Genomic DNA, 55,686 nt, shown 5'->3' on the forward strand with positions numbered 1-55,686 from the left:
GCGAGGCCCATCGTGCCGGCGAAGATCGGCGTGTAGCCGGCAAACAGCAGGTATACCAGGACGCCGAGCGGCAGCACGAGCGGCCAGTGCTGCTTGACCGCCAGCCAGGGATTGGGAAGCTCGGACTTGTTCATGCCCCGCAGCCCGGCCTTGCCGGCTTCGAGGAACACGGTCCAGAAGCAGACGCCGAAATAGAGGATCGCCGGGATCAGCGCCGCCTTGACGATCTCCGCGTAGGGCACGTTCAGCGTTTCCGCCATGATGAAGGCGACCGCGCCCATGACCGGCGGCATGATCTGCCCGCCCATCGAGGAGGTCGCCTCCACCCCGCCGGCAAAGGCCGAGCGGAAGCCGAAGCGCTTCATCAGCGGAATGGTGAACTGGCCGCTCGCCACGACATTGGCGACGCCGGAACCGGAAATGGTTCCCATCAGCGCGGACGACATGACGCAGACCTGCGCCGGTCCGCCCCGCCACGTTCCGACGAGGCCGAGAGCGAAATCGTTGAACAGGGCCAGCATGCCGGCCCGCTCGAGGAAGGCGGCGAAGACGACGAAGATGAAGATATAGGCCGCCGAGACGTAGATCGGCGTGCCGTAGATGCCTTCCGTGCCGAAGCCGAAATGCTCAACGATCAGCTCGAAATCATAGCCGCGATGGATGAAGGGCGGCGGGAAATACTGGCCGAAGAAGCAGTAGGCGAGAAAGATCGCCGCGATGATCGTCAGCGGCAGGCCCATCAGCCGCCGCGCGCCCTCGAAGACCAGCGCGATCGCGACGGTCGCGACGGCGAGGTCCAGCGGCGTATGGAAGCCGCTGCGCAGGATCAGTTGCTCGTAGAAGACCCAGTTGTAGATCCCGGTCAGGAAGCCGAGGATGCCGAGAGACCAGAACCAGATCTTGCCAGCCCTGGTCTTGGCCACGAGATTGCCGAACAGGACGAAGCCGAGGAGGAGCAGGAAGCCGACATGCATGGCGCGCACGACCTGGCTCGGCAACGTGCCATAGGCGGCGGTCCACAGCTGGAACAGCGAGAAGGTGAAGGCGATCCAGAAGGCGATGCGGCCGGTGATGCCGCTGCCGAACCCCGAGGGCAGACCCTCGATTGCCTCTTCCGCGCTATGCGGGGCAGGCTTGCCCTCCACTGCTGCCAGATCGCTCATTCGTCCCTCGATATTCGATAGCTGAAATAGAAAACCCCGCGGCTGCTTTCGCTGCCACGGGGATCAATGCGTCGCCGGCCTTACTGCATCAGCCCTGCTTCCTTGTAGTAGCGCTCCGCGCCGGGATGCAGCGGAACGGGCATGCCCTCCAGCGCCTTCTTGGGATCGATCGCCTTTGCCGCGGCATGGGAAGCGGCCAGGCGGTCCAGGTTCTCGAACAGAAGCTTCGTCATCTGGTAGACGGTTTCCTCCGAAACGCCGTCATGGGTGATGAGGAAGTTGCCGACAGCCGCTGTCGGAACGTCTTCGGTCTGCCCGTCATAGGTCCCGGCGGGGATGATGACCGGAAGATACGGAGCGCCGATCTTCTCCACGTCCGCTGCCGGAACGGCGACGACGTTGATCGGCAGCGAGGTGGCGAGGTCACGGATCGAGGCGACGCCGAGACCGGCGGACTGCAGCGTCGCGTCGAGCTGGCGGTTCTTGATCAGTTCGACCGATTCAGCGAACGGCAGGTATTCGGTCTTGCCGAGGTCCTCGTAGGACATTCCGGCGGCCTCGAAGATAGCCCGCGCGTTCAGTTCGGTTCCGGATTTCGGCGCGCCGACCGACAGGCTCTTGCCCTTCAGGTCGGCGAGCGACTTCACGCCGGAATCCTTGCTGGCGACGATCTGGATGTAGTTCGGATAGATGCCGGCAATGCCGCGCAGCTTGTCGAGCTTGCCGGGGAAGCCGGCCTCGGTATTGCCTTCCCATGCCATCTGGACGGAATCGCCGAGCGAGAAGCCGATCTCGCCGCGGCCGGCCTGAAGCAGGTTGAGGTTCTCGACGGATGCCTTCGTCGCCTGCACCTGGGTGCGGGCCCCCTCGATCTTCTCCCCGTAGATTTCCGAAAGCGCGACGCCAAGCGGATAATAGACGCCCGACGTGCCGCCGGTCAGGACGTTGATGAACTCCTGTGCCTTCGCTCCCGTGGATGCGAAGGTGGCGGAAACCGCCAGGGTTGCGGCGAGCACGAGTTTGATTTTGCTTGATTTCACGACTGTTCCTCCCAAAGCCATCGTCAGCAGGCGCTCAACATGCGGAACTGAGAGGGGGTCGTCAATCGCTTTGTGCCCGAAGCGGGCAAACTTACTGCAAGCTTCAACTAATGCAGGATTTCACTCGTTGTCGAGCGGCTCCACGCCCTGCGGCTTGCCCGCGCGGTCGAGGCGGATCTTCTCGATGCGGTTCTCCGCGGCGGCGAGCAGTTTCTCGCAATGCTTCTTCAGGGCTTCGCCCCGTTCGTAGATGGCGATCGACTCGTCGAGAGCCACGTCGCCGCGCTCGAGCCGCTGGACGATGCTTTCCAGCTCCGCCACGGCCTTCTCGAAAGTGTAGCCGCTGACGTCGTTGGTTTCCGCGTTGTCGCTCATGTTCAGCCCCTCATCAGTCTGCAGATGTGCAGCCCGGCCGATTCCGCCAGGCCTTCGAGATCATAACCACCCTCCAGCAGGCTGATAAGCCGGTTGTCGGCATATTTCCCGGCAATTTCCATGAGCCGTCCGGTCGCCCAGTCGAAATCGTCGCCCACGAGGTTGATCTGCGCCAGCGGGTCGCGATGGTGGGCGTCGAAGCCGGCCGAGATGATCAGGAAATCCGGGCGGAAGTTTTCCAGCGCCGGAAGGACGCGGGTCCGGAATGCGTCGCGGAAATGCTCGCTGGCGGAATTAACCTCCAGCGGAGCATTGACGACATTGCCCTTCGTGCCGGTCTCGTCCTTGGCACCCGTCCAGGGATAGAGCGGCATCTGGTGGGTGGAGCAGAAAAGCACGGAGGGATCGTCCCAGAAGATGTCCTGCGTGCCGTTGCCGTGATGGACGTCCCAGTCGACGATCGCCACCCGCTCGACGCCATAGGCCTTCTGCGCGTGGCGTGCGGCAATCGCGGCGTTGTTGAACAGGCAGAAGCCCATCGCCCTGGTCTTTTCCGCGTGGTGCCCCGGAGGACGCGCGGCGACGAAGACATTGTCCGCGGCCCCGGTGAACACGTCGTCCACGGCGGCGATCGCCCCGCCGATCCCGGTGAGCGCCGCCCGCAGGCTGTCCTTGCCGACATAGGTATCGGCTTCGATCTGGTTGATCCCGTCCTCCTCCGGGATCTCGCGGACCACGGAGTGCAGGTGTTCCTCGGGATGGGCGAGCAGGACGGCGTCCTCGTTTGCCTGCGGCGCCTTCTGGCGGTCCAGCTTCTCGAAATTGGGATGCTGCAGGGCGATCGCCAGCGAGCGCAGCCGGTCGGCGCGTTCGGGATGACCCTCCGGTGTCCGATGCTCCAGGAAGATGTCGTGTTCGTACAGGCGGGTGGACATTCTGGGCCTCGTTTCCGGTTTGCCACGACATGGCGCAGATCGGCGCCCATTTCAAGCAAGCGTGGGGCGCGCTTGTTTGATGGCGGAGAATGGGCTTACATGAACCGGCCAAGCTGGAAGGTGCCGTGGACAAAGAGCCCGCCGACTTCATCGAGTTCAAGGTCCCTTTCCGGGATGCGGACATGCATGGCGAGATGTTCCGCTCCGCCTATGTCGCGCGTGCCGAAGAGGCGGTGGCGGAATTCTGGAAGCGCCACCCTGCCTCCGAAGCAGACCCGCATTTCACCGTCGGCAGGATCACCTGCAGTTTCCATGCGCCGCTGCGGCTGGATGATGTCGTCCGCATGGACGTCCATGTCAGCAAGATCGGCGGCAGGTCGGCCGGCTTCCTGGTGCGCATGGTCCCGAACGGCGGCAGCGAGGCGGTGGCCGAGGCGGAGATCCTCTGGATGGCCTGCGACCGGCAATCCCGGGAGCCTGTCACCCTGCCGGAAGACCTGCGCGACTGGCTTTACGAATTCCTGGATTGACCTAGCCAGGCCCTCCGTCCCCTCCGGCCCCCGCGATTGACTCGACAGTCGTTCGACCCCATGATCGCTGATACGGGCCGTGTTGGGAGGCATGAGCACCGTGACATTCTGACAAGCGAACAACGATTGCACTGCGTAGGCCTCGCCACGCGTTGCTTGCGCATGATGCCTTCATCATTCTGGGAGGAAGTCATGAAGCGCCTGATGTCGTCCGTTGCCGTGCTCGCCGTTTCCACGGCAGTCGCGCATGCACAAACGCCTGCCGTCCCCGATAACCTGGAAAAACTGTCGAACTTCCAGACCACCGGAACGACGGAATTCACCCTCATCGACCAGGAGGGGGAATATGCCGACGGGATCAAGAAGAACCTCGAGCGGATAAAGCTACCCGACGGGTTCAGGATCGACCTCTACGCCGTCGTGCCCGACGCGCGTCACATGGCGGTCGGTCCGCAGGGGATCGTCACCTTCGTCGGAACCCGCAAGGACAAGGTCTGGGCCGTCACCGACCGGAACAAGGATCGCGTCGCCGACGAGGTTAAGGACTTTGCGCCGTCGCTGCAGTTTTCCATCCCGAACGGCCCCTGCTTCTCGAAGGACGGCTTTCTTCATATCGCCGAGCAGAACCGCGTTCTCCTGTTCCCGGCGGCGGAGTTCTTCTACGAGAGCCCCGATGTCGCGGCCTTCAATCTCGTCAAGAAGGGCGAACTGGTGCCCGCCGAGCACGAGAGCTTCAACCACACGGCGCGCGTCTGCAAGATCGGGCCGGACGGCAAGATCTACATCTCGCTGGGCCAGCCCTTCAACGTCGCGCCGGCGGAAAGCCTCGACACCTACATGCAGCACGGCATCGGCGGCATCATCCGCATGAACACCGACGGCACCGGGCGGGAGGTCTATACCTACGGCGTCCGCAATTCTGTGGGGCACGACTTCCATCCGGTGACGGGTGAACTCTGGTTCACCGACAACCAGGTCGACGGGATGGGCGACGACATACCGCCCGGCGAGATTAACCGTCAGACGGCGGCCGGCCAGCATTTCGGGCATCCATGGTACGGCGGCGGCTCCATCCGTACGACGGAATACGAAGGCCAGGAGGTGCCGGTCGAAGTGGTCATGCCGGCGGCGGAGATGGATGCGCATGCCGCCGACCTCGGCATGACCTTCTATACCGGCGGCATGTTCCCCCAGCGCTACAGGAACGCGATCTTCTCGGCGCAGCACGGCTCCTGGAACCGCACCACGCCCGTCGGGGCGCGCGTGATGGTGACCTTCGTGGATGGCGACGGCAAGGCGACGACCGAAACCTTCGCCGATGGGTGGATCGACGAGAACGGCGAATATCTGGGACGCCCGGTCGACGTCGCGCAGTTGCGGGACGGCTCGCTTCTCGTCTCCGACGATCTCGCCGGTGCCCTCTATCGCATCTCCTACGAGGGCAATTGATGCGGGGAGCGCTCCTCGCGATCCTGGGCGGCGGCATGCTAGTCGTCCAGGGTTCGGCTGCCGGTGCCCAGCAACCGGGCGATCCGCAGGCCGGTCTCCGGAAGGCCGGCATGTGCCGCACCTGCCACGGGATCGACGGGGTCGCCCGCATCCCGGTCGCTCCGCATATCGGCGGGGAGAGCGCCGCCTACCTGTCGCGGCAGCTGACCGCGTTCCGTGACGGCACCCGGACCCACGAAATGATGTCGGTCGTGGCAAAGGGGCTGGACGACCAGTCGATCGCCGATCTCGCCGCATGGTATTCGTCTCACCGCGCCACGGCATCCCTGCCGCCGGGCCGAAACGAAACCATGGCGCCGGAGGCCTGCGTCGCCTGCCATGGGGCGGACGGGCTGGCGACCGTCGAGGATGCGCCGAACCTTGCGGGAGAGAACGCGATCTATATCGATACCCAGCTGAAGGCGTTCCGGATGGGCAAGCGCAGGCACGAGATCATGTCGGAGATTGCCGCCGGTCTCGGCGACGCCGATATCAGGGCACTCGCCGACTGGTATGCCGGAACCCGGCTCGACGTGGTTCCGGCGAAGTGACGTCGCGGCGGGGGACCCGGAGGTCCCGCCTGACGATCAGGCCCGGGCGGGCAGCAGCGGATAGCCGGCCATGACCGCGCGGCCGGCAAGGGCCGCGACGCCTGCCTTGACGAGGTCGCCGGGAATGAAGGCCATCGAGCCGATGAAGGCCTTCTCGAAACCGAGGCCGGAAACGACGGCGAGATAGGTGATCCCGAAGAGGTAGAGCACGACCACCCCGCCGGCGACGGCGGCGACGAAGAAGCCGGCGGTCTGCGCGATCGCGCCCTGAGAGCTGCGGACGAAGCGTTCCGAAAGATAGCCGGTGACGAAGGCGGCAAATACCCAGCCGATCAGGAAGCCGGTTGTCGGCGCCGCGAAGACGGCAAGCCCGCCGCGTCCGCCCGACAGCACCGGCAGGCCGATGGCGGCAAGCAGGAGCACGAGCAGCACTGCAATGGTTCCACGCCGCGCGCCGAGAACCACGCCGGCCAGCATGACGCCCAGGGACTGCGCGGTGATCGGAACGGGTATGAAGCCGAGCATGATCGGCGGCAACAGGCCCAACGCAACGATGATCGCGGCGAAAAGGGCGGCAAGGACGAGATCGCGACTGCTCATGTGGGACGCTCCTGGTTTTCGGTCGGCTGTTTGTGCGCGCGGATGCCGCGGGCGTCAATGGCGGCGGCGATCTCATCCGCTGCCTTCAGCGTCTGGATCATCAGCGGGACGAGGACCGTCGTCGGCCGCAGCCTCAGCCCGCGGGCACGATGCGATTGCTTCAGGACATCGTAGCGCGACAGGACCTCCGGCACGAAGCGGATGACGAGGCCGACGGCAAGGCCGATATCGTCCGCCCGCACGAGGCCGAGCCGTTCCAGCGGCCGTGCCGCCCGGCTGACCACGTCTATGAACGCCCCGACCGTCGTCGTCGCGGTGACGGCTGCGGCGACCAGCATCAGGGTCGTCAGACGAAGAAGCGCGACGATCCCCTCTTCGACCGAGCCGAGAAGCACCGTTGCGAGCGCCACGACGGCAATGGTCAGGAGGACCGGTCGCAGCCGGAGCCATCCCGCCCTCGCGCCGATGCCCGTGGAGGCGTAGAGGCCGAGTGCCGCGATCGCGCCGGCGCCAAGCACGGGCGGGGAGCGCGTCAGGAAGACGGCTAGGCTCACGAGGAGAACGAGCAGGAGCTTCGGCCCCGCGGGAAGCCGGTGAAGCCGGCTGTCGCCCTCCACGTAGAGCGAGTTCAGCACGCGGCGATCTCCCGGTAGCGACCGATCGCGTCGTCGGGCGGTCCGTCCACCAGGATCCTTCCCTCGTGGAAGAGCAGCACGCGGTCGAAGGTCTCGATGAGTTCCAGGTCGTGACTGATGACGAGGACGTGCTCCTCGAGACGGTCGATCGTTTCCTGGACGAGGCGGCGGTTGCGCAGGTCGAGCTGGTTCGTCGGCTCGTCGAGGATCACAAGCGCCGGTTCGGTAACGAGGACGGAGGCAAGCGCCGCAAGCTGCAGTTCGCCGCCGGACAGTTCGTGCACCCGACGGTCCGCCAGATGCGCGATGCCGAAGCGTCCAAGCACGCCGTCGACCCGGGCTTGCACCTCGCTCCGGGCCAGCCGGCGGCTGCGAAGGCCGAGTTCGATGTCCTCGCGCAGGATCGGCAGGATGATCTGGTTCTGCGGGTTCTGGAAGATGAAGCCGACCTTGCCGCGAACCGCGTCGCCGTCCGAGGCCGTGTCGAGCCCATCGACCGTGACGAGGCCTTCGCTCGGCTGCACGAGGCCGTTGATCATCCGCGCGAAGGTGGTCTTGCCCGAGCCGTTGAGGCCGATGATGCCGATGCGGCGCTCCGAGAGCGAGAGGGTCGAGGGATGGACCGCCACGCGCCCTTCGAAGCTCGCTCCTGCCTGAACAAATCTGACGTCCAACCGCGCGTCCTCTTGCCTGTCAGGCTCCTATAGAACGGATGCGGGGGGAGGGGAATGCAAAACAGAACGTGAACATTGAACTATGTCCGTTCTCGCCCTACTCTCCCGGCATGGCGATTCTCATCCCCAACCAGCAGGCGCGGTGGATATTCCTCGAACGGCAGGGCCTCTCCCTGCCGCCCTCCCGCAGCCTCGACAAGGCGGGGCTCCTGAGCCTCATCGACAAGCTCGGCTTCGTGCAGGTGGACAGTATCGCGACCGTCGAGCGCGCCCACCACATGATCCTGTTCTCCCGCAACCAGACCTATCGGCGCGAGCACCTGCGGCAACTCCTGGAGAAGGAAGGCGAGCTTTTCGAGCACTGGACGCACGATGCATCGGTCATCCCGTCGGCCTTCTTCCGCTACTGGAAGCACCGTTTCGTGCGCCGCGAGGCCGTGATCGGCGAACGCTGGCGCAAATGGCAGGGCGAGGATTTCGACAGCGCCTTCGAGGAAACCTACCGGCGCATCGTCGAGTGCGGCCCGATCATGGCCCGTGAGGTGAAGGCTGAGGAGCACAAGTCCGGCGGCTGGTGGAACTGGCATCCGAGCAAGACGGCGCTGGAATACTACTGGCACACGGGAAAGCTGGCGATTGCCGGGCGGGTGAATTTCCAGAAGATCTACGACCTGACGGAGAGGGTGCTTCCCACCCGTCATTACGAGCCGGAGGTCAGTCCCGAGGAGTTCGTTGACTGGGCCTGCCGCAGCGCGCTGCAGCGGCTGGGATTTGCGACATCCGGCGAGATCGCCGCGTTCTGGGCCCTGGTCGGCCCACAGGAGGCAAAGGACTGGGTCACTGCCCACCGCGACGAACTGACCGAGGTGGTGATCGAGAGCGCCGATGGCGGCAGGCCGCGGGCAGCCCATGCCTTCCACGATTTCTCCGCCCTGGCGCAGGCCGCTCCCGCGCCTCCGGGCCGCATCCGGGTGCTGAGCCCCTTCGATCCGCTGCTGCGCGACCGCAACCGGGCCGAACGGTTGTTCAATTTCAGCTACCGGATAGAAATCTTCGTGCCCGAACCGATGCGCCAGTACGGCTACTACGTCTTCCCGCTGCTGGAAGGAGACCGGATGATCGGCCGCATCGACATGAAGGCGGACCGCAAGGCCGGCTCGCTCGACGTCAGGCGGCTGTGGCTGGAGCCCGGGGTGAGGGCATCGAGCGGCAGGCTGGAACGGCTGGAGGCCGAGCTTTCGCGTGTCGCGCGTTTCGCCGGGGTCGGGCGGGTCAGCTTCCTCGACGGCTGGCGGGGCTGAGGCCGGCAGGCCTCAGCAGATCACCGTCTCGGTAATCCGGATGCCGAAACCTTCCAGGCCGACATAGTGCCGCTCGCTGCGGGTCAGAAGCTTGATGGAGGTGATCCCGAGATCCTTGAGGATCTGTGCGCCGAGGCCGATTTCCAGCCATTCGCTTTCGCGCGCCTGGGCCTGCTCGTGGGCTTCCTGGTCCTGGCGGTACTTGCGGCCGTGGTCCTTCTGGCCGACGCCGACCGAACCTTCGCGCAGATAAATGATCACGCCGCGTCCCTCGGTCGCGATCTTCTCCATGTAGGTGTCGAGGGGGCGCTGGGCGCCGAAGACATCGGCCGCCACGTTCTCCAGATGCAGCCGCACCGGAATGTCGACGCCGTCGCGGATGTCGCCGAAGATGATCGCGACGTGCTGCATCGGGTCCCAGGGCAGGGAATAGGCATGGCCCTTGGCCTTGCCGTAGCGCGTCGCCACGTCGAAGCTCGACTGCAGCTCGATCAGGGTTTCCTTGCGCTGCCTGTAGGCGATGAGGTCGGCCACGGAAACCTGCTTCAGGCCGTGCTTCTCGGCGAACTCGGTGACCTGGGCGCCGCGGGTGACGGTTCCGTCGTCGTTGACGAGTTCGCAGATGACCCCGACCGGCGGCAGGCCCGCAAGCTTGCAGAGATCGACGGCTGCTTCCGTATGGCCGGAGCGCATCAGCACGCCGCCCTCGCGCGCGACGAGCGGGAAAATGTGGCCGGGACGCACGAAGTCCGCCGGGCCGACATTCGGGTTTGCGAGATTGCGGACGGTGAGCGTCCGGTCCTCGGCCGAAATCCCCGTGGTCGTGCCGTGCTTGAAGTCGACGGTCACCGTGAATGCGGTCGTGTGCGCGCTGTCGTTTTCGGCAACCATGGCGTTGAGGTTGAGCCGCTTGGCTTCCTCGCGCGGCATCGGTGCGCAGACGATGCCCGACGTGTGGCGGACGATGAAGGCCATCTTCTCGGCCGTGCAGTGAACCGCGGCGACGATCAGGTCGCCTTCGTTCTCGCGGTCGTCATCGTCGGTGACGACGACGATCTCGCCGGCTTCGAATGCGCGGATCGCGTCGACGACGCGCTTCTGGTCATAGGCCATGGAGGGAATTCCTTATCGCTGCCGGCCGGTCTGCGCCCGGTCGCGGAGGTAGTGGTCGGCGATCGCGCAGGCGACCATGGCCTCGCCGATCGGGACGGCGCGGATGCCGACGCAGGGATCGTGCCGGCCCTTGGTGCGCACGTCGACATTGTTGCCGTCCGCATCGATCGACTGACGTTCCGTCAGGATGGAGGAAGTCGGCTTGATGGCGAAGCGGGCGACGACGTGCTGGCCGGTGGAAATCCCGCCCAGGATGCCGCCGGAATGGTTGGAGAGAAACAGCGGCTTGCCGTCATTGCCCATCCGCATCTCGTCGGCGTTTTCCTCGCCGGAAAGTTCGGCCGTCGCAAAGCCGTCGCCGATCTCGACGCCCTTCACGGCGTTGATCGACATCAGCAGCGAGGCGATGTCCTGGTCGAGCTTGCCGTAGACCGGCGCGCCTAGGCCGGCAGGGACATTCTCAGCCACCACCTCGACGACGGCGCCGATCGACGAGCCCGCCTTGCGGATGTCGTCGAGATATTCCTCCCAGACCGGCACGATCTGCGGATCGGGTGCGAAGAACGGGTTGCGATCGACTTCCGACCAGTCCCAGTTGTTGTGGTCGATCTTGTGCTTGCCGATCTGCACCAGTGCCGCGCGCACGACGAGGTCCGGCACCACCTTCCGTGCGACGGCGCCGGCGGCGACGCGTGCCGCCGTCTCGCGTGCCGAGGAGCGCCCGCCGCCGCGGTAGTCGCGGATGCCGTATTTCACGTCATAGGTATAGTCGGCGTGCCCGGGCCGGTAGCGCCTTGCGATCTCGCCGTAGTCCTTGGAGCGCTGGTCGGTGTTCTCGATCAGCATGGAAATCGGCGTGCCGGTCGTCACCATGGTCTCGCCGTCCTCGGCCAGCATCACGCCCGACAGCACCTTGACGATGTCGTCCTCGCGTCGCTGGGTCACGAAGCGGGACTGTCCCGGCTTGCGCTTGTCCATCCAGCCCTGGATTTCGGCGAGCGTCAGGGCAATGCCGGGAGGGCAGCCGTCGACGACACAGCCGAGCGCGGGGCCGTGGCTTTCGCCCCAGGTGGTAACTCGGAAAAGATGGCCAAACGTGTTGTGAGACATTCTGGATCGCCTGTGAAGAACCGGCATTTGCCGATCCTGACGGGGCTGTCTTAGGCAAAACGGCGCCGGGCGACAAGCCCTTCCTGCTAAGCCGCGGCGCGCGCCCAGCGGACGATGGCGGCCTCGGTGAATTCCGCGAATGTCAGCGGCCTGGCGAAGGCATAGCCCTGCAGCAGGTCGCAGCCCAGTTCGCGCAGCATGGTGGCGTGCTGCATGCTTTCGACGCCCTCCGCCACCGTTTCGACGCCGAGCGAGCGGGCGATGTCGATGATCGAGCGCACCAGTGCCCGTTCCTGCGGCGACTTGAGGATGGGCATGACCAGCTGCCGGTCGATCTTCAGGCGCTGCGGCTTCAGCTTCAGCACGCCGACGATAGAGGTGTGGCCGGTGCCGAAATCGTCGATCTCGATGTCGATGCCGAGGCCGCTGATCTGCTCGAGATTGCGGGCGACGACGTCCTCGTGCTCGTCGAGGAAGATCGACTCGACCAGCTCGAACGCGATCTGTCCCGGCTTGACGTCGAGGAGCTTCAGGCCCTCGATCAGGTTTTCGTCATGCAGGCGGCGGGACGAGACGTTGACCGATACGCGTGGCACGACGACGCCGAGTTCCGCCCAGCGCTTCTGGTCCTTGAGCACCGTCTCCAGCACGATCTGGTCGATCGTCGCGGCGACGTTCAGGTCCTCGGCGATCCGCAGGAAGCGGTCCGGCGACAGGATGCCGAGATGGGGGTGGTTCCAGCGCACCAGCGCCTCGACGCCGGCAAGCTGGTTGGTGCGCGCGTCGAACTGCGGCTGGTAGCGGGTCGTGAACTCGTTGTTTTCCAGGCCCGCCAGCAATTCGTCGGCGGTGCGCTTGTGGCCGACGATTTCCGCCTGAAGGTTCTGCGTGAAGAACTCGTAGCGGTTCCTGCCCATGGCCTTGGCGCGGTAGAGGGCGATGTCGGCGTTCACGAGGATGCGGCGGGCGTCGATGTTGACGCCGCTTGCCTGCGCGATGCCGATCGAGACGCCGCCGCGGCAGGCGAAGCCGTCGAAGTCGATCGGCTGGCGAAGCTCGCCGATGATGCGGGTCGCCAGTTGCGTGATCCGCTCCAGGCCGTTGTCGTCGCGAATGAGGATGACGAACTCGTCGCCGCCGATGCGGGCGACGATATCCTTATCCGCAACATTGCGCGACAGCACCTGCGAGGCATGCACCAGCATGGCGTCGCCGGCCGCGTGGCCGAGCGTGTCGTTGATCTGCTTGAAGCGGTCGAGGTCCAGGTGAAGGATCGTGAGCTTCTGGCGCTCGCTGCGGCTCTGCCGAGACAGGAGATCCAGTTCCGTGTCCAGCTTGCGCCGGTTTGCAAGTCCCGTCAGTGGATCGTGCAGCGCATTGTGCTCGATGCGGCTCTTGGCGAATTCCAGTTCGATGTTCTTCGCGTCCGACTCGGCCTTGGCGGCCTTCAGTTCGGCCGTCAGGATCGCGTCCTCGGTCACGTCGAAGGCGATGCCGACTACCTTCCGACGGCCGTTGCGATCGACCTGAAGCTGGCCGACGGAACGGATGTAGCGAAGCCCGCCGTCGCTCTGCGGGACGCGCACCACCAGTGCGTCCTTGATGCCCGAAGTCACAAACTTGGAGGATACCTCTTTCGCCTTCGCCCGGTCCTGCGGGTGGAGGAGGCTGGACCACTGCCGGTGGGACACCACGCCGTCCGTATAGGGGATACCGTAGAGCTGGCACATCCGCTCGTCCCATAGCTCGTTGAGCGTCTCGAGATCGACTTCCCAGATGCCGCAATTATACGAGGCGAGCGCGAGATCGAGCCGGCTCGACAACTCCTCGAGCTCCTGCTCGCGCTTGGAAAGCTCGTCGAGTGCGAGTTCCAGTTCCGCGTTCTTGATGTCGCTGACCGCCTTGGCGTCGCGCAGCATCTGCGCCATCATCATGTCGGCGGTCACGTCCCAGACGATGCCGGTGCAGCGAAGGGTGCCATCCGGATTGCTGTAGCTCGTGCCGGCGGATCGGAGGTAGCGGACGGCCCCGGCCGGCGTCTCGACCCGATAGGTCTCCGTGCAGGTCGTCTTGGAGCAGGTGCAGGTGAAGAAGTGGGCTTCCGCGGCCTCCAGGTCCTCCGGATAGATCGCGCCGTGCCAGTCGTCCAGCCGGTTGACCAGCCCATCCTCGGGGCAGCCGTGCAGGGCAGCCGCGCGATCGTCCCAGAACAGGTGGCCCCCGTCATGGGTCACTTCCCAGATCCCGATATTGGATGCTTCCATGGCGAGGTTGAAGCGCTGGGAGAGTTCGAGGAGGTTCGCCTCGCGCGCCTTCAGGGCGGTGATGTTGCGGTTGCGCTCACCGATGAGAACGCTGGCGAGCAGGATCGGAAGCATGACCCCGAGCCCCCCGATGACCAGCGAGAAACGATATTCGATCTGGTCCGGGGACGTCACGTTCCAACCGGACGTCGGCGCGGCGAGAACTTCCCAGAGGGTGGTCTCCAGTGGAACGTGCCATGTGAGCGGCTGTCGGTCGTAGAGCCCGGCCTGTCCGGCGAATGGCGCCGCCGCCGGATCGCCGACGTCGCGGATCGCGATTTCCAGCCACTCGGAATCCTTCGGGTGCGCGGAGCCCGATTGCGGAGAGAGGTCGATCCCGGACGAGGCCAGGAACTCCGCCTTGTCGATCAGGAGAACCACGCTGCTCGGACCGTCGGCTGCCGCCGGCGACTTGACGGGGGAAATGATGACGAAGAACGGGCTGTCATGCCGCGATTTCACGGAATCGGTCCCGAGGGCAACCTGCTCGCGCAGGTTCGCGGCAAGCCGGGCTTGATCGATTTCCGCCGACGTGGTCGTCGCCCGGCTAATCACCGTGTCGAGACCGGTCTCCGTGGCGATCGCGATCACCGCGACGCTCGGATTGCGTTTCAGTTCGTGCTCCGCATGAGCCCGGAAGAGCCCCTCCGTGCCTGACCCTTGCGACTGGTGGGCCAGCGCCAGCCGCGAAGCCGTCGCCAGCTCGTGTTCGATCTCGGAATGGATGTGCAGCGAGACGAGCCTCAGCGCGCGCTCGGCGCGTTCGCGCAACTCTGTCTGGTATTGTCGGCGGTGTCGTTCGTCGAGCGATATGGCAAGAAGCACGACGAGAGCCGCGACCGCGCACGTGGCGGCCGCAAGAACGGGAGTTCTTCCGATGATTGGCCGCAAATGCGCCCGCAGCGTTCCCCAGGCAGACAAACTCGCCCCTTCTCGATGATCACCCCACGAGGGACGGTTCTACATGCCGCGGGTTAATGGCTGCTTGCAGCAGCATTCCGGCGGGCGCGGGGCTGCTCTGGGGCCGATGTGCCCCGCATTCCTGGTGTGCTTTCCGTAGGGGCTTGATCGGAATTAACAATCCGGTCACTACTTGTACGGAAAAAGTCATGACCGCGGGCGATTTTCGCCACAATCGGGAGACTATCTTGCGCCTCTATCAAGCCTGTCTGATTTGCCTGAGAGCCCCTGCCATGCGCTTCCTCATCGCCGCCCTGCTTGGAACTGCCAGTTTCCTCTCCCCCCTCGGCGGGTTTGCGCAGAGTTCCGACGTTGAGGCCACCATCCAATCGGTCGACATCAACGACCTGACGCTGACGCTCGATGACGGCAAGACCTACCGGGTCCCGGAGGAGTTCAACTTCGAGGGGCTGGAATCCGGCGTGAAGGTTCTGGTCTTCTATACCGAAGTCGATGGCAGCCGCGTGGTGGATGACCTGGAGATCGTCCAGTAGGCTCAGTGCCAGGCAAGGCTTCCTGCGTCGAGGTCCACTTCCAGTATCCTGTCCTGCGGGACATCCATCTTCGACGCCTCCTCTTCCGTGACATTCGCCACCAGTCGGAAGGTCGATCGTATGACGCCGCCATGCGCGACGCAGATCGTCGGCCGGTCGAGTGATTTCAGCCAGGCGCCGACGCGCCAGGAGAGGATTTCGTAGCTCTCGGCATCCGCGCCGGGCGGAATGAAGCTCCACTTCTGCTCCTCACGCTCGACCAGCCGGTCGGGCGCGAAGTCGTGGACCTCCTCCAGCGTGTAGCCTTCCCAATCCCCGAAGGAGAGCTCAAGCAACCGCTCGTCCGTCCGGTAGCCGGACGGGTCGAGCCCCATGGCGGCCCGAAGCCTTTCCATCGTCTCCCGGGTGCGGGAGAGGGGACTGGCAACGAAGTCGTAGACGGAGGGATCCGGGATCATCTCCCGGAGCGCCAGCCCGTTGCGGGTCGCCTGGGCGCGACCCCGCTCGTTGAGCGCGATGTCCTTCTGTCCCTGGAGGCGACCCTCGGCGTTCCAATCCGTCTCGCCGTGTCGGACTATGTAGATGAGCACGGCTTCGTCTCCGGCGTCAGTCCTTGATGACGGAGATGTCCGGAGCGTCGACGGCCTTCATGCCGACGACGTGATAGCCGCTGTCCGCGTGATGGACTTCGCCCGTCACCGAGCGCGAGAGATCCGACAGGAGATAGAGGCCGACGTCGCCCACTTCCTCGATGGTGACCGTGCGGCGCAGCGGCGCGTTGTACTCGTTCCACTTCAGGATGTAGCGGAAGTCGCCGATCCCGGAAGCGGCCAGAGTCTTGATCGGGCCGGCGGAAATGGCGTTGACGCGGATTTTCTGCGGGCCGAGATCGACGGCGAGATACTTCACGCTCGCCTCCAGCGCCGCCTTGGCAACGCCCATGACGTTGTAGTTCGGCATCACCTTTTCGGCACCGTAATAGGTGAGGGTCAGCATGGAGCCGCCGTCCGTCATCAGCTTCTCGGCTCGCCGGGCGACCGAGGTGAAGGAATAGACGGAGATGCGCATCGTCTTGTCGAAATTGTCGGCCGTCGTGTCGACGTAGCGACCGGTCAGCTCATCCTTGTCGGAGAATCCGATCGCGTGGACGAGGAAGTCGATCTTGCCCCACATCTTTTCGATTTCGGCGAATGCCGCATCGATGCTCGCCTCGTCGCTGACGTCGCAGTCACCGGCAACAACCGCGCCGATTTCCGCGGCCAGCGGCTCGACGCGCTTGCGCAGCGCCTCGCCCTGGTAGGTGAAGGCGACTTCGCCTCCCTGTGCGTGGATGGCCTTTGCAATGCCCCAAGCGATCGAGCGGTTGTTGGCGACGCCCATAATGACGCCGCGCTTGCCTGCCATGAGGCCTGAAGCCTGAACCATGCTGTGTCCCCTGAGACGAAAGCTGAACCTGAAAAGTAAGGCTGCCTATCGCATAGGCGCTCCAACCGTTCAAGTTGAGTTGGATCATCTCATGTAGCGGGTCGTAACAAAGAGTGCTCGAATGGAAAGCGCGGCGAAACGGCCTCAGATGTAGAGGCCTTCGCGCATGTGACGCATCAGGTCGGTGATTTTTGCGTCCGGCTTTTCCCAGAGCATCACCCGCAGCTCGACCACCAGCTTGCCCCGCTTGCCCTCGGCGTCATGGAGTCCGAGCTCTTCGAGTTCGATCGCCCGGTCGGATCCGGACCACGGCGGAATCGAGATCTGTCGCGATCCTTCCGGCGTTTCGACCTGCGTCTCGGTCCCGAGTACCGCGTCCTCGAGCGAGATCGGCATTATGGTGTGGATATCGTATCCTTCGACCCGGAACTGGGCGTCCGGCACCAGCTTGAGGGTGACCAGAAGGTCGCCACGCAGCATGCCGGGGACTTTCAGCCCTTGGCTTTTCAGCCGCGCGACATGGCCGGCCGTCATGCCGGGCTCGAGCAGGAAGCGGACTTCGCGCTCCTCCGGAAGCTTGATCGTCACCCAGCCCTGCTTGAGGAGTTCCTCGAGGGAAACATGGGCCTCGACCGCGTGGTCAGGCGCCTTTTCCGGCGGAGCGTTGAGACCGCGAATGCGGCGTACGAGGGAGGCGATCAGGTCGACCGCCTGGACGGGGAGGGGACGCGGCTCCTGCGAGCCGGGGCCGCCGGCATCGGACGGAACCCTGTCGGCTTCGGCGGCCGGGCCCTGGGCGAAAGCGGACGTCTGCTCGGCCTGCGGCTTTGCTGCGGCTTCCTCACCCGGCCTGGTCCGGCTCTCGGCTGTCCCCGTGCCCGTGCCCGTGCCCGTGCCCGTGCCCGTGCCCGTGCCCGTGCCGGAACCTGCCTCGTTCGGGGCGCCGAATATGCGCTCGACCATGTCCTCGGCGGTCTCGGCGTCCGGTGTCGAGGAACTGGCTTTTGCCTTGGCCTTCGCCTGGGCCTGCGCGCGCTGGGCGTTGGCCCGCGCGAGTTCTTCCATCACCTTCTCGGCATTCGCCTTGGCGGCCTTGGCGCGCTCCGCGGCCTCGCGCGCCGACTGGCGCTGCTGCATGATCGTCTGGTGGGCGTCGACTGCACGGTCGTAGCGCTTGCGCCGTTCCGGGTCCTTCAGCACCTCGTAGGCGCGGCCGACCTCCGCGAAGCGGCTCGACGCGGCAGGATCGCTCTGGTTGTGATCGGGATGGACCGATTTGGCCTTGGAACGCCACGCAGCCTTGATCTCGTCTGCGTCGGCAGTTCGCTGCACACCAAGAACAGAATACGGATCACGCATGAAATGACCACCGGTTCAAAAGAATGGCCGCTCCTGCGAATCGAGGCCGGCCTGCTATGCTTCAACAACGTCCGCGGACTCGACGGGTTCCTTCCCGGCGTCCCACGGAACCGGAGGTTATCAGCACAATCCTGAATCAGTGGTTACAGCGCCCGACGCGACGCCGGACGGATCAAGCCTAGCGGCGATCGAAAGCGGTCAGCAGCCAGTCGCCGCGGCCCGTCAGGCAGGCCTGCCCCGAAAACATCGCTATCCCCTCGTAGGAATGGCGGGTGGTGGTGAAGTCACGGCACAGACGCCCGGCATCGCGCGCCTCCTTGATGGTCGATACGACGCCCGCGCTGCCGGTTGCAGCATTTGCCCAGGGCAGGGGAGTGTCGCCCATCTTGGCGAGGTCGGCGGATGTTACGGCGTTGCGGACGGTGGCCTCGTCCGACAGGACGTCTTCCGATCCGTTGCGGCCCACGGTTCCCGTGGAGATCGAGCGGTCGACCTTGGATGCGCTGCCGAGCAGGTCGAGGCTGCTGGTGCATGACGTCGAGGCGAGCGCGAGCGAGATCAGGGCGAACGCGTTGAGACTTGTCCGGGCCAGCCACTTTGAGCGCTTGTTCGACTTTGCTATCAGTACCACCTTGCGTCCTGTCCGGGCTGAGTCACGGGCAAATTCACCAGTCGGGAGTATATTAGTCAATATGTCTGAGAGTGAGTTAACAACGGGTGACTTTACCGACGAGCACGAGCCTTTTGCCCTGTTCGGAAAATGGCTGAAGGAAGCCGAGGCATCCGAACCGAACGATCCGTCGGCGGTGGCGCTTGCCACCGTGGACGAGCACGGCATGCCGAACGTGCGGATGGTCCTGCTGAAGGGTTATGACGAGAGCGGTTTTGTCTTCTACACCAACTTCGAGAGCCAGAAGGGACGCGAAATCCTCGGCCAGAAGAAGGCGGCGATGTGCTTCCACTGGAAGTCGCTGCGCCGGCAGGTGCGGCTGAGGGGCGAGGTCGAGGTCGTGAGCGATGCCGAGGCCGACGCCTATTACGCGACGCGTCCCCGCGGCAGCCGCATCGGTGCTTGGGCCTCCAAGCAGTCCCGACCACTGGAAGGGCGTTTCGCGCTGGAAAAGGCCGTCGCCGAATACGCTGCCCGCTATGCGATCGGCGAGATCCCGCGCCCGCCCTACTGGTCCGGTTTCCGGATCAAGCCCGTCTCCATCGAGTTCTGGCACGACCGGCCGTTCCGCCTGCATGACCGGATCGAGTTCCGCCGCTCCGCGCCGGAAGGTGCATGGGAAAAGGTCAGGATGTATCCCTGACCCTAGCGCAGCAGTTTGAAGGGGATGCCCGATGCGAGCGCGGACACGTGGCGGGGGTGCTGGAAGTGTCCGTTCAGTGAAATCCGGGGCAGGCCGGTCATCCGCTCCGCCCACCCGGCGGTGATCGTGCCGGGCTGGGTGGTGACCGCGACCGCAAAGCCCGCCTCCCTGGCGATCTCCTCGTCACGGCGCGATACGGCCGCCGGATATCCGTAGGGATAGGCGAAGGCCCGGGGGCGCTTGCCCGTCAGCGCCTCGATCCAGTCCGCCGATCGCTCCATCTCGCGTCTTGCCTCCTCCGCAGAAAGCCGCGCGACGGCGCGGTGGCTCAGCGTATGGGCGCCTGCGGATGCCAGCGGATGCGACGCGATCCGCCGCAACTCTTCGTCATTCATGACGAGATCCTCGGTGATCTTCAGCGGCTCGATCCCGTGCTGGCGCGCCAGTTCGTCGATCCGCGCCACCGCGATCTCCTCGACTTCGGTTGCGACGAACCGGGCGAAGCCGTCGAACGCCTTCAGTTTCAGCGGCTCGGTCGAAAGGTCGAGCCGCTCCTCGCCCTGGCCGAAGGCGAACACGACCGTTTCCTGCCGTGCGAGGAGACTGCCGAGCGTTTCCCACCAGAGCGTGTGGGTGCGCTCGCTGAAGCCACGGGTAAAGAAGATGGTGAAGGGCACGCCGTGCTTCGCGAACACCGGAAGCGCGTGTTCGGCATTGTTCCGGTAGCCGTCGTCCAGCGTGAAGACCGCAAACGGCCGCTGGTCCGCGGCCTCCAGGCGGGTCGGGACATCGTCCAGTCCGATGAAGTCGTAGCCTTCGTTCCGAAGCCGGCTGATGGCGCCGTCGAGGAAGTCCGGCGTGACTTCGAGGTGCTTGTTCGCGGCAAACGAGGTAGCCTCTTCCGGTCGGACGTGGTGCAGCGTGAAGATTGCTCCCCGTCCTCTTGCCCTACGCATGACACCGGCTTTTGAGAGGAGCGCCGCGGCATCAAGTGACCTGGCAATGGCAAATCGCTTGCCGCGGCGCTTCAGAAGCGCCTTCATTTCATCGTTCATATGACACTGGCCTGCTATGCTATGCTATCGGATGCCTTCTGCGGTAAGGGCCGCTCCCCGAGATATTCAAAGAAGCGAAGGAGGTAGCCGTCGGGATCGGCGACGACGAACTGGATCTGTCCGACCTCATGCGCGTCGCGACGATACCATCTTTCTTCGATGGGAAGGTGAGGTTCTATCTGCGCCCCGGCCAGTCGCCTGAGCATTGCGTTCACGTCCGGCACCCTGATCTGTACGTTCACCCCCCAGCCGAACGGCCGTTCGGGAGCAGCGTCCTCTACGACGAGATCGCGTCCGACGCCGATCTGGTCGATCATCAGATGTGCCTCGCCAAGCGCGAGGTAGCAGAACCCCTCTTCCGACCGTTCGTATAGGAGGGAAAATCCGAGGACGTCCACGTAGAAGTCGCGGCTCTTCACCCAGTTAGAGACCGCGAACTCCGGTACCAGTGTGTTTCCTCCCGCGCCGGTTATGTCCTCGTGCCTCCGACGGTGACCTGGTCCATGCGCAGATGCGGCTGGCCGACGCCGACGGGAACCCATTGTCCGGCCTTGCCGCAATTGCCTACGCCGGTATCGAGCTTGGTATCGTTGCCGACCATCGTGACCCGCTTCATGGCGTCCGGGCCGTTGCCGATCAGCATGGCCCCCTTGATGGCCGGGCCGATCTTGCCGCCCTCGATCATGTAGGCCTCCGTGCAGCCGAAGACGAACTTGCCGGAGGTGATGTCGACCTGGCCGCCGCCGAAGGAAACGGCATAGATGCCCTTCTTGACGGAGGCGATGATCTCTTCCGGCGTCTTGTCGCCGCCCAGCATGTAGGTATTGGTCATGCGGGGCATGGGAACATGCGAATAGCCCTGCCGGCGGCCGTTGCCGGTCGGCTGCATGCCCATCAGCCGCGCGTTCTGCCGGTCCTGCATGTAGCCGACCAGCCTGCCCTTCTCGATCAGGACGTTGTAGGCGGAGGGCGTTCCCTCGTCGTCGATGGTGATGGAGCCGCGGCGGTTGTCGATCGTTCCGTCGTCGACGACGGTGACGCCGGGGGCAGCCACCATTTCGCCGAGCAGCCCGGCGAATGCCGAGGTCTTCTTCCGGTTGAAATCGCCCTCAAGTCCGTGGCCGACGGCCTCGTGCAGCATGACGCCCGGCCAGCCGTTGCCGAGCACGACATCCATCGTGCCGGCGGGCGCCTCGATCGCTTCGAGATTGACGAGCGCCTGGCGGAGCGCTTCGTCGGCGCCGGTCTTCCAGTTGTCCATCACGATGAATTCGCCGAAGCCCATGCGGCCCCCGATGCCGAAGGAGCCCGACTCCTGCCGGTCGCCGTCGCCCACGACGACGGAGATGTTGACCCGCGTCATCGGCCGGATGTCCTGGACCCGGTGCCCGTCGGCGCGCAGGATGTTGACGACCTGCCAGCTCGCGGAAGCCGTGGCGGTCACCTGCCGGACCTTGGGGTCCTTCGCCCGCAGATAGGCGTCGATCTCCGTCAGGAGCTTTACCTTCTCCTCGAAGCTCGGATGGCCGATCGGGTTCTCGTCGCCATAGTGTCGCTTGTTGGTCCGCTGCGGCGCGGCTGCATAGGAGCCGGAATAGCCGGCCGTCACCGCGCGGACTGCATCGGCGGCGCGCGACAGGGCGGCGGCGGACAGTTCGCCCGCATGCGCATAGCCGACCGATTCCTCGGCAACGGCGCGAAGCCCGAAGCCCTGGTCCGTGTTGAAGCTCCCGCCCTTCAGCCTTCCGTTGTCGAACGTGAGCGACTCCGCCTGCGCGTGCTCCACGAAAAGCTCGCCGTCATCGGCGGCGGACAGCGTCTCGGACAGGATGCGGCGGAGCCTCGCCTCATCGCAGTCGAAAAGGCTCAAGAGGTCGGTATTCATGCGTAAATGCTCCCTTGCTCCCTGGGGAGAGGGAGCCTGTGAACCTGATGTAGGTCTGCCGTCGGACGAAGCAAGGAATCAGGGCAGGGCATCATAGCCCGCGGCAAAGCCCGTGAGCTCGATCGGGATGCCGACGCGATCCTGGTCGACGGATTCCCGCAAGGCGAAGACCGCGCTCTTGCCGGCGCGCAGGATGCGCATCAGCTCGTCGTCGATCTCCACTTCCACGTAGCAGCCCTCGGAAAAGCAGCGGGTGAAGTAGGCGCGGCCGATATTGTTGTTGTCGACGTAGAGTTCCATGCCGTCCTTGAGCAGCACGCCGAGCGGCGCGAGGATGCGCAGGATCTTCGCCTTGCGGTCGGCGGTCTTCAGGACGACGACCGAGAGGCCGACTTCCGGCCGGTCCTCGGCGATGACGTTCTGCATCAGCGCGCATTGTTCGGCGGATGCGCCGGCCGGTCGGTCGCAGATGATCGACCAGGCGCCATGGTTCGAGCGCACCGCGCCCGGCGGCTGTCCCGACGGGGCGACGCGGTCCTGCGAGGAAGGCGGGGCTTCCGTGCCGGGCGCCGGAGCGGCAGGTTGCTGTGCCTGCGCGGAGAGCGCCGAGCCGGCAAGAACGGCAGCAAGACAAGCGGCGATGATCGGGGAGCGACCCATAAAACCCTCTGGAAAGCGAATCGGTGCGGCTATTCTTGGCGTCGCAGGCGCGAAATGAAAAGCCCCGACCTCATCCCAATCGAGTGAGGCGAAAATGGGACTTGTCCTGTGGAGAGGCAGGCCGGTCAATCGGGAATTCCACCGAAAAGCCGTTGGACTTCCGGCATTTGACAAAGCGCAAAAATGCCGCACGGCGTTTTCCCGGCAGATATTGCGGCGGCCGTCAAACTGTGATTGAAGCAGGTCCCATAGCCCTGGATTCTGCGTTTGAGGTTGATCCAGATCAAACGCTTGAGGAGAATTTGTGATGAACAGAGCTTTTGCGGTGATGACGGCGCTCATCTGTCTGCTCTTTGCTTCTGCCGGTTTTGCCGATCAGCCCACCCCCTGGCAGGTTGACCTGCAGACCCCCGCCACCCCGATCATGCAGGAAATCAAGTGGTTCAATAACTACACCCTGTGGTTCATTGTCCCGATTACCTTCCTTGTTCTCTTTCTCCTCGTGCTCGTCGTCGTGAAGTTCCGCGCCAGCGCCAATCCGGTGCCGTCGCGTACGAGCCACAACACGATGATCGAGATCGTCTGGACGATCGGACCGGTTCTCCTCCTCTTCCTGATCGCAATCCCGTCCTTCAATCTCCTCAATGCGCAGCTGACGATGCCGACCAACCCGGACCTGACCATCAAGGCGACCGGGACGCAGTGGCTCTGGAGCTACGAATACGAAGGTGGTGAAGAGCCGCTCGCGTTCGATTCCTATATCCTCAAGGACGAAGACCGCGCCGCCGCGGGCAAGGAAGACATTGCTGCCTATCCGCGCCTTCTCGCCGTCGACAACGAAATGGTCGTTCCGGTGAACAAGACCGTTCGCCTGCTGGTGACCGCGGCGCCGACGGACGTGATCCACGCCTTCGCCATGCCGGCCTTCGGTCTGAAGATCGACGCCGTCCCGGGCCGTCTCAACGAGACCTGGTTCCGTGCCGAGAAGGAAGGCATGTATTATGGTCAGTGCTCCGAGCTTTGCGGCAAGGACCACGCCTACATGCCGATCGGGATCCGCGTCGTGTCCGAGGACCAGTACAACACCTGGCTGGCCGCCGCTCAGCAGGACCTGAACGGCGCCAACCGCGCTCTGATGGCCGCAGTCGACAAGTCGGGCGACGACGTCCGCCTGGCGGCAACCGAATCCAAGTAACGAGGAGTGAGGACAATGGCTGGACCAACCGCTCACGACGACCAAGCACACGCCCGCACTGCCTCGCATGACGACGCACACGGACATCACGACCACAAGCCGGGCTTCTTCACCCGCTGGTTCCTGTCGACCAACCACAAGGACATCGGCACGCTCTACCTGATCTTCGCGATCATGGCGGGTATCGTCGGCGGCCTGCTGTCGGTCTTCATGCGCATGGAGCTGCAGGAACCCGGCATCCAGATCTTCCACGGCCTGGCCTCCATGGTCTACGGCTTCGAGGGTGAAGCTGCCCTCGACGGCGGCAAGCACATGTTCAACGTCTTCACGACGGCGCATGCGCTGGTCATGATCTTCTTCATGGTCATGCCGGCCCTGATCGGCGGTTTCGCCAACTGGATGATCCCGATCATGATCGGGGCGCCGGACATGGCATTCCCCCGCCTCAACAACATCTCCTTCTGGCTGCTGCCGCCGGCATTCCTGCTGCTGATGCTTTCGCTCTTCGTCGAAGGTCCGGCCGGTGCATACGGCGCGGGTGGCGGCTGGACGCTCTATCCGCCGCTGGCGACTTCCGGCCATCCGGGCCCGGCCGTCGATCTTGCGATCTTCGCGCTGCACGTCACGGGTGTGTCCTCGATCCTCGGTGCGATCAACTTCATCACCACGATCCTGAACATGCGCGCACCCGGCATGACCATCCACAAGATGCCGCTCTTCGCCTGGTCCGTTCTCGTGACCGCGTTCCTGCTGCTTCTCTCGCTTCCGGTTCTCGCAGGCGGCATCACGATGCTCCTGACCGACCGTAACTTCGGCACCACCTTCTTCTCTCCGGAAGGCGGCGGCGACCCGATCCTCTACCAGCATCTGTTCTGGTTCTTCGGTCACCCGGAAGTCTACATCCTGATCCTGCCCGCCTTCGGCATCATCAGCCACATCGTGTCGACCTTCTCGCGCAAGCCGGTCTTCGGTTACCTCGGCATGGCCTATGCCATGGTCGCGATCGGTGCCGTGGGCTTCATCGTCTGGGCCCACCACATGTATACGGTCGGCCTGTCCCTCGATGCACAGCGCTACTTCGTCTTCGCCACCATGGTGATCGCGGTCCCGACGGGCATCAAGATCTTCTCCTGGATCGCGACCATGTGGGGTGGCTCGCTCACTTTCCGCACGCCGATGATCTGGGCGATCGGCTTCATCTTCCTCTTCACCGTCGGCGGCGTCACGGGCGTCCAGCTCGCCAATGCCGGCCTCGACCGCTCGCTGCACGACACCTACTACGTGGTTGCCCACTTCCACTACGTCCTGTCGCTCGGCGCCGTGTTCGGTATCTTCGCGGCCTGGTACTACTGGTTCCCGAAGATGAGCGGCTACATGTATTCCGAGACGCTGGGTAACCTGCACTTCTGGGTCATGTTCATCGGCGTGAACCTCGTCTTCTTCCCGCAGCACTTCCTGGGTCTGGCCGGCATGCCGCGCCGCTACATCGACTATCCGGATGCCTATGCGGGCTGGAACTGGGTCTCCTCGATCGGCTCCTACATCTCCTTCGTCGGCGTCATCATCTTCCTCTTCATGGTATGGGAAGCATTCGCCAAGAAGCGCGTAGCCGGCAACAACCCCTGGGGCGAAGGCGCAAGCACGCTCGAGTGGCAGCTGTCCTCGCCGCCGCCGTTCCACCAGTGGGAACAGCTGCCGAAGATCCGCTGATCCGCAAATGACGACATCAGGGCACCGCCTCCTGCGGTGCCCTGAACAATTACCAAACGGAACGAGACAATGACGGTAATCGATCACGATGCAGTTGGCGGCGAGGGGGGCATCGGCCTTTCCGAAGCCAATGCCCGGGATTTCTTCGAACTCCTGAAGCCGCGGGTGATGTCGCTCGTCGTCTTCACGGCGCTGGTTGGCCTCGTCGTCGCTCCGGGTGAAATCAATCCCTTTCTGGCGGTCATCTCGGTGCTCTGCATCGCGGTCGGCGCCGGCGCCTCGGGCGCGCTGAACATGTGGTACGACGCTGACATCGACGCCGTCATGTCGCGCACCGCCCGTCGCCCGATCCCCTCCGGCCGTATCGAGCCTCGCGAGGCGCTCGCCTTCGGCCTGACGCTTTCGGTATTCTCGGTGGTCATCCTGGGGCTTGCGGTCAACTGGGCCGCCGCGTCCCTCCTGGCCTTCACCATCTTCTTCTATGCCGTCGTCTACACGATGTGGCTGAAGCGCTCGACGCCGCAGAACATCGTCATCGGCGGCGCCTCGGGTGCCTTCCCGCCGATGATCGGCTGGGCCTGCGTCACCGGCAGCGTTTCGCTCGACAGCATCCTGCTCTTCCTCGTCATCTTTCTCTGGACGCCCGCCCATTTCTGGGCACTCGCGCTCTTCAAGATGCGCGACTACGGCTCGGTCGGCATCCCGATGATGCCGAACGTCGCCGGCGAGCGTTCCACCAAGAACCAGATCGTCGTCTATGCGGTGCTGACGGCGGCCGTCGCGGTCGCCCCCTGGTTCACCGGACTGGCTAGCATCGGCTACGGCCTGTTTGCCGCCGCGCTCGGCGCGATCTTCATCTATTTTTCAGTTGCCGTCTGGCGCATGCCCGACGGTGACGAGAAGATGATCGCTGCAAAGAAGATGTTCGCCTATTCGGTCTTCTATCTCTTCGCGATCTTCTCCGCGCTGCTCGCCGATCATTTCGCGGCCGGGCTGGTCAACCTGGCGGGAGGCGTCCAGTGATCGAGACAGTCAAGGTAACCGACAAGCAGAAGAAGTCGCGTCGCAACCGCAATATCGCGCTCGGCCTGGTCCTGGCCGGCCTGGTGGCGCTCTTCTATGTCATCACGATCGTCAAGATCGGCGGCGTCGGAGGTTGAGGAGCTGGACATGACGAAGGATACGGCACAACAGGGCAGGCGCGTCGGCAACGGCACGATCATGGCGATGTGCTTCGTCTTCGTCGGCGGCATGGTCGGCATGGCCTATGCCGCCGTTCCCCTCTACCAGCTCTTCTGCCAGGTGACCGGTTACAACGGCACCACCCAGCGGACCGAACAGTATTCCGAGGTCGTGCTCGACCAGTCCCTGCCGGTGACCTTCGACGCAAACACGTCGAACGGCCTCAACTGGGATTTCAAGGCCGCCAGGCGCATCGAGCCGAAGATCGGCGAAACCGTGCAGGTGACCTTCACCGCGACGAACCGTTCGTCCGAACCGACCACCGGCACGGCGGTCTTCAACGTCACGCCGATGGAGGCGGGCGCCTACTTCAACAAGGTCGAGTGCTTCTGCTTCACGGAAACGACGCTCCAGCCGGGCGAGACCTTGGAAATGCCTGTGGTGTTCTTCGTCGACCCGGAGATCGTCAAGGCGGAGGAAACCAAGAACATCAAGACGATCACGCTGTCTTACACCTTCTATCCCTCGCAGCCGTCCAAGCCTGTTGCGGCGGCTCAGGAAAAGGGTAAGCCGGTCAATGGGCAACTTTGAGAGGATTCGCCGGTTCGCCGGCGAGGATGCAATGATCCGGGGATTCTGACATGGCCGAAGCGCATCAGAAAAATCACGACTACCACATCATCGACCCGAGCCCGTGGCCGCTTCTTGCGTCCATCGGCGCCTTCGTCATCACCTTCGGCGGCGTCGGCTACATGCGCTACCTGAAGGGTGCCGACCTCAACATCGTCGGCATCAACTGGGCGTCGCCGTGGCTGTTCTACATCGGCGTCGCGATCATCCTCTACACGATGATCGGCTGGTGGAGCGACACCATCAAGGAAGGCCGCGAAGGCAACCATACGCGCGTCGTGTCCCTGCACCTGCGCTACGGCATGATCATGTTCATCGCCTCCGAGGTGATGTTCTTCGTGGCGTGGTTCTGGGCCTTCTTCGATGCGAGCCTCTTCCCGAACGAGGCGATCCAGGCGTCGCGCGTCGAGTTCACCGGTGGACAGTGGCCGCCGGCCGGCGTCGAGGTTCTCGATCCCTGGCACCTGCCGCTCTACAACACCGTCATCCTGCTCCTCTCCGGCACCTGCGTGACCTGGGCCCACCACGCCCTGCTTCACAACGACCGCAAGGGCGTGATCAACGGTCTCGCGCTCACCGTCGCGCTCGGCATCCTGTTCTCCTTCGTCCAGGCCTACGAATATGCGACCGCCCCCTTCGAGTTCTCCAACTCGATCTACGGCGCGACCTTCTTCATGGCGACCGGCTTCCACGGCTTCCACGTTCTGGTCGGCACGATCTTCCTGATCGTCTGCCTGATCCGGGCGATGCGCGGCGGGTTCACCCGCGAGCATCACTTCGGTTTCGAGGCAGCCGCCTGGTACTGGCACTTCGTCGACGTCGTCTGGCTCTTCCTCTTCTTCTCCATCTACATCTGGGGTGGATGGGGCGCTCCGCTCGCCCATTGATCGGGTGTGTCCTGATGACCACATTCCTGGGAGGGCGGCGCAAGCCGCCCTTCTGCTTTGAAGACCTCGCACGACCGGCACATTGGACATGAACCAGACCCCGCAACTTCAATCGACGAGCCGCCTCAAGAGCGTGGTAACGGCGGTTCTCGTGCTTGCCGCGCTGGCGATCCTTCTCTCGCTCGGGACCTGGCAGGCGCAGCGGCTCGTCTGGAAGGAAAAGCTCCTCGCCGACATAGCGGAGCGCCACACGGCCCCGCCCGCGAGCGTCGCGGAAATCGAAGCGATGGCGAACGGGGGCGAGGACATCGAATACCGGACCATGACGGCGACCGGCACATTCGACCACGGCCGCGAACGGCACTTCTTCGCGACCCACGAGGGCCGCACGGGCTTCTACGTCTATACGCCGATGACGCTCGCCCACGGGCGCACGCTCTTCGTCAACCGCGGCTTCGTGCCCTATGAGCTGAAGGATCCTTCGCTGCGCTCACAGGGCCAGGTCGAGGGTGAGGTGACGGTGAGCGGCTATGCCCGCTCCAAGCTCCTGGAAAAGCCGTCGGCCATCGTTCCCGACAACGATATCGCCAAGAACCTCTTCTACTGGAAGGATCTGTCCGCCATGACATCCTCCACGGGCCTCGATCCGCAGAATGTCCTGCCCTTCTTCATGGATGCGGACGCCAGGGGGGCCAATCCGGGCGGCTGGCCGCAGGGCGGCGTGACGCAGTTTTCTCTCTCCAACAATCACCTGCAATACGCGGTCACATGGTACGGCCTCGCGGCGGCGCTGGTCGCGGTCGTCGCGGGTGTATGGTGGCGACGGATGAGGGGGCCGAAGGCGGGCTGAGGAAGTTTTCCTTGGCGCCCGCAAGCAGGCTCGCCTATATGAGTGCAACGAACACGGGTCCAGGCAGCGGAACGGAATGAATCTTCATCTAGATCCATCAGTGGCCAAACCGCCGCTCACGATACGCTTGTGCGGACCGCGCGGTTTCTGCGCGGGCGTCGATCGCGCAATCCAGATCGTCGTGCTGGCGCTCAAGGCCTATGGCGCTCCCGTCTATGTCCGCCACGAGATCGTCCACAACCGCTACGTCGTGGAAGGCCTGGAAGCCAAGGGTGCGGTCTTCGTCGAGGAACTGGACGAGATACCGCCGGAACACCGCAACCAGCCGGTGGTCTTTTCAGCCCACGGTGTACCGAAATCGGTGCCCGCCGATGCTCAGGCCCGCAACCTCTTCTATCTCGATGCCACCTGTCCGCTCGTCTCCAAGGTCCACAAGCAGGCCATGCGCCACCAGCGCCTCGGCCGCCATGTCATCCTGATCGGTCATGCCGGCCATCCGGAAGTGATCGGCACGATGGGGCAGCTGCCGGAGGGAACCGTATCGCTGGTTGAGACGGTCGAGGATGCCGATGTCTACGTGCCTGCCGATCCCGACAATCTCGGTTTCGTCACGCAGACGACGCTCTCCGTCGACGATACCGCGGGCGTCATCGCCAGGCTCCGGGAGCGCTTCCCGAACCTCCAGGCGCCGGCCGCGGATTCCATCTGCTATGCCACCACCAATCGGCAGGATGCGGTCAAGGAAGCCGCGCCGGGATGCGACCTCTTCATCGTCGTGGGCGCGCCGAACTCCTCCAATTCCAAGCGGCTCGTCGAGGTCGCGCTGAGGGCAGGCGCCCAGAGGTCGCTTCTCGTCCAGCGCGCATCCGAACTCGACTGGGACACGATCGGTCCGATCTCCACGCTCGGCATATCGGCCGGGGCGTCAGCGCCGGAAGTCATCGTCGACGAGATCATCGAGGCCTTCCGCTCGCGCTATGACGCGACGGTCGAGCTGGCGATCACCGCCGAAGAGACCGAGAACTTCCTCGTCAATCGCGAACTGCGGGGCGTGCCGCTGACGCGCGAAGACATGGCCTTCGTGAACGGATGACTTTCCCGTCCCGGGTAGGATAGGGTGCGGCCGATTCCGGCAGGCGCCTCGCCTGCCTTTGCGACCATCTATCTTGAGAGACAACCTTGGCCGTTTACACAGACATCACGGAAGACGACCTCAGAGATTTCCTGGCCCAGTATGATGTCGGTGAGCTCACCTCCTACAAGGGCATTGCCGAGGGCGTCGAGAACTCGAACTTCCTGCTGCACACGACGCGCGAGCCGCTCATCCTGACGCTCTACGAGAAGCGGGTGGAAAAGGCCGACCTGCCGTTCTTCCTCGGCCTGATGCAGCACCTGGCCGACCGCGGCCTCTCCTGTCCGCTGCCCTTGCCGCGACGCGACGGCGCGTTCCTCGGTGAGCTTTCCGACCGGCCTGCGGCGCTCATCTCCTTCCTCGAAGGCATGTGGCTGCGCAAACCGGAGGCAAGGCACTGCCGCAAGGTGGGGCGTGCCCTGGCGCAGATGCACCTTGCCGGCGAAGGCTTCGAACTGACCCGCCCGAACGCCCTGTCGCTCGAGGGCTGGAAGACCCTGTGGGCAAAATCCGCCGGCCGGGCCGACGAAGTCGGGGCGGGGCTGGAGGAGGAGATCGGGGAGGAACTGGCCTATCTCGACCGCCACTGGCCGCGTGACCTGCCCTCCGGCGTCATCCATGCCGACCTCTTCCAGGACAATGTCTTCTTCCTCGGCGACAAGCTGTCCGGCCTGATCGACTTCTACTTCGCCTGCAACGACATGCTCGCCTACGACGTCTCGATCTGCCTGAACGCCTGGTGCTTCGAGAAGGACGGCTCCTACAATCTCACGAAGGGGATGGCGCTGCTGGAGGGCTATGATGCCGTGCGCCCGCTTTCGCCGCAGGAGAGGGAGGCGCTGCCCGTCCTCTGCCGTGGCTCGGCGCTCCGCTTCTTCCTGACCAGGCTCTATGACTGGCTGACGACCCCGGAAGGAGCCCTCGTGGTGAAGAAGGACCCGCTCGAATACCTGAGGAAGCTGCGCTTCCACCGGTCGATCGCATCGAGCGTCGAATATGGCCTGCCGGCGGAAGTGGCATCATGAAGCACGTTGAAATATTCACTGACGGGGCATGCTCCGGAAATCCCGGTCCTGGCGGATGGGGCGCGGTGCTTCGCCACGGCGATACCGAGAAGGAACTGTCCGGCGGCGAGGCGCAGACCACCAACAACCGCATGGAGCTGATGGCGGCCATCCAGGCGCTGAATGCGCTCAAGGTTCCGTGCGAGGTCGATCTCTATACCGACAGCGCCTACGTCAAGGACGGCATCTCCAAATGGATCTTCGGCTGGAAGAAGAACGGCTGGAAGACCGCCGACAAGAAGCCGGTCAAGAATGCCGAACTGTGGCAGCAGCTGGAAGAGGCGCGCAACAAGCACAAGGTCACGCTGCACTGGGTCAAGGGTCATGCGGGCCATCCGGAAAACGAACGCGCCGACGAACTGGCGCGGCAGGGCATGGCGCCCTTCAAGAAGCGTTGATCCCCGCTCGGACCGCGCGTCGTCTTTCCCCGATGGATAACCCGGCTGTGGCGCCAAGCCTGCCGGGTTCCAGCATGAGCGTTTTGGGGTTGCCCGACGCTCGACGATAACTAATGTGCTCGCCGGGGCATTGGCGGAGGTTGGAATGATCCTTCATTGCGTATTCCTGAGATTCAAGTCGGCCGTCCAGGCGACTGAGAAACAGGCAATCTACGATTCCATAAGAGCGTTGGCCGATGTCATCCCGGGGATGATCGACGTGCAGTCCGGGCCCGATGTTTCCCCTGAAGGATTGAACGGCGGCTTCCGCGACGGCTTCATCGTCCGCTTCGAAAACGCCGAGGCGAGGGATACCTACCTGGTGCATCCGGACCACGTGGCCGCGGGCGACCGCATCGTCGCCCTCACGGACGGCGGCCTTGCCGGCCTCATGGTCTTCGATATGGATGTATGAAAAAAGGGAGCCGCGGGGCTCCCTTTTCGAATGCAGCGAGCGCGCTCTTCAGAGCTGCTCGATCATCGCCGCGGCGCCGGATACGGTGACCTGCCCGGGGCTTTCCTCGACATTGAGGGATTTGACGACACCGTCGTCGACCAGCATGGAATAGCGCTTCGAGCGTTGCCCCAGCCCGCCGGCCGAAAGGTCCACGTCGAGGCCGAGCGCCTTGGTGAATGCTCCGTTCCAGTCCGACAGGAAGTGCAGCTTGCCCATTCCGCCGAGCGACTGCGCCCAGGCACCCATCACATGCACGTCGTTGACCGAGACTACCGCGATATCGTCTACGCCGCGCGCGAGAATTGCGTCGCGGTTTTCCAGGTAGCCAGGCAGATGGTTCTGGGAGCAGGTGGCGGTGAATGCGCCGGGAACGGCCAGGAGCACGACGCGCTTGCCCTTGAACAACTCATCGGTGGTGACCTCCACCGGGCCATCGGCGGTTTTTTCCTTGAAGGTTGCGGAAGGTAGCTTGTCGCCAATGGCAATGGTCATGGTAGTCTCCTGTCAGCGGGCGCCCCAGCGCCGTCCAACGGCACTATAGGTCCGCGTCAGTCGAAGACAAGCGAGCTTTCCATCGCCCGGTCGCCGGCAATCACCAGTATGCCCCATGACTTGCCGCTTGCGTCGTAGTCGCGAGGCAGCTTCTCGATCGGAATGTCGAGGCTGTAGTCGCGACCCTTCATCTGGCCCTTGCCGCCATCGAAGAAAACGTGGCCTTCCGGCCCCGTGACGATCACCTCGGGGGCGCGGTCGACGCCTGCGGGAAGGCGAAGCTGAAGCTCCAGCGCGTCCTTGCCGGACAGCGCGTGGCGCGTGACCTTGAAATCCTCGGAGGCGGGCTGGGGCAGCCGCGTCTCGGCGGCGGCAAGCAGCATTGCCTCTTCCATCGAAGGCTCGCGATGTCCTAGTTCCAGGGCGAAGTCCGCCTGGAAGGGAATGCAGATATTGCGGCAGAGCCCGACGAAGGCGGAAACGCCCACCTTGAGCGGCTTGCCGTCGTCCTCGACCTTCAGCCGGAAGGGGAGCGTTACCGGATGGTCGTAGCCGATATCCCGCAGGCTGCCGCTGTAGATGCGCTTCGGGACCGGATAGTCGATCCTCTGAAGCTGGACGGACGTCCCGTCAGGGAAGCTTAGTTGCGGGGGGATGCCGGCGTCGCCCGGCTCTTTCCAGTAGGTGATCCAGCCCGGGTTAGGCTCGATCTGCAGAGCCCCGCGGATCGTGCCGTCGCTGGATGGCGGCAGCGCCACAAGCCGCATTCGCCCGCCCTCGTTGGTCGCCCAGAGGGTCGTCTCGGCAAGCGCGGGCAACACGGGAATAACGGCGATTGCCGCGCCTAGGAACAGGCCTCTCGTCCAACCGCTCTCGAAACTGTGTCTGCCTGCGCCTGTTCTCATGGGTGCAAAGCTCTACCTCAGCCGGCAGGATCAGGCCAGCCGCCAGATCGCGGGCCCTGATCATTTTCGGTTGATTGCGCCGGGCCGGTGCCCCATCTTCCAGAGACAAGCCTCGCTTCGGACAACGGCGGATCGATAGCGGGAGAAGGAGGTCCAGATGGCCGTGACAAGTATCCAGGACGCTGGCGAGCGCGGCTTTCTCGACGGCCAGTTCCTGATCGCCATGCCGGGGCTGCAGGACGGCAACTTCGTGCGATCGGTCATCTATATCTGTGCCCATTCGCCGGCTGGCGCCATGGGCTTCATCATCAACCGGTCGCAGCCGGTCTCCTTCACCGACCTCCTGCTTCATCTGGAGCTGATGGAAAGCCGGGACGTCGCCGCGCTGCCCGAAAGCATCCGCCGCTTCCCGGTGCTCATGGGCGGGCCGGTGGAGACGGGACGCGGCTTCGTCCTCCACTCGGACGACTATTCGAGCGATTCCAGCATCCCCGTGAACGACGACATCTCGCTGACGGCAACCCTCGACATCGTCCGCGCCATCAGCGAGGGACGCGGCCCGAAGCGCGCGACCATGCTGCTCGGCTATGCGGGCTGGGGGCCGGGCCAGCTCGAGATCGAGCTTTCCAACAACGGCTGGCTGAACTGCCCGGCGACGGATGAGCTGATCTTCGATACCGCGCTCGATACCAAATACGACCGCGCGCTTGCCCTGCTGGGGGTCACGCCCGAGGCCCTGTCGACCGATATCGGACACGCCTGAACGCGGGTCCCGCTGGAACGAAGCGCGCCCCAGATCGTTTTTTCCCAGGAAGGCAATCGTGCCGTCCACAAGGAGTACACGAAGATGGGTAGCACCGGCGACAAGATCACAGGCAAGGCCAACGAACTGGCCGGCAAGGCAAGGCAGGCTGCAGGCGACGCAATGGGCGACCGCGAGATGGAAGCCAAGGGCGCCGCGCAGGAAGCCAAGGGCCACGGCCAGCAGGCGAAGGGTGAAGTCAAGAAGGCCGTCAAGAACGTGGTCGACCGCGCCTGATAATCGCCATGCTCATTGAAAAGCCCCGCGCCTCCCCGGCAGCGGGGCTTTTTATTGTCCGTAGAGCGGATACTACGCCCGCTTGGTGAGCGGGAACCGCTCCCCGAGAAGCCTGAGCGTCGCCTCGCTCGTCGTCGGCGGACCGAACAGGAAGCTCTGCCCGAACTGGCAGCCCATCTTGGCGAGTTCGGCGGCATCCTCGTCCGTCTCGATGCCTTCCGCGACGACCGCCATTTCCAGTGCCCGCGCCATCGCGATGACCGAACGCAGGAGCACGGCGCGCTTTTCCCGCACGTCGCGCACGAGCGCCTTGTCCAGCTTGATCGTGTCGAAGGGGAACTGCGTCAGGTAGGCGAGCGAGGAATATCCGGTCCCGAAATCGTCGAGTGCGAGACCGATGCCCACTTCCTTCAGCTTGGTCAGCACCAGCCTTGCCTGTTCCGGGTTCTCCATCATCACCGACTCGGTCAGTTCCAGCTTCAGCTGGCGCGGATCGCAGTCGCTTTTCGCCAGCAGCGCCCTCACGTCATTGTAGAGACTGTTGTTGAGGATCTGCGCGCTGGAGAGGTTGACCGCCACGAAGATCGGCAGGTCGCCGGTCTGGCGCTGCCAGTCGATGAGATCGCTGGCGGCCCGCTCGAGCGCGAACATCCCGAGCGGATGGATAAGGTCGGAACTCTCGGCGATCGGAACGAACTCGGAGGGCGGAATGCTGCCCTTGCGCGGATGATCCCACCGAAGCAGCGCCTCGAAGCCGGCAATCTCCCCGTCGTTCAGCCGGATGACCGGCTGGTAGGCGAGGGTAAGTTCCTTCCGCTCGATGGCGCGGCGCAGGTCGGTCTCGATCTGGAGCCGGTCCGTGCCGGACGAGCGGAAGATCGGCCGGAAGGGCTCGACCCGGTTGCCGCCGCCGCGCTTGGCCCGGTACATGGCGAGCTCGGCATTGCTGAGCAACTCGCTGCCGCTTTCCTGCTGATCCACCCAGGATGCGAGCCCGATCGATGCGGTCAGGATGATTTCCCGGTTGGCGAAATTGATCGGGACCATGATCGCCTTGGAGATCGCGTCGGCGAAATCGGCCACCTTCACGGGGTCCTGCTCGGAAACCAGGATCAGGCCGAACTGGTCGCCGGAAAGGCGGGCAAGCGTATCCTGCGGGCGGAGCAGGCGGCGAAGACGGCGCGTCAGCGCGATCAGGATATTGTCCCCCGCCGCAATCCCCAGCGCATCGTTGACCTGCTTGTAGCGATCGATGTCGATCGCCATCACGGTCGGCCGGACATTGTCGCTGCTGGAGGCAAGCGTCAGCACGGCCTGCAGCCGGTCGAGGAACACCTCGCGGTTGGGCAGGCCCGTCAGGTTGTCGTGCATCGCATCCTGCAACAGGCGCTCGACCGAGTTCTTCTGCTCCGTGATGTCGATGATGGTGCCGACGCAACGGATGATCTCGCCGTCGGAGCCGAGAACCGGGCGTGCGCGGATCTGCATCCAGTGGAAATGGCCATCCTCGGCGCGCAGCCGGAATTCGTGGCCGAGCCTGCCGCGACGATGTTCCAGGAGGACGTCGAGCGTCGCCTTGAACCGGTCGCGGTCGTCTGGATGCAGCCGGGGCAGCCAGTTACGAACCGGGCCATGCATCAGCCCGGCCGGCAGTCCGAGCTTGAGCGAGACGTCCGGAATGGTCACCACCCGGTCGCGTGCCACGTCCCAGTCCCATACCGTATCGCCCGAGCCGGTCAGCGCCAGGGACTGGCGCTCCAGGTCGGAAAACAGGCCCTGCTGGTAAGCCCCGCCCGCAAAGGCGTGCTGCATCACCGTGAAGCCGATGAGGAGGACGATGAGGACGAGCCCGCCGCCCAGCGCCGGCTGGATGATGTCGTTGTCGAGCTGGCCGGTGACGGTCAGCCACGCGCCGAACAGCCAGACCAGGATCAGCGCCCAGGTGGGCACGAGCAGGATCGCCCGGTCGTAGCGGTTGAGCCCGAGATAGATGATCAGCAGGATGCCCGCCGTCGCCGTCAGAGCGAATGACAGTCTTGCAATGCCCGACGCGACGGACGGGTCGTAGATGGCGACCCCGAAGAGCAGGACGAGGCAGAGGATCCAGGCAAGCGTCGCATAGCCGAGATTGACGTGCCATCGGTTGAGATTGAGGTAGGTGAAGAGAAAGATCACGAAGCTGGAGGCAAGCGCGACCTCCGCGCAGGCCCGCCACACCCGCTGGTCGCTGGCGGTGATGTTGATCAGCTGGTCCAGGAAGCCGAAGTCGACGCAGATATAGGCGAGCACCGCCCAGGCAAGCGCCGCCGCGGCCGGCAGCATGGACGTTCCCTTGACGACGAAGAGGATGGTCAGGAACACGGCGAGCAGGCCGGCAATGCCGAGCACGATGCCGCGGTAGAGCGTGAAGGCGTTGACCGTGTCCTTGTAGGCGGCCGGTTCCCACAGATAGAGCTGCGGCAGCGACGGCGTCGAAAGCTCGGCGACGAAGGTGATGACCGAGCCGGGGTTGAGCGTGATTCGGAAGACGTCCGCATCGGGGCTCGGCTCGCGGTCGAGCGCGAAGCCCTCGCTCGGCGTGATGGCGATGATGCGCTGCGAGCCGAGGTCCGGCCAGAACATCTTCGATCCCACCATGCGGAAATGAGGCGCGACGATCACGCGTTCGAGCTGTTCCTCGGAGACGTTGGCGAGCGCGAACACGGCCCAGTCGCCCTGGTGCGTCGGCGAGCTCGAGCGGACCTCGATGCGACGCCGGATACCGTCGGCGCCGGCCGCGGTGGAGACCTGGAAGGCCTCTCCCTGGTTGGTGTAGATGTCCGTCATGTCGGTGAGATCGAGCGCGGTGTCGTCGCGCGAGATCTTCACCGGTTCAGCCGCGTGGACATCCGATGCGAGGGAGACGACCGCCATGAAGGCGGCGAGGAGGAACGGCATCACGCATGCCGGGAGCCTGGAAACACTGCGGGCATTCATGGCCGCGTCATCTTCCCGAATTCACCATCTTCCGGAAGACGGGAGAACATCACGTGGTCGCGCCATTCCCCGTTGATCTTGAGATATTTTCGCAAAAGACCTTCTCGCTCGAAGCCGGCTTTGTCCAACAACCGGACACTCTTCCAGTTTTCCGGAATACAGGCTGCTTCAATCCGGTGCAACTGCAGTTGCCCGTAGATGTAGGGGATGGCGATTTTAAGGGCGGTGAGCATGTGGCCATGGCCCGCGTGCCGCTCCCCCATCCAGTAGCCGATCATGCAGCTCTGGGCCGCGCCGCGACGGATATAGCCGACGGTGAGCCCCCCGAGCAGGATCGCTTCGGGTCGGCTGAAGAGCAGGAGCGGAACCGCATAGCCCGCGCGAAATTCCTCCGCGCTCCGCCGCACCCGCGCGCGAAAGGAAGTCTCGGAGAGTTCCTCCTCGCGCCAGGACGGCTCCCAGGGCTGTAGAAAGGCCCGGCTTTCGGACCGCAGCCCGGACCATTGCGCGTAGTCGCCGTACTGGGGAAGGCGAAGCAGGTGGCTTTCCCCATAGAGATGGGGACCCTGCGGCTGCCGCGACAAAAACCGGAAGATCGATCCCGTCATGTCCACTCCAGATCGTCCTCGGCGACGAGCGCGCTGTCTGTGATGGACGCTGCCGAGACCTCGGCGGCGCTGGTTCGAGGCCGAACGGGCGAGCGCCCGTCCGGTAGCGGCGTCAGCCGGCGGCCCGTTCGCCCGTCCTGCCGGCGGGAGCAAGGCTCGCGGAAATCTCCTCCATCGAGGCAAGCTTCTCGATCGGCCCGACGGCGGAAAGCGTCGGCATCGTATCGAAGAACAGTCTTCCGGAAAGGTCCGTCAGTCGTTGTGTCGTGATCCCCTCGAGGCGCTCCATCATCTCGTTGTTGGGAATCGGGCGACCGTAGAGGATCATCTGCCGGGCGATCTGGCCGGCGCGTGCGGCCGGGCTCTCCTGTCCCATCAGCAGCTGCGCCCGGATCTGAGCCCGGGCCCGGTCGATCTCCTGCTCGTGGATCGTCTCCGATGCCTTGCGCAGTTCGTCGATGATGACCGGCAGCAGCTGCGGGATGTCGTCGCCGCCCGTCGCGGCGTGGATGCCGAAGATGCCGGTGTCGGAAAAGCCCCAGTGGAAGGCGTAGACCGAATAGCAGAGCCCGCGGTGCTCGCGCACTTCCTGGAAGAGGCGGGACGACATTCCGCCGCCCAGGATATTGGCGAGGATCTGCGAGCAGTAGAAGTCCCGCATGTGGTAGGCCTTGCCCTCGAAGCCGATCAGAAGCTGCGCGTCCATGAGGTCGCGCACTTCCCGCACGTCTCCGCCCGTATAGCGCGCGGCCTCCAGGACAGGAGGGGCGCTCGGCGTCTGCGGCAGGTTCGCGAACCGTGCCTCGACCTCCTTGCAGAACTGGTCGTGGTCGACGGCGCCGGCCGCCACGACATACATCCGGTCGGTCGTGTAGTTGCGCGCCAGGTAGTTGCGGATCTGTGCCGGCTTGAAGCTCTTCACCGTTTCCGGCGTGCCGAGGATAGGACGGCCGATCGTCTGGCCGCGATAGGCGATCTCGGAGAACTTGTCGAAGACGACATCGTCGGGCGTGTCGTTGGCGGCGCCGATCTCCTGAAGGATGACGTGCTTTTCGCGCCGTAGCTCTTCCTCGTCGAACATCGACTCCGTCAGGATGTCGGCCAGAAGGTCGACCGCGAGCGGCACGTGGTCCTTGAGGACGCGGGCATAGTAGGAGGTCGTCTCGGTCGAGGTCGCCGCGTTCAGTTCGCCGCCGACATTCTCGATTTCCTCGGCAATGTCGCGGGCGCTGCGCCTTGCCGTGCCCTTGAAGGCCATGTGCTCGAGCAGATGGGCAATCCCGTGTTCGTCTTCCGTTTCGTTACGGGAGCCGGACTTGATCCATACCCCGAGGGCGACGCTCTCCAGATGGGGCATTGCCTCGGTCACAACCGTCAACCCGGACGCAAGCCGGGTTACCTGTACATTCATCGCTTGTCTTTCTGGCGCCGGCGCCATTCATTTACCTGCACGGGCATGGTCGCCGATGAACTTCTCGACGTGCCTGATCTCGGCGGGAAGGATGTCGAAGCGTTCCTTCCTGGTCATCAGATCGGCGAGCCATGATGGGAGCGCCGGGTCAATTCCGCAAGCGGATTTTACCGCCGCCGGGAACTTGGCGGGATGCGCGGTGGCAAGCGTCACCATCGGGCTTGTCGGTTTCGCATTCTTCCGGGCCACGAACACGGCCGTCGCCGTATGGGGGTCGAGGAGGTATCCGGTATCGGCCAGCGTCTCGCGGATCGTCTCGGCCACCTGCTTCTCCGTCGCCCGCCCGGCGCGGAATTCGCGGCGGATCGCCTTGAGGGCCTGCGCCTCGATCTCGAACGATCCGGACTGCTTGAGGCCGGCCATCGCCGTGCGCACGGCCGACGGGTCGCGCCCGTGCGCCTCGAACAGCAGCCGCTCGAAGTTCGAGGAGATCTGGATGTCCATCGAAGGCGAGGTGGTCGCCTTGACCGCCCGCATTTCGTAGCGGCCGGTCTTCAGCGTACGCGCCAGGATGTCGTTGTCGTTCGTCGCGATCACCAGCCGTTCGATGGGCAGGCCCATGCGCTTGGCGACATAGGCGGCGAAGATGTCGCCGAAATTCCCGGTCGGTACCGTGAAGGAGATCTTCCGGTCGGGCGCGCCGAGGGAGAGCGCCGAGGTGAAGTAGTAGACCACCTGCGCCATGATCCGCGCCCAGTTGATCGAATTGACGCCCGACAGTTTCACGCGGTCGCGGAACGGCGCGTCGTTGAACATCTCCTTCACCAGCGTCTGGCAGTCGTCGAAATTGCCCTCGATCGCCAGGGCATGCACGTTGGCGGCCGGCGAACTGGTCATCTGCCGCTGCTGCACGGGAGACACCTTTCCGCGCGGGAAGAGGATGAAGATGTCGGTCCGGTCGCGTCCGGCAAACGCATCGATTGCGGCGCCGCCGGTGTCGCCGGACGTGGCGCCGACGATCGTCGCCCGCTCGCCGCGTTCGGCAAGCACGTAGTCCATCAGGCGGGCCAGAAGCTGCATGGCGACGTCCTTGAACGCCAGCGTCGTGCCGTGGAAGAGTTCCAGGACGAAATCGTTAGGCCCCGTCTGCACCAGCGGCGCGACGGCAGGGTGCCGGAACGTGGCATAGGCTTCGTCGATCATCGATTGCAGCTTCTCGGCCGGGATCTCGTCGCCAACGAAGCGGCGAAGGATCTCGAATGCCACCTGCTGGTAAGACTTGCCGCGCAGGGCGCGGATCTCCCGCTTGGTCAGAACAGGCCATTCACGTGGCACATACAGGCCGCCATCGCGCGCAAGACCTGCGAGAAGCGCATCCCGGAAGCCGAGAACCGGCGCCTCTCCGCGGGTAGAAATGTATTCCACTACCTTCAATCCCCAATCGATTTTTGTTCGCGCCGCTGATATAGACCAGGAAAATGGGCTGCGAAAGGCCGGAAGACAGCATCTTTCGGAGCGTCTTTGCTGGCCGGAATTGTATCGAGAGGATTGAGTACGGTGATGGGTAGAACAGCACGCAGTCTTATGTCGGTTTCTCTTCTGGCCGTGCTTGCCGGATGCAATTCATCCTCTCCGACCTCCGGCCTGACGGGAGCCGCGCCCGCCGCACAGGCCGAGGCCACGCCGGTGATCCAGGCCTTCTGCCCGCCTGTCGTCATGCGCGAGGAGACGGCCATCCACCGCGCCTATGCCCGTGGCGGACAGGATAATCCGGAGAAACTGATCTACCAGGCATCGCTTGCCGATGCGACCCGCGCCTGCACCGCGAACGAGACCACGCTGACGATCAACGTCGTCGCGCAGGGCCGCGTCGTCGCGGGGCCCGCCGTCACCGCCGGCCAGATCAATCTGCCCGTCCTCGTGGAAGTGCTCGATGGCGACAACGTCATCTACTCGCAGACGGTCAGCTTCCCGGTCGAACTGCCGACCACCGGCACGCAGTTCGTGTTCAGCAAGCCCGACGTCCAGATCCCGAACGCACAGGGCGGCGCCTCCCGCTTCACCCGCGTCCGCCTCGGCTTCGACGGCGGCTCCAGGCGCTAAGCCTCAGACGGCGCCAGCCCATTCGGTCAGCGCCGCCGTCACCGCCGGCAGGTCGGCCATGCGGGAAATCACCGTTTCCGCGCCGGCGTCCGTCAGCCGGTCGGCATGGCTCGGATAGGTGTGGGAAGCGCCGGTAAACCCGACCACGCGCATTCCCGCCGCGCGGGCGCCGTGGATGCCGTGAACCGAATCCTCGATCACCAGCACGTTTGACGGCTTCACGCCGAACGCCTCTGCCGCATGCAGGAAAATGTCCGGCTTCGGCTTCACCCGGTCGGGCCCGAGATCCTTTGCGGAAAAGATGTGGGGGGCGAAGTACGGCTTCAGGCCGACCTTCTCCAGCATCATGTCCAGGCGGTGGGCGCTGGAGTTCGAGCAGATGCAGCGCTGCTGCGTCATCTTCGAGAGCGCGAGCCTGACGCCGTCGATGATCTTCACGTCGCGGGCGAGCCGGGCGTCGAGAAGCTTCTCCGACTTGTCGATCAGCGAGGCGGAAAGCGGGATGTCGACTTCCTTCTCGACCTGCAGGAGGATGTTGCGCCAGGTCATGCCGGCGAACCGCTCGCCCATCTCCTCGACGCTGATCGGGTATCCGGCTTCCGTCAGAAGCTTGGACTCGACCTGTGCCGCGATGATTTCTGAATCGACGAGCACGCCGTCGCAATCGAAGATGATGAGGTCGAAACCGCTCATGATGCAAATCTCTTGGGCTGGGGAAGACGAGGGCGCTCTACATCAGAGCGGCGCCCGCCACAATGTGGGGATTGTCTATTCCGATGGAAAGAGGGCGAGAAACCGGCTTTCTCCCGCCCTGGTGAACTCCACCGCACGGCTGTCCTCGCTCCGCTTGGCCCAGCCCTCTTCCAGGAAACGGGTAAGAAGCGCCTTGCCGAGCGTGCCGGCAAGATGGGAGCGGCGTTCGCTCCAGTCGAGGCAGGACTTGCAGATCGGCCGCCTCGACGAGGCCAAAGGCTCCAGGTCGATGCCGATCCTGCCGAGGTCGGCGCGGCCCTGCTCGGTGACCGTGAGTTCGCCTTCCTGGCTGGCGATCGTGCCTCGCCGAATGAGGCTGTCGAGCATGCGAACGCCATAGTCGCCGGCGAGGTGGTCGTAGCAGACCCGTGCCTTCCGGAGCGCCGGATCCTTCGGGCCCGGCCGGTGGCGCAGGTGACCGCGGCTCGCCGCAAAGCCCATGACGGCCTCCAGCAGCGTACCGGTCGCGGCGTCCGCCAGCGCGAAATAGCGATGCCGCCCCTGCTTGCGTTGGCGCACCAGCCCGCCGTCTTCCAGTTTGGACAGGTGAGAGCTTGCCGTCTGCAGCGTCACGCTGGCGGCCTGGGCCAGTTCGGTTGCCGTCAGCGCCTGCCCGCCCATCAGCGCCGTCAGCATGTTGGCACGGGCCGGGTCGCCGATAAGGGCGCCGATGCGGGCGATGTCGGGACCTTCTGTCATAGTTCGATCATAACCGAAGCATCTGCGACGGACAAGGCGTTATCCTGCGGCCGTTCACATGGAGAGAGTCATGATCACCTGCTTCATCCACTACGAGATCGATCCCTTCCGGAGGGAGGCATTTGCCGACTACGCGCGCGCCTGGGGCGAGGCCATTCCGCGCTGCGGCGCCGACCTCATCGGTTATTTCGCGCCCCACGAGGGATCCGCCACCACCGCCTACGGCGTCTACAACGTCGAAAACCTTGCCGCCTATGAAGCTTATCGGCAGCGCCTTTCGCAGGATACGCTGGCGCGGGAAAACCACGAGTTTGCGAGCCGCGAGCGCTTCATCCTGCGCGAGGACCGCATCTTCCTGAAAAATGTCTCCCTGCCGCACGCTCCGCAGGTGAAGCCGTGATCGCGGTCATCTTCGAAGTCGTGCCCTACATGGGCGAGCGCCATCGCTACCTGGATATTGCCGGCGAACTGCGCGCGGAACTGGACGGGATCGACGGCTTCATCTCGATAGAGAGGTTCGAGAGCCTGACCATGCGCGGCAAGATACTGTCGCTGTCCTTCTGGCGCGACGAGGACGCCGTCCGCCAGTGGCGTAACCTTGACGTGCATCGGTCTGCGCAGCAGGCGGGCCGCAACGGCATCTTTGCCGACTACCGCCTCAGGATCGCCCACGTGGTCCGCGACTACGGCATGTTCGAGCGCGCCGAGGCGCCGCAGGACAGCCGGGAGATACACGAGGGATGAGGCATGGCCGGGGCCGGGCCGGGGGAGGGACGCGGCCGGGCCAAGGGGAGGGATCGGAACTTTTTCCCCGAATAGGTTCCATCCTTCAGGCTTTGGTAACCAACATGGGTAACCATAACGGGGTGTAAAGAAGCCCCGAGTAAGCGTAACAGCGAGTATCCCATGGCAGCAGTCCTTCCGCTTGCCGATCTGCGTCAGCAGGGTCGGCCCGGCACCTGGCTCAATACCATCATCAAGGGCGATTGCGTCGCCGCGCTCGAAGCTCTGCCGGATCATTCGGTCGACGCGATCTTCGCGGACCCGCCCTACAACCTGCAACTCGGCGGAGCGCTTCACAGGCCTGACCAGTCCCTGGTCGATGCGGTGAACGATGACTGGGACCAGTTCGCCTCCTTCCAGGCCTATGACGCCTTCACCCGCGCCTGGCTGCTCGCCTGCCGCCGGGTTCTGAAGCCGAACGGCACCATCTGGGTGATCGGCTCCTACCACAACATCTTCCGCGTCGGCGCCATGCTGCAGGACCTCAACTTCTGGCTCCTCAACGACATCGTCTGGCGCAAGACCAACCCGATGCCGAACTTCAAGGGTCGCCGCTTCCAGAACGCCCACGAAACGATGATCTGGGCGAGCCGCGACGCCAAGGCGAAGTCCTACACCTTCAACTACGAGGCCCTGAAGGCATCCAACGACGACGTCCAGATGCGCTCCGACTGGCTCTTCCCGATCTGCTCGGGTGGCGAGAGGCTGAAGGGCGACGACGGCAAGAAGGTTCACCCGACGCAGAAGCCGGAGGCGCTGCTCGCCCGCGTCATCATGGCGTCCACCAAGCCGGGCGACGTGATCCTCGATCCGTTCTTCGGCACGGGTACGACCGGGGCCGTCGCCAAGCGCCTCGGGCGCAACTTCGTCGGGATCGAGCGCGAGCAGGACTATATCGACGCCGCATCGGCGCGGATCGCCTCCGTCGAGCCCCTCGGCAAGGCGGAACTGACGGTGATGACCGGCAAGAAGGCCGAACCACGGGTCGCCTTCAACGTGCTCGTGGAAAGCGGCCTCGTGAAGCCCGGCCAGGTCCTGACGGACGCAAAGCGCCGCTGGAGCGCCATCATCCGCGCCGACGGAACGCTTGCCTCGGGCGGCGCGGCCGGCTCCATCCATCGGCTGGGGGCGAAGGTGCAGGGTCTCGACGCCTGCAACGGCTGGACCTTCTGGCACTACGAGGACGGATCGGCACTGAAGCCGATCGACGAATTGCGCTCGGTCATCCGCAGCGGTCTGGGAAAACTCGACTGACGATCCACCGTCGAGCCGGATCAAGGCTTCCCCTGCCGGTTTTTGTACCTCTAGTCCCGGCAGGGGATAACTGACGCCCGGAGGAGGCTGACCTCCGGGCGTCATTTCATTTTTTCACGCCTCGATGCCGAACGACGCGAGGTCGCGTCTCAGCATCTCTGCCCCCGTGAAGTGCACGGCGTTCCAGCCGGCCGCCCGCGCGCCTTCGACATTGGCGATCGAGTCGTCGATGAAGAGCGTCCGGTCCGGCGCGAGCCCGAAATCCTCTGCGTGCTTCCGATAGATCGCGACGTCCGGCTTGATGAGCTTGATCTCGCCTGAAACCGTCACGCCGCGCGGCTTGTCGAGGAAGGGATACATTTCGCGCGCCTCGCGAAAGGTGTCCTCCGCGAAGTTCGTCAGCATGGTGACGTCGCGGCCCTCCTCCATCAGCCGCTCCATGATCGCCACCGTGTCCTCGTAGGCATGGGGGACCATTTCGCGCCAGTGTTTGCGGAAATGGCGGATCTGCTCCTCCTTGTCGGGGAACTGTTCGAGCAGCAGCGCCTCCGCATCCTGCCAGGAGCGACCCCGGTCCTGCTCGAGGTTCCACTCGTGGGTGCAGACGTTCTCGAAGAACCGGGCGCGCTGCGCATCGTCCGGGATCAGTCGCAGGTAGGGAAGGTTCGGGTCGTAGTGGATCAGCACCTTGCCGATGTCGAAGACGATATGGTCGATCGGGCCTGACATGATGTTTCCTTAGCGGTTGGATTGTCCGTCGAAAGCCAGCGGTATGGCCTGGCTGATGACCTTTTTCATGACCGTGGGCAAGGCCTGTGCGCCGAGGTTGGCGACGGGTTCCCACCATCCCCCGGGCAGAGCACCTGTTTCGGCGCTGGCGCGGAATACAGAGAGCCGCAGCTCGAAATGGGTAAAGACGTGGGTCACCGTTCCGCAGGGTTGCCAGGCGGAGGGAAAGGGCGCGTGCTCTGCGGTCTGGCCGCCATCCACCCGCGCCGACCAGCCGGTCGTCGGAACCTCGGTCATGCCCCCGAGCAGCCCGCTCTCGACCCGTCGCCTCAGAAGGATTTCCCCGTCCGGATTGACGGCAACGAAGGCGGCGCCGAAGCGGACCGGCTTGTCTTTCTTCGCCGCCTTTACCGGAAAGCGCTCCGGATCGTGCCCGGCGAGCGCCAGGCAGTGCTCGCGGACGGGACAGAGGGCGCAGGCAGGCCGCTTCGGGGTGCAGATGGTCGCCCCGAGGTCCATCATCGCCTGCGCGAAGTCGCCCGGCCTGTCCTCCGGGGTCAGTTCCCGCACGAATGTCTTCATCAGCGGTTTCGAACCGGGGAGGGGCGCGTCGATCGCGTAAAGGCGGGAGACGACCCGTTCCACATTGCCGTCCATGACGGCGGAGGGACGGTTGAAGGCGATCGCGGCGACCGCGGCGGCAGTGTAGTCGCCGATGCCGGGCAGTGCCCGCAGGCCGTCCTCCGTATCCGGAAAGATGCCGTCGTGGTCCCCGGCCACGGCTTCGGCGCATTTCTTCAGGTTGCGGGCGCGGGCATAGTAGCCAAGCCCCGCCCAGGCCGCCATCACGTCATCTGTCGGCGCCGCCGCAAGATCCTTGACCGTCGGCCACAGGGCGAGGAAGCGCGTGAAATACGGCTTCACCGCCTGGACCGTGGTCTGCTGCAACATGACTTCGGACAGCCATATGTGGTAAGGATCGGGACGCGTTCCGCGGGAGGCCGCCACCGGCGTCACGCGCCACGGGAGGTCGCGGTGGTGCCTGTCGTACCATGCAAGCAGCTGCCGGGTGATGGCGCGGGGATCGGTGGGATCGGTCACGTGCTGGAAATGCCTGTGCGTCTGGTCTAATGCTCTCCTATCGCCTCGGCAAATGCGCCGTCAACGAGTGAGGGCGATCGGTATGGGCGCCCACCCGCCGTCAGGGTTCGCGATAGGAGTTCCGCTTGGCCATCGAAGGGAAGATCTTTGCCCGCAAGCGCGAGATGCAGATCGCCGAGGTCGCGAACGGCATCATCGATCCCGTTCTCGCGCGCCGCGCCGGAATTTCCACCGCGCTGCTGGGCTCCTGGGACGAGATCGCCGGCGAGGACTTCGCCGATTGCAGCCGGCCGGAAAAGATCGCCTGGCCGCGGCGGGACGCCTCGGACGAGCCGGGGGGCTACCAGGCCGGCGTGCTGACGATCGCCTGCGAAGGCGCGCGCGCGCTCTTCCTCACCCACGCCCAGGGTGAGCTTATTTCCCGGATCAACGCCTTCTTCGGCTTTCCGGCGGTGCGCCAGATCCGCATCATCCAGAAGCCCGTGTCCCAGGCCATCAAGCAAAGGCCCCGGATGCGGCCGCTGCAGGGCGAGGCAGCACAGCGCCTGGAGGACATGATGGAAGGGATAGACAACGATGCGCTGAAGAAGGCCGTCACCCGGCTCGGCACGGCCGTCTTCCAGAAGAAACGCTGAAACATACAGCCGCCGTTCAGGTTGGGGCTGTCACAAAGCTTTGAAGCATTTCACGAAATCCATCCCTTGTTACCTTCGGGACGGCAAGATACGGAACGGCAACGGAATTAATCCCAAGGCAGGTGTTCGATGAAGACGAACGAAATCACCCTTACCCGGCGCGCACTTCTCGGAGGCGTGGCCGCAACCGCCCTCGTCCTGGCGCTGCCGCTCTCAGCGACCGACGCCTTCGCCCAGGAAATGCCCGAGGCGCAGGGCGACGTCGACATGGCGGAAGTCCTCAAACCCGGCCCGCTGCCGGAAATGGCGATCGGCGAGGAAAACGCGCCGGTCACGATCGTCGAATACATGTCGATGACCTGCCCGCACTGCGCGACCTTCCACAACACGACGTTCGAAGAAATCAAGAAGAACTACGTGGACACCGGCAAGGTGCGCTTCATCATCCGCGAGTTTCCTTTCGATCCGCGCGCCGCGGCCGCCTTCATGCTGGCACGCTGCAACCCGGCCAAGCCTGAAGAAGCAAGCACGCCGGCACAGTATTATCCGATGGTTTCCATGCTGATGAAGCAACAGGAAGGCTGGGCCGGAGCACAGGACGGCCGCGCTGCACTGCTGCAGATGTCGAAATTGGCCGGTTTCTCACAGGAGACTTTCCAGGCCTGCTTGACGAACCAGAAACTTCTCGATGATGTGAACGCCACGATGAAGCGCGGTGCCGACGAATTCGGCGTCAACTCGACGCCCACATTCCTCATCAACGGCAAGCGCTATGCGGGGGCCATGTCTGTTGAAAGCATGTCGGCTCTTATCGACAGCCTTCTCTGAGACCGTTCATGACGTGAGCGGCGGCAGCCTCCCCGTGGCTGCCGTCCTGCCCCGGTGCGCGGCATGAAGTTCAACAAGCTGCGCGTCGTCGGTTTCAAGTCCTTTGTCGAGCCGACGGAATTCATCATCGAGCGCGGACTGACGGGCGTCGTCGGTCCGAACGGCTGCGGCAAGTCCAATCTTGTCGAGGCGCTCCGCTGGGTGATGGGGGAAAACTCCTACAAGAACATGCGCGCGTCCGGCATGGACGACGTCATCTTCTCCGGGTCGGGAAACCGGCCGGCGCGCAACACCGCCGAGGTCATGCTGTTCCTCGACAATTCCGACAGGACGGCGCCGGCAGCCTTCAACGATTCCGACGAAATCCAGGTCTCGCGCCGCATCGAGCGGGAGAACGGCTCCGTCTACCGCATCAACGGCAAGGAGGCCCGGGCAAAGGACGTCCAGCTCCTGTTCGCCGATGCCTCGACGGGCGCCCGTTCGCCATCCATGGTCGGGCAGGGCCGGATCGGCGAACTCATCAATGCCAAGCCGCAGGCGCGCCGCCAGCTGCTCGAAGAGGCGGCCGGGATATCCGGGCTGCATTCGCGCCGTCACGAGGCTGAGCTGCGGCTCAGGGCGGCCGAAGGAAACCTGGAACGGCTCGAGGACGTCACCGCCCAGCTGGAGAGCCAGATCGAGAGCCTGAAGCGGCAGGCCCGCCAGGCAAACCGCTTCAGGACGCTATCGGCCGACATCCGCGCCCGCGAGGCAATGCTGCTTCATATCCGCTGGGCGCAGGCGACCGAGGCCGAGGCCGAGGCGAACACGGCGCTCAACCAGGCGACCGTCGTGGTGGCCGAAAAGGCGCAGGCGCAGATGGAAGCGGCGAAGGCCCAGGCGATTGCCGGCCTGAAAATGCCGGAACTGCGCGAGGAGGAGGCAAAGGCGGGTGCTGCCCTGCAACGCATCCAGATCGCCCGCACCCAGCTCGACGACGAGAGCGGCCGCCTGATGCGGCGCCGCGACGAGCTTTCCCGGCGGCTGTTGCAGCTGGTCGAGGATATCCGCCGCGAGGAACGACTGGTTCAGGACAACGCGTCCTTCCTGGCGAAGCTCGACGAGGAGGAAGCCGAACTCAACGAACTCCTGGCCGATTCGGGCGCCGAGGCGGAGGACCTGAAGGAGGCCTTCGAGGCGGCGGCCGCGGCTCTCGCGGAAAGCGAAAAGCTGTTCGCCGCGATCACCGCCGAAAAGGCCGAGGCGGCGGCGTCGCGTACCCAGCTCGAGCGGCTGATCCGGGACATCGGCGAACGTCGCCAGCGGCTCGACAGGCAGATGCAGGATGCCGAGGCTGAACTGCAGGCGATCGCCGACCGGCTGTCTGGTCTCGACGACCCGGCCGAGCGCCGGGAGGCGGTCGATGCCGCCGAGTTCGCCGTCGAGGAGGCGGGCGTGGCGGCGGAAGAGGCGGAGGCGGCACTCGGCCTTGCCCGCTCGGCGGAAGTTTTGGCGCGAAAGCCGGTCGATGCCGCGCGCTCGCAGCTGAACGCCCTTGAAACGGAAGCGCGTACGATTTCGAAGATGCTCGCCGCCTCCGAAGCCTCCGGTGATTTCTCTCCCGTGGCGGAGGCCATTCGCGTCGACCGCGGCTACGAGGCGGCACTCGGCGCAGCGTTTGGGGACGATCTCGAAAGCTCCACCGATCCAGAGGCTGCCGCCTACTGGACCGTGAACGGCGACGGCGCCGGCGATCCTCCGCTTCCGCACGGATGCGAGCCGCTTCTCCAGCGCGCCACCGCGCCGCCGGAACTGACGCGGAGCCTCGCCCAGATCGGCGTGGTTTCCCCGGACGACGCCCTTCGCCTCATGCCGCAACTGAAGCCCGGCCAGCGGCTGGTGACGCTCGAAGGAGCAGTCTACCGCTGGGACGGGCATGTCGCCGGTTCCGAGGCCCCAGGAGCTGCGGCACTACGGCTCTCCCAGAAGAACCGCCTCGCCGAACTCGAGGGAGAGCTGGAAGAGGCGCGGATCATCCTTTCGGATGCGGAGGAGGCGCTCGCCGAGGCGACCGCCGGTATCGCGGCCGGCGAGGGGCGTCTTGCCGATGCACGCGACCGCAGCCGCATGGCCGGCCGCGCGCTTGCGGAGGCGCGGGAGGCATTGGCAGCCGCCGAGCGGGCTGCGGGGGAACTCCTGCGCCGTCGCGATGTGGTCACCGAGGCGCTGAGCCAGGTGCGCGGCCAGCTGGAAGAGACGCTGCTCCAGGAAGAGAATGCCCGGGTGGAACTCGAGGACGCCCCCGACCTGTCGTCGCTGGACGAGCGCCTGCGCGACCAGCAGGCGGCCGTGGCGACGGACCGGGGCATCCTTGCCGAGGCGCGAGCCCGCTTCGAGGGGCTGAGCCGGGAGACGGACGCCCGCCGACGCCGCCTGTCGGCGATCGCCCAGGAGCGTTCGGCCTGGCAGGCTCGCGCGGCGAGTGCCGAAGACCATGTGGCGACGCTGCGCGAGCGCGAGGAGGAGGCCCGCGAGGAACTGGCGGATCTGGAGGCGGCGCCCGAGGAGTTCGAGGAGCGCCGGCGCATGCTGCTCTCCGAACTGCAGAAGGCGGAGGAGGCGCGGCGCGCCGCCGCCGATCGCCTTGCCGAAGCCGAAACCCGGCAGCGCGAGGCGGATGGACTGGCGGCCACGGCGCTGTCGGAGCTTGCCGAAGCACGCGAGAAGCGCGGTCGGGCGGAGGAACGGCTGGTTTCCGCCGCCGAGCGCCGCCACGACAGCGAGGTCGCCATCCAGCAGGCGCTGGGCGTGACGCCGCCCGAGGTGCTGCGGCTTGCCGGGATGGCGCCCGGTGCCGAGCTTCCGGACATGCGCGAGATCGAGCGCGAGGTCGACCGGCTGAAGATGGAGCGTGAGCGCCTCGGCGCGGTGAACCTGCGGGCCGAGGAGGAACAGAAGGAGCTTACCGACAAGCTCGATGCCCTGATCTACGAGAGGGACGACATCATCGACGCCGTCCGCAAGCTGCGCGGTGCGATCCAGAGCCTCAATCGTGAGGGTCGCGAGCGGCTGGTCGCCGCCTTCGACGTCGTCAACACCGAGTTCCAGCGCCTGTTCACCCATCTCTTCGGTGGCGGCACGGCCGAACTGCAACTGATCGAATCCGACGATCCGCTGGAGGCGGGCCTCGAGATCCTGGCACGCCCGCCGGGCAAGAAGCCGCAGACCATGACGCTGCTCTCGGGCGGCGAGCAGGCGCTGACCGCCATGGCCCTGATCTTTGCCGTCTTCCTCACCAACCCGGCGCCGATCTGCGTCCTCGACGAGGTCGATGCGCCGCTCGACGATCATAACGTGGAGCGCTACTGCAACCTGATGGACGAGATGGCGGCATCGACCGAGACCCGCTTCGTCATCATCACCCACAACCCGATTACCATGGCCCGCATGAACCGCCTGTTCGGCGTCACAATGGCCGAGCAGGGCGTCTCACAGCTCGTTTCCGTCGACCTGCAGACCGCCGAATTGCTGCGCGAGGCGGTCTGAACACCTACGAATGTTGCGCCGCAACATATTCCCACCGTCATGCGTTTTCAAACTGTTGCAAAACCTGTATTCGTCCTCAGCAAGGGCTGAGGCGGGTGGAGAACGTTCGGATGAAGAAGTGGGTCTACCGCTTCGGTGGAGGCAAGGCCGAGGGCGGCGTGGCGGATGTCGCTACGCTTGGCGGCAAGGGTGCGAACCTGGCGGAGATGGCGAGCCTTGGGCTTCCCGTTCCCCCCGGCCTGACGATCGTCACCCATGCCTGCGCCTGGTATTTCGAGAACGGCAAGACCCTACCGGACGGGCTGAAGGAACAGGTTCTTGAGGGAGTATCCGCCATGGAGGCGGAGACGGGCAGGGCATTCGGGGGCACCACCCGGCCGCTTCTCCTGTCGATCCGCTCCGGCGCCCGCGCCTCCATGCCCGGCATGATGGACACCGTCCTCAATCTCGGCCTCAATGACGATACGGTGCAGGCGCTCGGCCACGATGCAGGCGACGCGCGCTTCGCCTGGGACAGCTACCGGCGCTTCATCCAGATGTATGCCGATGTCGTCATGGGGCTGGACCACGAGGTCTTCGAGGAAATCCTCGAGGACGAGAAGGCCAGGAATGGCCACGAATACGATACCGATCTCTCCTCCGTCGAGTGGCAGCACGTCGTCGGCCTCTACAAGGACGTGATCGAGGAGGAACTGGGCGAGAGCTTCCCCCAGGACCCGCATGTTCAGCTCTGGCAGGCGATCTCCGCCGTCTTTTCCAGCTGGACCAATCCCCGCGCCGCGACCTATCGCAGCCTGCACCGCATTCCCGAACACTGGGGCACGGCCGTTAACGTCCAGGCCATGGTATTCGGCAATCTCGGCTCCTCTTCCGCGACCGGCGTCGCCTTCACCCGCAACCCGTCCACCGGCCGGAAGGAACTCTACGGCGAATTCCTCGTCAACGCCCAGGGCGAGGACGTGGTGGCCGGCATCAGGACGCCGCATTCGCTGACCGAGGAAGGCCGCATTTCCTCCGGCTCCGACAAGCCGTCGATGGAAAAGCTGATGCCCGAGACGTTCGGCGAGTTCAAGGCGATCTGCGACCGGCTGGAAGCCCATTACCGGGACATGCAGGACGTCGAGTTCACCGTCGAGCGCGGCAAGCTCTGGATGCTGCAGACCCGTTCCGGCAAGCGCACGACCCGCGCCGCCCTGAAGATTGCCGTCGATCTCGTCGACGAAGGCCTGATCCCGGAAGAAGAGGCGGTGTCGCGCATCGAGCCGCCCTCGCTCGACCAGCTCCTCCATCCGACGATCGATCCGGGGGTCGACCGTGTCGTGCTGGGGGCGGGGCTGCCGGCCTCCCCGGGTGCGGCGGCGGGCGAGATCGTCTTCACCGCGGAAGAAGCGGTGGAAGCCGAGGCCGCCGGCCGCAAGGTCATCCTGGTGCGGATCGAGACGAGCCCGGAAGACATCCACGGCATGCACGCCGCCGAGGCGATCCTGACGACAAGGGGCGGGATGACCAGCCACGCCGCCGTCGTCGCGCGCGGCATGGGCATACCCTGCGTCGTCGGCGCCGGCACGCTGAGGGTCGATCTGCGCAACGAACAGCTGCTCTGCCCCGGCGGGGTCATCCTCAACGGCGGCGACATGATCACCATCGACGGCTCCTCCGGGCAGGTGCTCCGGGGCAATGTGCCGATGGTCCAGCCCGAGCTTTCCGGCGATTTCGGTCGCCTGATGGAATGGGCGGACAAGGCGCGCCGGATGTCCGTGCGCACCAATGCCGATACCCCGCAGGATGCCCGTGCCGCACGCTCCTTCGGCGCCGAAGGCATCGGCCTGTGCCGCACCGAGCACATGTTCTTCGAGGGCGATCGCATCCACGTCATGCGCGAGATGATCCTCGCGGAGGACGAGCAGGGCCGCCGCGCGGCGCTGGACGGGCTTTTGCCGATGCAGCGCTCCGACTTCACGGAACTGTTCGCGATCATGCACGGCCTGCCGGTGACCATCCGCCTGCTCGACCCGCCGCTTCATGAATTCCTGCCGAAGTCGGACGAGGAAATCCTGGACGTCGCCCGCGCGATGAACCTCGAGCCCGCCTTCCTGCGCCGCCGCATCGATGCGCTTCACGAGTTCAATCCAATGCTGGGCCATCGCGGCTGCCGGCTGGCCATATCCTATCCGGAGATCGCCGCCATGCAGGCGCGCGCGATCTTCGAGGCCGCCGTCGCCGCCGCCCGCCTGACCGGCGAGGCAGTGGAACTGGAGATCATGGTGCCGCTGGTCGGGCTCCGCTCCGAGCTCGATTACGTCAAGGCCTGCATAGATCGGGTTGCGGGCGAGGTCAGCCGGGAAGCCGGCATGTCGATCGGCTACCTTGCGGGGACGATGATCGAGCTGCCGCGTGCGGCGCTGCGGGCCCATGTGATCGCCGAGACGGCCGAGTTCTTCTCCTTCGGCACCAACGACCTGACGCAGACGACCTTCGGCATGTCGCGTGATGACGCCGCGGCCTTCATCCCGACATACCAGCGCAAGGGCATTCTCGAGGAGGATCCCTTCGTCTCGCTGGATTTCGACGGTGTCGGCGAACTGATCCGGATCGCCGCCGAACGCGGGCGCACGACCCGTCCCGGCCTAAAGCTCGGCATCTGCGGCGAGCATGGCGGCGACCCCGCCTCGATCACCTTCTGTGAGCAGACGGGCCTCGACTACGTATCCTGCTCTCCCTTCCGCGTGCCGATCGCGCGGCTTGCGGCGGCGCAGGCCGCGATCGCCCAACGGCAGGGCAGGACGCGTCCGACCGGTTGAACAGGCGGTTACGTGGGTGAGTAACAGCGAGGGCGCACGCCTCAGTCGCGATCCTCGATGATGATGCGGCGCTCGATATAGGAAGGGCCCCACACGGTCATCGCCTGCCGGTCGCGCCAGCTGCGCATCTCGGCGCGACGGTCGAGGTCGAGATCGAGCAGGCATTGCGCCATGGCGTCGGTGCCCGGCCGGAACCCGTAGCCGGCGCAGGTCCGCTGGTCGGCGGCACGTCGCTCTTCGGGTGTCATCGTCTGGCAGGCGGCAAGCGGCATGCACAGGGTAACGAGGACTATGTTCAGCGTGCGACGCATGGCAAACCTCGGGGCTGGGGCGTTCGGCGGGACTCGTTCCCTTATCATCCATCATGTTCTACACAGACAGGCACGCCGTCGCAAATTCTGGTACCGCTGATTCCATGACCGTCCGCTATGTCCGGCCCGTTTCCCATTCAGCCTATGCGGCCCGCCGCATCGGCCTTGCGGCGCTCGTCCTGTTCGTGATGGCCGTCCTCGCCCATCGTTTCGGGCCGCT

The 55,686-nt window shown here is 64.8% G+C and carries 57 protein-coding genes (2 of these 57 only partly in view); 28 read left to right on the forward strand and 29 right to left on the reverse strand.

Annotated elements, in window-relative coordinates:
• From ACWGPT_RS17395 to ACWGPT_RS17410, 4 genes are all read right to left on the reverse strand, one after another.
• On the reverse strand, window positions 1-1,163 hold the 5' portion of the coding sequence (locus tag ACWGPT_RS17395) for a TRAP transporter permease (protein ID WP_452606890.1). Its footprint begins 946 nt before the window's first position; 1,163 of the gene's 2,109 nt are visible here — the first part of the coding sequence; it begins with the start codon at window positions 1,161-1,163; its stop codon lies off the left edge, out of view.
• A gap of 80 nt (window positions 1,164-1,243) precedes the next feature.
• Entirely contained in the window at window positions 1,244-2,188 is a 945-nt protein-coding gene (locus tag ACWGPT_RS17400; RefSeq protein WP_452606961.1) for a TAXI family TRAP transporter solute-binding subunit, read from the reverse strand.
• Window positions 2,189-2,323: 135 nt separating this feature from the next.
• Window positions 2,324-2,578 carry an exodeoxyribonuclease VII small subunit gene (locus ACWGPT_RS17405; RefSeq protein WP_452606891.1) on the reverse strand — a complete coding sequence of 85 codons (255 nt, stop codon included), beginning with the start codon at window positions 2,576-2,578 and terminating at the stop codon, window positions 2,324-2,326.
• 2 nt (window positions 2,579-2,580) lie between these two features.
• Complete coding sequence (locus ACWGPT_RS17410) at window positions 2,581-3,513, reverse strand: histone deacetylase family protein (RefSeq protein ID WP_452606892.1); 933 nt, start codon at window positions 3,511-3,513, stop codon at window positions 2,581-2,583.
• A gap of 125 nt (window positions 3,514-3,638) precedes the next feature.
• On the opposite strand from ACWGPT_RS17410, the gene ACWGPT_RS17415 reads away from it, so the two are divergent.
• From ACWGPT_RS17415 to ACWGPT_RS17425, 3 genes are all read left to right on the forward strand, one after another.
• On the forward strand, window positions 3,639-4,043 hold the full coding sequence (locus ACWGPT_RS17415) for an acyl-CoA thioesterase (protein WP_452606893.1): 405 nt from the start codon (window positions 3,639-3,641) through the stop codon (window positions 4,041-4,043).
• 192 nt (window positions 4,044-4,235) lie between these two features.
• Entirely contained in the window at window positions 4,236-5,492 is a 1,257-nt protein-coding gene (locus ACWGPT_RS17420; RefSeq protein ID WP_452606894.1) for a PQQ-dependent sugar dehydrogenase, read from the forward strand.
• Window positions 5,492-6,082: a c-type cytochrome gene (locus ACWGPT_RS17425; protein ID WP_452606895.1), complete on the forward strand. Its 591-nt coding sequence runs from the start codon at window positions 5,492-5,494 to the stop codon at window positions 6,080-6,082. Before ACWGPT_RS17420 ends, ACWGPT_RS17425 begins: the two co-directional genes overlap by 1 nt.
• 36 nt (window positions 6,083-6,118) lie before the next feature.
• On the opposite strand, the gene ACWGPT_RS17430 is transcribed toward ACWGPT_RS17425, so the two are convergent.
• The 3 genes from ACWGPT_RS17430 to ACWGPT_RS17440 are packed head-to-tail and all read right to left on the reverse strand — an operon-like array spanning window position 6,119 to window position 7,991.
• Complete coding sequence (locus ACWGPT_RS17430) at window positions 6,119-6,682, reverse strand: biotin transporter BioY (protein WP_452606896.1); 564 nt, start codon at window positions 6,680-6,682, stop codon at window positions 6,119-6,121.
• Window positions 6,679-7,314: a CbiQ family ECF transporter T component gene (locus ACWGPT_RS17435; protein ID WP_452606962.1), complete on the reverse strand. Its 636-nt coding sequence runs from the start codon at window positions 7,312-7,314 to the stop codon at window positions 6,679-6,681. The genes ACWGPT_RS17430 and ACWGPT_RS17435 overlap by 4 nt, the downstream gene beginning before the upstream one ends.
• Complete coding sequence (locus ACWGPT_RS17440; RefSeq protein ID WP_452606897.1) at window positions 7,311-7,991, reverse strand: energy-coupling factor ABC transporter ATP-binding protein; 681 nt, start codon at window positions 7,989-7,991, stop codon at window positions 7,311-7,313. Before ACWGPT_RS17440 ends, ACWGPT_RS17435 begins: the two co-directional genes overlap by 4 nt.
• Window positions 7,992-8,101: 110 nt before the next feature.
• On the opposite strand from ACWGPT_RS17440, the gene ACWGPT_RS17445 reads away from it, so the two are divergent.
• Window positions 8,102-9,292, forward strand: coding sequence for a winged helix-turn-helix domain-containing protein (locus ACWGPT_RS17445; protein WP_452606963.1), 1,191 nt, complete (start codon window positions 8,102-8,104; stop codon window positions 9,290-9,292).
• 12 nt (window positions 9,293-9,304) lie between these two features.
• On the opposite strand, the gene ribB is transcribed toward ACWGPT_RS17445, so the two are convergent.
• The 3 genes from ribB to ACWGPT_RS17460 form a co-directional block, all read right to left on the reverse strand.
• Window positions 9,305-10,405 carry a 3,4-dihydroxy-2-butanone-4-phosphate synthase gene (ribB, locus tag ACWGPT_RS17450; RefSeq protein ID WP_452606898.1) on the reverse strand — a complete coding sequence of 367 codons (1,101 nt, stop codon included), beginning with the start codon at window positions 10,403-10,405 and terminating at the stop codon, window positions 9,305-9,307.
• Between the two features lie 12 nt (window positions 10,406-10,417).
• Window positions 10,418-11,515 (reverse strand): chorismate synthase, encoded by a 1,098-nt coding sequence (gene aroC / locus ACWGPT_RS17455; protein WP_452606899.1) that lies wholly within the window; start codon window positions 11,513-11,515, stop codon window positions 10,418-10,420.
• Between the two features lie 86 nt (window positions 11,516-11,601).
• Window positions 11,602-14,643, reverse strand: a complete 3,042-nt coding sequence (locus ACWGPT_RS17460) for a putative bifunctional diguanylate cyclase/phosphodiesterase (RefSeq protein ID WP_452606900.1) — start codon at window positions 14,641-14,643, stop codon at window positions 11,602-11,604.
• Between the two features lie 368 nt (window positions 14,644-15,011).
• Here ACWGPT_RS17460 and ACWGPT_RS17465 point away from each other — a divergent pair, with 368 nt between their 5' ends.
• A complete protein-coding gene (locus ACWGPT_RS17465) occupies window positions 15,012-15,272 on the forward strand; it encodes a DUF1344 domain-containing protein (protein WP_452606901.1) in 261 nt (86 codons plus the stop codon).
• Window positions 15,273-15,274: 2 nt separating this feature from the next.
• On the opposite strand, the gene ACWGPT_RS17470 is transcribed toward ACWGPT_RS17465, so the two are convergent.
• The 4 genes from ACWGPT_RS17470 to ACWGPT_RS17485 all read right to left on the reverse strand — a co-directional run bounded on the left by ACWGPT_RS17470 (window position 15,275) and on the right by ACWGPT_RS17485 (window position 18,687).
• The gene (locus ACWGPT_RS17470) at window positions 15,275-15,862 is read right to left on the reverse strand and encodes a histidine phosphatase family protein (protein WP_452606902.1); all 588 of its coding nucleotides are present in this window, start codon (window positions 15,860-15,862) and stop codon (window positions 15,275-15,277) included.
• 16 nt (window positions 15,863-15,878) lie between these two features.
• Window positions 15,879-16,697, reverse strand: coding sequence for an enoyl-ACP reductase FabI (gene fabI, locus ACWGPT_RS17475; protein ID WP_452606903.1), 819 nt, complete (start codon window positions 16,695-16,697; stop codon window positions 15,879-15,881).
• Between the two features lie 144 nt (window positions 16,698-16,841).
• Window positions 16,842-18,056, reverse strand: a complete 1,215-nt coding sequence (locus ACWGPT_RS17480) for a J domain-containing protein (RefSeq protein ID WP_452606904.1) — start codon at window positions 18,054-18,056, stop codon at window positions 16,842-16,844.
• A 178-nt stretch (window positions 18,057-18,234) separates the two neighbouring features.
• Window positions 18,235-18,687, reverse strand: a complete 453-nt coding sequence (locus ACWGPT_RS17485) for an RT0821/Lpp0805 family surface protein (RefSeq protein WP_452606905.1) — start codon at window positions 18,685-18,687, stop codon at window positions 18,235-18,237.
• 61 nt (window positions 18,688-18,748) lie between these two features.
• Between ACWGPT_RS17485 and pdxH the strand changes: the two genes are divergently transcribed.
• Window positions 18,749-19,369 carry a pyridoxamine 5'-phosphate oxidase gene (gene pdxH / locus ACWGPT_RS17490; protein ID WP_452606906.1) on the forward strand — a complete coding sequence of 207 codons (621 nt, stop codon included), beginning with the start codon at window positions 18,749-18,751 and terminating at the stop codon, window positions 19,367-19,369.
• Between the two features lie 2 nt (window positions 19,370-19,371).
• On the opposite strand, the gene ACWGPT_RS17495 is transcribed toward pdxH, so the two are convergent.
• The 4 genes from ACWGPT_RS17495 to ACWGPT_RS17510 form a co-directional block, all read right to left on the reverse strand.
• Window positions 19,372-20,412, reverse strand: coding sequence for a polysaccharide deacetylase family protein (locus ACWGPT_RS17495; protein WP_452606964.1), 1,041 nt, complete (start codon window positions 20,410-20,412; stop codon window positions 19,372-19,374).
• A gap of 26 nt (window positions 20,413-20,438) precedes the next feature.
• Window positions 20,439-20,897 carry a bleomycin resistance protein gene (locus ACWGPT_RS17500; RefSeq protein ID WP_452606965.1) on the reverse strand — a complete coding sequence of 153 codons (459 nt, stop codon included), beginning with the start codon at window positions 20,895-20,897 and terminating at the stop codon, window positions 20,439-20,441.
• On the reverse strand, window positions 20,894-22,309 hold the full coding sequence (gene tldD / locus ACWGPT_RS17505) for a metalloprotease TldD (RefSeq protein ID WP_452606907.1): 1,416 nt from the start codon (window positions 22,307-22,309) through the stop codon (window positions 20,894-20,896). The genes ACWGPT_RS17500 and tldD overlap by 4 nt, the downstream gene beginning before the upstream one ends.
• Window positions 22,310-22,387: 78 nt before the next feature.
• Window positions 22,388-22,969 (reverse strand): invasion associated locus B family protein, encoded by a 582-nt coding sequence (locus tag ACWGPT_RS17510; protein ID WP_452606908.1) that lies wholly within the window; start codon window positions 22,967-22,969, stop codon window positions 22,388-22,390.
• Between the two features lie 307 nt (window positions 22,970-23,276).
• On the opposite strand from ACWGPT_RS17510, the gene coxB reads away from it, so the two are divergent.
• From coxB to ACWGPT_RS17565, 11 genes are all read left to right on the forward strand, one after another.
• Window positions 23,277-24,164 (forward strand): cytochrome c oxidase subunit II, encoded by an 888-nt coding sequence (gene coxB, locus ACWGPT_RS17515; RefSeq protein ID WP_452606909.1) that lies wholly within the window; start codon window positions 23,277-23,279, stop codon window positions 24,162-24,164.
• A gap of 15 nt (window positions 24,165-24,179) precedes the next feature.
• Window positions 24,180-25,874, forward strand: coding sequence for a cytochrome c oxidase subunit I (gene ctaD, locus ACWGPT_RS17520; protein WP_452606910.1), 1,695 nt, complete (start codon window positions 24,180-24,182; stop codon window positions 25,872-25,874).
• A 69-nt stretch (window positions 25,875-25,943) separates the two neighbouring features.
• Complete coding sequence (locus ACWGPT_RS17525; protein WP_452606911.1) at window positions 25,944-26,897, forward strand: heme o synthase; 954 nt, start codon at window positions 25,944-25,946, stop codon at window positions 26,895-26,897.
• Window positions 26,894-27,034 (forward strand): hypothetical protein, encoded by a 141-nt coding sequence (locus tag ACWGPT_RS17530; protein WP_452606967.1) that lies wholly within the window; start codon window positions 26,894-26,896, stop codon window positions 27,032-27,034. The genes ACWGPT_RS17525 and ACWGPT_RS17530 overlap by 4 nt, the downstream gene beginning before the upstream one ends.
• 10 nt (window positions 27,035-27,044) lie before the next feature.
• Window positions 27,045-27,647 carry a cytochrome c oxidase assembly protein gene (locus tag ACWGPT_RS17535; RefSeq protein ID WP_452606912.1) on the forward strand — a complete coding sequence of 201 codons (603 nt, stop codon included), beginning with the start codon at window positions 27,045-27,047 and terminating at the stop codon, window positions 27,645-27,647.
• A 50-nt stretch (window positions 27,648-27,697) separates the two neighbouring features.
• A complete protein-coding gene (locus tag ACWGPT_RS17540; RefSeq protein ID WP_452606913.1) occupies window positions 27,698-28,573 on the forward strand; it encodes a cytochrome c oxidase subunit 3 in 876 nt (291 codons plus the stop codon).
• 88 nt (window positions 28,574-28,661) lie between these two features.
• On the forward strand, window positions 28,662-29,423 hold the full coding sequence (locus ACWGPT_RS17545) for an SURF1 family protein (protein WP_452606914.1): 762 nt from the start codon (window positions 28,662-28,664) through the stop codon (window positions 29,421-29,423).
• A 76-nt stretch (window positions 29,424-29,499) separates the two neighbouring features.
• Window positions 29,500-30,516: a 4-hydroxy-3-methylbut-2-enyl diphosphate reductase gene (ispH, locus tag ACWGPT_RS17550; protein WP_452606915.1), complete on the forward strand. Its 1,017-nt coding sequence runs from the start codon at window positions 29,500-29,502 to the stop codon at window positions 30,514-30,516.
• Between the two features lie 86 nt (window positions 30,517-30,602).
• Entirely contained in the window at window positions 30,603-31,580 is a 978-nt protein-coding gene (locus ACWGPT_RS17555; RefSeq protein ID WP_452606916.1) for a homoserine kinase, read from the forward strand.
• Window positions 31,577-32,017 carry a ribonuclease HI gene (gene rnhA / locus ACWGPT_RS17560; protein ID WP_452606917.1) on the forward strand — a complete coding sequence of 147 codons (441 nt, stop codon included), beginning with the start codon at window positions 31,577-31,579 and terminating at the stop codon, window positions 32,015-32,017. Before ACWGPT_RS17555 ends, rnhA begins: the two co-directional genes overlap by 4 nt.
• 145 nt (window positions 32,018-32,162) lie before the next feature.
• Window positions 32,163-32,471 (forward strand): Dabb family protein, encoded by a 309-nt coding sequence (locus ACWGPT_RS17565; protein WP_452606918.1) that lies wholly within the window; start codon window positions 32,163-32,165, stop codon window positions 32,469-32,471.
• A gap of 48 nt (window positions 32,472-32,519) precedes the next feature.
• Here the strand turns inward: ACWGPT_RS17565 and ACWGPT_RS17570 are convergent, their stop codons facing one another.
• Window positions 32,520-33,005 carry a redoxin family protein gene (locus tag ACWGPT_RS17570; RefSeq protein WP_452606919.1) on the reverse strand — a complete coding sequence of 162 codons (486 nt, stop codon included), beginning with the start codon at window positions 33,003-33,005 and terminating at the stop codon, window positions 32,520-32,522.
• Window positions 33,006-33,061: 56 nt separating this feature from the next.
• The gene (locus ACWGPT_RS17575) at window positions 33,062-33,910 is read right to left on the reverse strand and encodes a protein-disulfide reductase DsbD domain-containing protein (RefSeq protein ID WP_452606920.1); all 849 of its coding nucleotides are present in this window, start codon (window positions 33,908-33,910) and stop codon (window positions 33,062-33,064) included.
• 157 nt (window positions 33,911-34,067) lie between these two features.
• On the opposite strand from ACWGPT_RS17575, the gene ACWGPT_RS17580 reads away from it, so the two are divergent.
• Window positions 34,068-34,673, forward strand: coding sequence for a YqgE/AlgH family protein (locus ACWGPT_RS17580; protein ID WP_452606921.1), 606 nt, complete (start codon window positions 34,068-34,070; stop codon window positions 34,671-34,673).
• Window positions 34,674-34,757: 84 nt separating this feature from the next.
• Window positions 34,758-34,949, forward strand: a complete 192-nt coding sequence (locus tag ACWGPT_RS17585) for a CsbD family protein (protein WP_452606922.1) — start codon at window positions 34,758-34,760, stop codon at window positions 34,947-34,949.
• Between the two features lie 72 nt (window positions 34,950-35,021).
• On the opposite strand, the gene ACWGPT_RS17590 is transcribed toward ACWGPT_RS17585, so the two are convergent.
• From ACWGPT_RS17590 to thrC, 4 genes are all read right to left on the reverse strand, one after another.
• Window positions 35,022-37,925, reverse strand: a complete 2,904-nt coding sequence (locus tag ACWGPT_RS17590) for an EAL domain-containing protein (protein WP_452606923.1) — start codon at window positions 37,923-37,925, stop codon at window positions 35,022-35,024.
• The gene (locus ACWGPT_RS17595) at window positions 37,922-38,533 is read right to left on the reverse strand and encodes a GNAT family N-acetyltransferase (RefSeq protein ID WP_452606924.1); all 612 of its coding nucleotides are present in this window, start codon (window positions 38,531-38,533) and stop codon (window positions 37,922-37,924) included. The genes ACWGPT_RS17590 and ACWGPT_RS17595 overlap by 4 nt, the downstream gene beginning before the upstream one ends.
• A 112-nt stretch (window positions 38,534-38,645) precedes the next feature.
• Complete coding sequence (locus tag ACWGPT_RS17600; protein ID WP_452606925.1) at window positions 38,646-39,944, reverse strand: M16 family metallopeptidase; 1,299 nt, start codon at window positions 39,942-39,944, stop codon at window positions 38,646-38,648.
• Between the two features lie 27 nt (window positions 39,945-39,971).
• A complete protein-coding gene (thrC, locus tag ACWGPT_RS17605) occupies window positions 39,972-41,369 on the reverse strand; it encodes a threonine synthase (protein WP_452606926.1) in 1,398 nt (465 codons plus the stop codon).
• A gap of 135 nt (window positions 41,370-41,504) precedes the next feature.
• Here thrC and ACWGPT_RS17610 point away from each other — a divergent pair, with 135 nt between their 5' ends.
• Entirely contained in the window at window positions 41,505-42,047 is a 543-nt protein-coding gene (locus tag ACWGPT_RS17610; protein WP_452606927.1) for a PilZ domain-containing protein, read from the forward strand.
• A 3-nt stretch (window positions 42,048-42,050) separates the two neighbouring features.
• On the opposite strand, the gene ACWGPT_RS17615 is transcribed toward ACWGPT_RS17610, so the two are convergent.
• Both ACWGPT_RS17615 and ACWGPT_RS17620 read right to left on the reverse strand, forming a co-directional pair.
• Window positions 42,051-42,740, reverse strand: a complete 690-nt coding sequence (locus ACWGPT_RS17615) for an HAD family hydrolase (RefSeq protein ID WP_452606928.1) — start codon at window positions 42,738-42,740, stop codon at window positions 42,051-42,053.
• A gap of 75 nt (window positions 42,741-42,815) precedes the next feature.
• Entirely contained in the window at window positions 42,816-43,499 is a 684-nt protein-coding gene (locus tag ACWGPT_RS17620) for an ArsR/SmtB family transcription factor (protein ID WP_452606929.1), read from the reverse strand.
• 70 nt (window positions 43,500-43,569) lie between these two features.
• On the opposite strand from ACWGPT_RS17620, the gene ACWGPT_RS17625 reads away from it, so the two are divergent.
• The 3 genes from ACWGPT_RS17625 to ACWGPT_RS17635 all read left to right on the forward strand — a co-directional run bounded on the left by ACWGPT_RS17625 (window position 43,570) and on the right by ACWGPT_RS17635 (window position 45,536).
• The gene (locus ACWGPT_RS17625) at window positions 43,570-43,899 is read left to right on the forward strand and encodes an NIPSNAP family protein (RefSeq protein WP_452606930.1); all 330 of its coding nucleotides are present in this window, start codon (window positions 43,570-43,572) and stop codon (window positions 43,897-43,899) included.
• Window positions 43,896-44,243 (forward strand): antibiotic biosynthesis monooxygenase family protein, encoded by a 348-nt coding sequence (locus tag ACWGPT_RS17630; protein ID WP_452606931.1) that lies wholly within the window; start codon window positions 43,896-43,898, stop codon window positions 44,241-44,243. Before ACWGPT_RS17625 ends, ACWGPT_RS17630 begins: the two co-directional genes overlap by 4 nt.
• A gap of 162 nt (window positions 44,244-44,405) precedes the next feature.
• Window positions 44,406-45,536 carry a DNA methyltransferase gene (locus ACWGPT_RS17635; protein ID WP_452606932.1) on the forward strand — a complete coding sequence of 377 codons (1,131 nt, stop codon included), beginning with the start codon at window positions 44,406-44,408 and terminating at the stop codon, window positions 45,534-45,536.
• A gap of 114 nt (window positions 45,537-45,650) precedes the next feature.
• Here ACWGPT_RS17635 and ACWGPT_RS17640 read toward each other — a convergent pair whose 3' ends face one another.
• Entirely contained in the window at window positions 45,651-46,265 is a 615-nt protein-coding gene (locus tag ACWGPT_RS17640) for an HAD family hydrolase (RefSeq protein WP_452606933.1), read from the reverse strand.
• Window positions 46,266-46,274: 9 nt separating this feature from the next.
• Entirely contained in the window at window positions 46,275-47,366 is a 1,092-nt protein-coding gene (mutY, locus tag ACWGPT_RS17645) for an A/G-specific adenine glycosylase (protein ID WP_452606934.1), read from the reverse strand.
• Between the two features lie 164 nt (window positions 47,367-47,530).
• On the opposite strand from mutY, the gene ACWGPT_RS17650 reads away from it, so the two are divergent.
• The 4 genes from ACWGPT_RS17650 to ppdK all read left to right on the forward strand — a co-directional run bounded on the left by ACWGPT_RS17650 (window position 47,531) and on the right by ppdK (window position 55,155).
• Entirely contained in the window at window positions 47,531-48,001 is a 471-nt protein-coding gene (locus tag ACWGPT_RS17650; protein WP_452606966.1) for a DUF721 domain-containing protein, read from the forward strand.
• 129 nt (window positions 48,002-48,130) lie between these two features.
• Window positions 48,131-48,829 carry a DsbA family protein gene (locus ACWGPT_RS17655; RefSeq protein WP_452606935.1) on the forward strand — a complete coding sequence of 233 codons (699 nt, stop codon included), beginning with the start codon at window positions 48,131-48,133 and terminating at the stop codon, window positions 48,827-48,829.
• 63 nt (window positions 48,830-48,892) lie between these two features.
• Window positions 48,893-52,354, forward strand: coding sequence for a chromosome segregation SMC family protein (locus ACWGPT_RS17660; protein WP_452606936.1), 3,462 nt, complete (start codon window positions 48,893-48,895; stop codon window positions 52,352-52,354).
• A gap of 110 nt (window positions 52,355-52,464) precedes the next feature.
• Complete coding sequence (ppdK, locus tag ACWGPT_RS17665) at window positions 52,465-55,155, forward strand: pyruvate, phosphate dikinase (RefSeq protein WP_452606937.1); 2,691 nt, start codon at window positions 52,465-52,467, stop codon at window positions 55,153-55,155.
• Between the two features lie 41 nt (window positions 55,156-55,196).
• Here the strand turns inward: ppdK and ACWGPT_RS17670 are convergent, their stop codons facing one another.
• Complete coding sequence (locus tag ACWGPT_RS17670) at window positions 55,197-55,466, reverse strand: hypothetical protein (protein WP_452606938.1); 270 nt, start codon at window positions 55,464-55,466, stop codon at window positions 55,197-55,199.
• Between the two features lie 104 nt (window positions 55,467-55,570).
• Here ACWGPT_RS17670 and ACWGPT_RS17675 point away from each other — a divergent pair, with 104 nt between their 5' ends.
• Window positions 55,571-55,686: the 5' portion of a DUF1499 domain-containing protein gene (locus tag ACWGPT_RS17675; RefSeq protein WP_452606939.1), read on the forward strand. 790 nt of this gene lie beyond the right edge of the window; only the first 116 of its 906 coding nucleotides appear in the window; the start codon lies at window positions 55,571-55,573; the stop codon falls past the right edge of the window.

This window comes from Pseudorhizobium sp. NPDC055634 (assembly GCF_053618655.1).

Coding starts and splice junctions, on each gene's coding strand:
- ACWGPT_RS17405 (WP_452606891.1), bottom strand. CDS start 2,578: ATGAGCGACAACGCGGAAACCAACGACGTCAGCGGCTACACTTTCGAG.
- ACWGPT_RS17410 (WP_452606892.1), bottom strand. CDS start 3,513: ATGTCCACCCGCCTGTACGAACACGACATCTTCCTGGAGCATCGGACA.
- ACWGPT_RS17420 (WP_452606894.1), top strand. CDS start 4,236: ATGAAGCGCCTGATGTCGTCCGTTGCCGTGCTCGCCGTTTCCACGGCA.
- ACWGPT_RS17425 (WP_452606895.1), top strand. CDS start 5,492: ATGCGGGGAGCGCTCCTCGCGATCCTGGGCGGCGGCATGCTAGTCGTC.
- ACWGPT_RS17430 (WP_452606896.1), bottom strand. CDS start 6,682: ATGAGCAGTCGCGATCTCGTCCTTGCCGCCCTTTTCGCCGCGATCATC.
- ACWGPT_RS17445 (WP_452606963.1), top strand. CDS start 8,102: ATGGCGATTCTCATCCCCAACCAGCAGGCGCGGTGGATATTCCTCGAA.
- ribB (WP_452606898.1), bottom strand. CDS start 10,405: ATGGCCTATGACCAGAAGCGCGTCGTCGACGCGATCCGCGCATTCGAA.
- aroC (WP_452606899.1), bottom strand. CDS start 11,515: ATGTCTCACAACACGTTTGGCCATCTTTTCCGAGTTACCACCTGGGGC.
- ACWGPT_RS17465 (WP_452606901.1), top strand. CDS start 15,012: ATGCGCTTCCTCATCGCCGCCCTGCTTGGAACTGCCAGTTTCCTCTCC.
- fabI (WP_452606903.1), bottom strand. CDS start 16,697: ATGGTTCAGGCTTCAGGCCTCATGGCAGGCAAGCGCGGCGTCATTATG.
- ACWGPT_RS17480 (WP_452606904.1), bottom strand. CDS start 18,056: ATGCGTGATCCGTATTCTGTTCTTGGTGTGCAGCGAACTGCCGACGCA.
- pdxH (WP_452606906.1), top strand. CDS start 18,749: ATGTCTGAGAGTGAGTTAACAACGGGTGACTTTACCGACGAGCACGAG.
- ACWGPT_RS17495 (WP_452606964.1), bottom strand. CDS start 20,412: ATGAAGGCGCTTCTGAAGCGCCGCGGCAAGCGATTTGCCATTGCCAGG.
- tldD (WP_452606907.1), bottom strand. CDS start 22,309: ATGAATACCGACCTCTTGAGCCTTTTCGACTGCGATGAGGCGAGGCTC.
- ACWGPT_RS17510 (WP_452606908.1), bottom strand. CDS start 22,969: ATGGGTCGCTCCCCGATCATCGCCGCTTGTCTTGCTGCCGTTCTTGCC.
- coxB (WP_452606909.1), top strand. CDS start 23,277: ATGAACAGAGCTTTTGCGGTGATGACGGCGCTCATCTGTCTGCTCTTT.
- ctaD (WP_452606910.1), top strand. CDS start 24,180: ATGGCTGGACCAACCGCTCACGACGACCAAGCACACGCCCGCACTGCC.
- ACWGPT_RS17525 (WP_452606911.1), top strand. CDS start 25,944: ATGACGGTAATCGATCACGATGCAGTTGGCGGCGAGGGGGGCATCGGC.
- ACWGPT_RS17535 (WP_452606912.1), top strand. CDS start 27,045: ATGACGAAGGATACGGCACAACAGGGCAGGCGCGTCGGCAACGGCACG.
- ACWGPT_RS17540 (WP_452606913.1), top strand. CDS start 27,698: ATGGCCGAAGCGCATCAGAAAAATCACGACTACCACATCATCGACCCG.
- ACWGPT_RS17545 (WP_452606914.1), top strand. CDS start 28,662: ATGAACCAGACCCCGCAACTTCAATCGACGAGCCGCCTCAAGAGCGTG.
- ispH (WP_452606915.1), top strand. CDS start 29,500: ATGAATCTTCATCTAGATCCATCAGTGGCCAAACCGCCGCTCACGATA.
- rnhA (WP_452606917.1), top strand. CDS start 31,577: ATGAAGCACGTTGAAATATTCACTGACGGGGCATGCTCCGGAAATCCC.
- ACWGPT_RS17565 (WP_452606918.1), top strand. CDS start 32,163: ATGATCCTTCATTGCGTATTCCTGAGATTCAAGTCGGCCGTCCAGGCG.
- ACWGPT_RS17570 (WP_452606919.1), bottom strand. CDS start 33,005: ATGACCATTGCCATTGGCGACAAGCTACCTTCCGCAACCTTCAAGGAA.
- ACWGPT_RS17575 (WP_452606920.1), bottom strand. CDS start 33,910: ATGAGAACAGGCGCAGGCAGACACAGTTTCGAGAGCGGTTGGACGAGA.
- ACWGPT_RS17580 (WP_452606921.1), top strand. CDS start 34,068: ATGGCCGTGACAAGTATCCAGGACGCTGGCGAGCGCGGCTTTCTCGAC.
- ACWGPT_RS17585 (WP_452606922.1), top strand. CDS start 34,758: ATGGGTAGCACCGGCGACAAGATCACAGGCAAGGCCAACGAACTGGCC.
- ACWGPT_RS17590 (WP_452606923.1), bottom strand. CDS start 37,925: ATGAATGCCCGCAGTGTTTCCAGGCTCCCGGCATGCGTGATGCCGTTC.
- ACWGPT_RS17595 (WP_452606924.1), bottom strand. CDS start 38,533: ATGACGGGATCGATCTTCCGGTTTTTGTCGCGGCAGCCGCAGGGTCCC.
- ACWGPT_RS17600 (WP_452606925.1), bottom strand. CDS start 39,944: ATGAATGTACAGGTAACCCGGCTTGCGTCCGGGTTGACGGTTGTGACC.
- ACWGPT_RS17610 (WP_452606927.1), top strand. CDS start 41,505: ATGGGTAGAACAGCACGCAGTCTTATGTCGGTTTCTCTTCTGGCCGTG.
- ACWGPT_RS17615 (WP_452606928.1), bottom strand. CDS start 42,740: ATGAGCGGTTTCGACCTCATCATCTTCGATTGCGACGGCGTGCTCGTC.
- ACWGPT_RS17620 (WP_452606929.1), bottom strand. CDS start 43,499: ATGACAGAAGGTCCCGACATCGCCCGCATCGGCGCCCTTATCGGCGAC.
- ACWGPT_RS17625 (WP_452606930.1), top strand. CDS start 43,570: ATGATCACCTGCTTCATCCACTACGAGATCGATCCCTTCCGGAGGGAG.
- ACWGPT_RS17635 (WP_452606932.1), top strand. CDS start 44,406: ATGGCAGCAGTCCTTCCGCTTGCCGATCTGCGTCAGCAGGGTCGGCCC.
- ACWGPT_RS17640 (WP_452606933.1), bottom strand. CDS start 46,265: ATGTCAGGCCCGATCGACCATATCGTCTTCGACATCGGCAAGGTGCTG.
- ACWGPT_RS17650 (WP_452606966.1), top strand. CDS start 47,531: ATGCAGATCGCCGAGGTCGCGAACGGCATCATCGATCCCGTTCTCGCG.
- ACWGPT_RS17655 (WP_452606935.1), top strand. CDS start 48,131: ATGAAGACGAACGAAATCACCCTTACCCGGCGCGCACTTCTCGGAGGC.
- ACWGPT_RS17660 (WP_452606936.1), top strand. CDS start 48,893: ATGAAGTTCAACAAGCTGCGCGTCGTCGGTTTCAAGTCCTTTGTCGAG.
- ppdK (WP_452606937.1), top strand. CDS start 52,465: ATGAAGAAGTGGGTCTACCGCTTCGGTGGAGGCAAGGCCGAGGGCGGC.
- ACWGPT_RS17670 (WP_452606938.1), bottom strand. CDS start 55,466: ATGCGTCGCACGCTGAACATAGTCCTCGTTACCCTGTGCATGCCGCTT.